The sequence below is a fragment of the Acidisphaera sp. S103 genome (assembly GCF_009765975.1).
Taxonomy (GTDB): Bacteria; Pseudomonadota; Alphaproteobacteria; order Acetobacterales; family Acetobacteraceae; genus Rhodopila.
Map to the genome: position 1 here is coordinate 1 of NZ_LMUJ01000065.1, position 57,671 is coordinate 57,671.

Annotated in this window: 49 protein-coding genes, 3 pseudogenes and 1 riboswitch (1 of these 53 running past the window's edge); of the genes and pseudogenes, 22 read left to right on the forward strand and 30 right to left on the reverse strand. The window is 62.2% G+C overall.

Annotated elements, in window-relative coordinates:
• Window positions 1-138: 138 nt before the first annotated feature.
• Window positions 139-1,737 (reverse strand): FAD-dependent tricarballylate dehydrogenase TcuA, encoded by a 1,599-nt coding sequence (gene tcuA / locus GSQ89_RS23870; RefSeq protein ID WP_216856351.1) that lies wholly within the window; start codon window positions 1,735-1,737, stop codon window positions 139-141.
• Window positions 1,738-1,775: 38 nt separating this feature from the next.
• A complete protein-coding gene (locus tag GSQ89_RS23875; RefSeq protein WP_158929965.1) occupies window positions 1,776-2,465 on the reverse strand; it encodes a GntR family transcriptional regulator in 690 nt (229 codons plus the stop codon).
• Window positions 2,466-2,686: 221 nt separating this feature from the next.
• Here GSQ89_RS23875 and GSQ89_RS23880 point away from each other — a divergent pair, with 221 nt between their 5' ends.
• On the forward strand, window positions 2,687-3,742 hold the full coding sequence (locus GSQ89_RS23880; RefSeq protein ID WP_158929967.1) for a glycosyltransferase family 4 protein: 1,056 nt from the start codon (window positions 2,687-2,689) through the stop codon (window positions 3,740-3,742).
• 6 nt (window positions 3,743-3,748) lie between these two features.
• Here the strand turns inward: GSQ89_RS23880 and GSQ89_RS23885 are convergent, their stop codons facing one another.
• From GSQ89_RS23885 to GSQ89_RS23920, 8 genes are all read right to left on the reverse strand, one after another.
• Complete coding sequence (locus GSQ89_RS23885) at window positions 3,749-4,138, reverse strand: DUF3293 domain-containing protein (RefSeq protein WP_158929969.1); 390 nt, start codon at window positions 4,136-4,138, stop codon at window positions 3,749-3,751.
• Window positions 4,139-4,161: 23 nt separating this feature from the next.
• Window positions 4,162-5,307 carry a rod shape-determining protein RodA gene (gene rodA / locus GSQ89_RS23890; protein ID WP_158929971.1) on the reverse strand — a complete coding sequence of 382 codons (1,146 nt, stop codon included), beginning with the start codon at window positions 5,305-5,307 and terminating at the stop codon, window positions 4,162-4,164.
• 22 nt (window positions 5,308-5,329) lie between these two features.
• Complete coding sequence (gene mrdA / locus GSQ89_RS23895; RefSeq protein ID WP_158929973.1) at window positions 5,330-7,195, reverse strand: penicillin-binding protein 2; 1,866 nt, start codon at window positions 7,193-7,195, stop codon at window positions 5,330-5,332.
• 2 nt (window positions 7,196-7,197) lie between these two features.
• Complete coding sequence (locus GSQ89_RS23900) at window positions 7,198-7,752, reverse strand: rod shape-determining protein MreD (RefSeq protein ID WP_158929975.1); 555 nt, start codon at window positions 7,750-7,752, stop codon at window positions 7,198-7,200.
• Window positions 7,752-8,633, reverse strand: a complete 882-nt coding sequence (mreC, locus tag GSQ89_RS23905) for a rod shape-determining protein MreC (RefSeq protein WP_158929977.1) — start codon at window positions 8,631-8,633, stop codon at window positions 7,752-7,754. Before mreC ends, GSQ89_RS23900 begins: the two co-directional genes overlap by 1 nt.
• Before the next feature lie 96 nt (window positions 8,634-8,729).
• Window positions 8,730-9,773 carry a rod shape-determining protein gene (locus GSQ89_RS23910; protein ID WP_158929979.1) on the reverse strand — a complete coding sequence of 348 codons (1,044 nt, stop codon included), beginning with the start codon at window positions 9,771-9,773 and terminating at the stop codon, window positions 8,730-8,732.
• 365 nt (window positions 9,774-10,138) lie between these two features.
• Window positions 10,139-11,836, reverse strand: a complete 1,698-nt coding sequence (locus GSQ89_RS23915; protein ID WP_158929981.1) for an ATP-binding protein — start codon at window positions 11,834-11,836, stop codon at window positions 10,139-10,141.
• Complete coding sequence (locus tag GSQ89_RS23920; protein ID WP_371734286.1) at window positions 11,814-13,376, reverse strand: ATPase domain-containing protein; 1,563 nt, start codon at window positions 13,374-13,376, stop codon at window positions 11,814-11,816. Before GSQ89_RS23920 ends, GSQ89_RS23915 begins: the two co-directional genes overlap by 23 nt.
• 395 nt (window positions 13,377-13,771) lie before the next feature.
• Here GSQ89_RS23920 and GSQ89_RS23925 point away from each other — a divergent pair, with 395 nt between their 5' ends.
• Entirely contained in the window at window positions 13,772-16,264 is a 2,493-nt protein-coding gene (locus GSQ89_RS23925; protein WP_158929985.1) for a circularly permuted type 2 ATP-grasp protein, read from the forward strand.
• 39 nt (window positions 16,265-16,303) lie between these two features.
• Here the strand turns inward: GSQ89_RS23925 and GSQ89_RS23930 are convergent, their stop codons facing one another.
• The 5 genes from GSQ89_RS23930 to GSQ89_RS23950 all read right to left on the reverse strand — a co-directional run bounded on the left by GSQ89_RS23930 (window position 16,304) and on the right by GSQ89_RS23950 (window position 21,028).
• Complete coding sequence (locus GSQ89_RS23930) at window positions 16,304-17,518, reverse strand: DNA methyltransferase (RefSeq protein ID WP_254073339.1); 1,215 nt, start codon at window positions 17,516-17,518, stop codon at window positions 16,304-16,306.
• Window positions 17,515-18,183: an MBL fold metallo-hydrolase gene (locus tag GSQ89_RS23935; protein WP_158929987.1), complete on the reverse strand. Its 669-nt coding sequence runs from the start codon at window positions 18,181-18,183 to the stop codon at window positions 17,515-17,517. Before GSQ89_RS23935 ends, GSQ89_RS23930 begins: the two co-directional genes overlap by 4 nt.
• 1 nt (window position 18,184) lies before the next feature.
• On the reverse strand, window positions 18,185-19,159 hold the full coding sequence (locus GSQ89_RS23940) for a S1C family serine protease (protein WP_158929989.1): 975 nt from the start codon (window positions 19,157-19,159) through the stop codon (window positions 18,185-18,187).
• 111 nt (window positions 19,160-19,270) lie between these two features.
• Window positions 19,271-19,819 (reverse strand): hypothetical protein, encoded by a 549-nt coding sequence (locus tag GSQ89_RS23945; RefSeq protein WP_158929991.1) that lies wholly within the window; start codon window positions 19,817-19,819, stop codon window positions 19,271-19,273.
• A 132-nt stretch (window positions 19,820-19,951) separates the two neighbouring features.
• Window positions 19,952-21,028 carry an NADH:flavin oxidoreductase/NADH oxidase gene (locus GSQ89_RS23950; protein WP_158929993.1) on the reverse strand — a complete coding sequence of 359 codons (1,077 nt, stop codon included), beginning with the start codon at window positions 21,026-21,028 and terminating at the stop codon, window positions 19,952-19,954.
• Between the two features lie 114 nt (window positions 21,029-21,142).
• Between GSQ89_RS23950 and pdxY the strand changes: the two genes are divergently transcribed.
• Window positions 21,143-22,003, forward strand: a complete 861-nt coding sequence (gene pdxY, locus GSQ89_RS23955) for a pyridoxal kinase PdxY (RefSeq protein WP_158929995.1) — start codon at window positions 21,143-21,145, stop codon at window positions 22,001-22,003.
• 281 nt (window positions 22,004-22,284) lie between these two features.
• On the opposite strand, the gene GSQ89_RS23960 is transcribed toward pdxY, so the two are convergent.
• Window positions 22,285-23,025 carry a hypothetical protein gene (locus tag GSQ89_RS23960; RefSeq protein WP_158929997.1) on the reverse strand — a complete coding sequence of 247 codons (741 nt, stop codon included), beginning with the start codon at window positions 23,023-23,025 and terminating at the stop codon, window positions 22,285-22,287.
• A 54-nt stretch (window positions 23,026-23,079) separates the two neighbouring features.
• Window positions 23,080-23,418, reverse strand: a complete 339-nt coding sequence (locus GSQ89_RS23965; protein ID WP_158929999.1) for a hypothetical protein — start codon at window positions 23,416-23,418, stop codon at window positions 23,080-23,082.
• Window positions 23,419-23,677: 259 nt separating this feature from the next.
• On the opposite strand from GSQ89_RS23965, the gene GSQ89_RS23970 reads away from it, so the two are divergent.
• Window positions 23,678-24,724, forward strand: coding sequence for a DNA-processing protein DprA (locus GSQ89_RS23970; protein WP_158930001.1), 1,047 nt, complete (start codon window positions 23,678-23,680; stop codon window positions 24,722-24,724).
• Window positions 24,724-25,947 carry a phosphoribosyltransferase gene (locus tag GSQ89_RS23975; RefSeq protein WP_158930003.1) on the forward strand — a complete coding sequence of 408 codons (1,224 nt, stop codon included), beginning with the start codon at window positions 24,724-24,726 and terminating at the stop codon, window positions 25,945-25,947. Before GSQ89_RS23970 ends, GSQ89_RS23975 begins: the two co-directional genes overlap by 1 nt.
• A gap of 104 nt (window positions 25,948-26,051) precedes the next feature.
• Here the strand turns inward: GSQ89_RS23975 and GSQ89_RS23980 are convergent, their stop codons facing one another.
• Together GSQ89_RS23980 and GSQ89_RS23985 are read right to left on the reverse strand one after the other, a co-directional pair.
• Window positions 26,052-27,041: a hypothetical protein gene (locus tag GSQ89_RS23980; protein WP_216856352.1), complete on the reverse strand. Its 990-nt coding sequence runs from the start codon at window positions 27,039-27,041 to the stop codon at window positions 26,052-26,054.
• Window positions 27,042-27,851, reverse strand: a complete 810-nt coding sequence (locus GSQ89_RS23985) for a hypothetical protein (protein WP_158930007.1) — start codon at window positions 27,849-27,851, stop codon at window positions 27,042-27,044.
• 145 nt (window positions 27,852-27,996) lie between these two features.
• Between GSQ89_RS23985 and GSQ89_RS23990 the strand changes: the two are divergent.
• From GSQ89_RS23990 to GSQ89_RS39365, 5 genes and pseudogenes are all read left to right on the forward strand, one after another.
• Window positions 27,997-28,998 (forward strand): annotated as a pseudogene (locus GSQ89_RS23990) (DNA methyltransferase); the annotation flags it as partial.
• A gap of 25 nt (window positions 28,999-29,023) precedes the next feature.
• On the forward strand, window positions 29,024-29,623 hold the full coding sequence (locus GSQ89_RS39360; protein ID WP_254073346.1) for a restriction endonuclease: 600 nt from the start codon (window positions 29,024-29,026) through the stop codon (window positions 29,621-29,623).
• Between the two features lie 407 nt (window positions 29,624-30,030).
• The gene (locus tag GSQ89_RS23995; protein WP_158930009.1) at window positions 30,031-32,595 is read left to right on the forward strand and encodes a DEAD/DEAH box helicase; all 2,565 of its coding nucleotides are present in this window, start codon (window positions 30,031-30,033) and stop codon (window positions 32,593-32,595) included.
• A gap of 65 nt (window positions 32,596-32,660) precedes the next feature.
• On the forward strand, window positions 32,661-33,974 hold the full coding sequence (locus GSQ89_RS24000; RefSeq protein WP_158930011.1) for a hypothetical protein: 1,314 nt from the start codon (window positions 32,661-32,663) through the stop codon (window positions 33,972-33,974).
• Window positions 33,975-34,415: 441 nt separating this feature from the next.
• The gene (locus tag GSQ89_RS39365; protein WP_254073340.1) at window positions 34,416-35,246 is read left to right on the forward strand and encodes a GNAT family N-acetyltransferase; all 831 of its coding nucleotides are present in this window, start codon (window positions 34,416-34,418) and stop codon (window positions 35,244-35,246) included.
• Window positions 35,247-35,630: 384 nt separating this feature from the next.
• On the opposite strand, the gene GSQ89_RS24010 is transcribed toward GSQ89_RS39365, so the two are convergent.
• A complete protein-coding gene (locus tag GSQ89_RS24010) occupies window positions 35,631-36,377 on the reverse strand; it encodes a helix-turn-helix domain-containing protein (protein WP_158930013.1) in 747 nt (248 codons plus the stop codon).
• Between the two features lie 163 nt (window positions 36,378-36,540).
• On the opposite strand from GSQ89_RS24010, the gene GSQ89_RS24015 reads away from it, so the two are divergent.
• The 3 genes from GSQ89_RS24015 to GSQ89_RS24025 all read left to right on the forward strand — a co-directional run bounded on the left by GSQ89_RS24015 (window position 36,541) and on the right by GSQ89_RS24025 (window position 40,004).
• The gene (locus GSQ89_RS24015) at window positions 36,541-37,752 is read left to right on the forward strand and encodes an MFS transporter (protein ID WP_158930015.1); all 1,212 of its coding nucleotides are present in this window, start codon (window positions 36,541-36,543) and stop codon (window positions 37,750-37,752) included.
• 495 nt (window positions 37,753-38,247) lie between these two features.
• Window positions 38,248-38,649 carry a PLP-dependent transferase gene (locus tag GSQ89_RS24020; protein WP_158930017.1) on the forward strand — a complete coding sequence of 134 codons (402 nt, stop codon included), beginning with the start codon at window positions 38,248-38,250 and terminating at the stop codon, window positions 38,647-38,649.
• Window positions 38,650-38,744: 95 nt separating this feature from the next.
• Window positions 38,745-40,004, forward strand: coding sequence for an MFS transporter (locus GSQ89_RS24025; protein ID WP_158930019.1), 1,260 nt, complete (start codon window positions 38,745-38,747; stop codon window positions 40,002-40,004).
• A gap of 68 nt (window positions 40,005-40,072) precedes the next feature.
• Here GSQ89_RS24025 and GSQ89_RS24030 read toward each other — a convergent pair whose 3' ends face one another.
• From GSQ89_RS24030 to GSQ89_RS40225, 5 genes and pseudogenes are all read right to left on the reverse strand, one after another.
• Window positions 40,073-40,336 (reverse strand): hypothetical protein, encoded by a 264-nt coding sequence (locus GSQ89_RS24030; protein WP_158930021.1) that lies wholly within the window; start codon window positions 40,334-40,336, stop codon window positions 40,073-40,075.
• Between the two features lie 31 nt (window positions 40,337-40,367).
• A complete protein-coding gene (locus GSQ89_RS40210) occupies window positions 40,368-40,880 on the reverse strand; it encodes a hypothetical protein (protein WP_254073348.1) in 513 nt (170 codons plus the stop codon).
• A 3-nt stretch (window positions 40,881-40,883) separates the two neighbouring features.
• A pseudogene (locus GSQ89_RS40215) lies at window positions 40,884-41,528 on the reverse strand (HipA domain-containing protein); the annotation flags it as partial.
• On the reverse strand, window positions 41,461-41,775 hold the full coding sequence (locus GSQ89_RS40220; RefSeq protein WP_158930172.1) for a HipA N-terminal domain-containing protein: 315 nt from the start codon (window positions 41,773-41,775) through the stop codon (window positions 41,461-41,463). The gene GSQ89_RS40220 and the pseudogene GSQ89_RS40215, both read right to left, overlap by 68 nt.
• 89 nt (window positions 41,776-41,864) lie before the next feature.
• Window positions 41,865-42,191, reverse strand: coding sequence for a helix-turn-helix transcriptional regulator (locus GSQ89_RS40225; RefSeq protein ID WP_158930025.1), 327 nt, complete (start codon window positions 42,189-42,191; stop codon window positions 41,865-41,867).
• 679 nt (window positions 42,192-42,870) lie between these two features.
• Here GSQ89_RS40225 and GSQ89_RS24055 point away from each other — a divergent pair.
• The gene (locus tag GSQ89_RS24055) at window positions 42,871-43,320 is read left to right on the forward strand and encodes a GNAT family N-acetyltransferase (RefSeq protein WP_158930027.1); all 450 of its coding nucleotides are present in this window, start codon (window positions 42,871-42,873) and stop codon (window positions 43,318-43,320) included.
• An 857-nt stretch (window positions 43,321-44,177) separates the two neighbouring features.
• Here GSQ89_RS24055 and GSQ89_RS40230 read toward each other — a convergent pair.
• Entirely contained in the window at window positions 44,178-44,513 is a 336-nt protein-coding gene (locus tag GSQ89_RS40230; RefSeq protein WP_371734287.1) for a protein-glutamine glutaminase family protein, read from the reverse strand.
• Window positions 44,514-44,833: 320 nt separating this feature from the next.
• Between GSQ89_RS40230 and GSQ89_RS24065 the strand changes: the two genes are divergently transcribed.
• A complete protein-coding gene (locus GSQ89_RS24065) occupies window positions 44,834-45,325 on the forward strand; it encodes a hypothetical protein (protein ID WP_158930031.1) in 492 nt (163 codons plus the stop codon).
• A 320-nt stretch (window positions 45,326-45,645) separates the two neighbouring features.
• On the opposite strand, the gene crcB is transcribed toward GSQ89_RS24065, so the two are convergent.
• Window positions 45,646-46,077, reverse strand: a complete 432-nt coding sequence (gene crcB, locus GSQ89_RS24070) for a fluoride efflux transporter CrcB (RefSeq protein WP_158930033.1) — start codon at window positions 46,075-46,077, stop codon at window positions 45,646-45,648.
• Between the two features lie 77 nt (window positions 46,078-46,154).
• Window positions 46,155-46,216: riboswitch (Fluoride riboswitch) on the reverse strand.
• Window positions 46,217-46,852: 636 nt separating this feature from the next.
• Here crcB and GSQ89_RS40235 point away from each other — a divergent pair.
• The 3 genes and pseudogenes from GSQ89_RS40235 to GSQ89_RS24085 form a co-directional block, all read left to right on the forward strand.
• A pseudogene (locus tag GSQ89_RS40235) lies at window positions 46,853-47,044 on the forward strand (helix-turn-helix domain-containing protein); the annotation flags it as partial.
• Window positions 47,045-47,074: 30 nt separating this feature from the next.
• Window positions 47,075-47,527, forward strand: a complete 453-nt coding sequence (locus tag GSQ89_RS24080; RefSeq protein WP_254073341.1) for a nucleotidyltransferase domain-containing protein — start codon at window positions 47,075-47,077, stop codon at window positions 47,525-47,527.
• The gene (locus GSQ89_RS24085; protein ID WP_216856356.1) at window positions 47,524-47,829 is read left to right on the forward strand and encodes a hypothetical protein; all 306 of its coding nucleotides are present in this window, start codon (window positions 47,524-47,526) and stop codon (window positions 47,827-47,829) included. Before GSQ89_RS24080 ends, GSQ89_RS24085 begins: the two co-directional genes overlap by 4 nt.
• A 677-nt stretch (window positions 47,830-48,506) precedes the next feature.
• Here the strand turns inward: GSQ89_RS24085 and GSQ89_RS24090 are convergent.
• Together GSQ89_RS24090 and GSQ89_RS24095 are read right to left on the reverse strand one after the other, a co-directional pair.
• Window positions 48,507-49,610, reverse strand: coding sequence for an acyltransferase (locus GSQ89_RS24090; protein ID WP_158930037.1), 1,104 nt, complete (start codon window positions 49,608-49,610; stop codon window positions 48,507-48,509).
• Window positions 49,611-50,210: 600 nt separating this feature from the next.
• Window positions 50,211-50,402, reverse strand: coding sequence for a hypothetical protein (locus tag GSQ89_RS24095; RefSeq protein ID WP_158930039.1), 192 nt, complete (start codon window positions 50,400-50,402; stop codon window positions 50,211-50,213).
• Window positions 50,403-51,016: 614 nt separating this feature from the next.
• Here GSQ89_RS24095 and GSQ89_RS24100 point away from each other — a divergent pair.
• Complete coding sequence (locus GSQ89_RS24100) at window positions 51,017-51,688, forward strand: SOS response-associated peptidase (RefSeq protein ID WP_174254917.1); 672 nt, start codon at window positions 51,017-51,019, stop codon at window positions 51,686-51,688.
• 308 nt (window positions 51,689-51,996) lie between these two features.
• On the opposite strand, the gene GSQ89_RS24105 is transcribed toward GSQ89_RS24100, so the two are convergent.
• Window positions 51,997-53,604, reverse strand: a complete 1,608-nt coding sequence (locus tag GSQ89_RS24105) for an MFS transporter (protein ID WP_158930041.1) — start codon at window positions 53,602-53,604, stop codon at window positions 51,997-51,999.
• Between the two features lie 324 nt (window positions 53,605-53,928).
• On the opposite strand from GSQ89_RS24105, the gene GSQ89_RS24110 reads away from it, so the two are divergent.
• The 3 genes from GSQ89_RS24110 to GSQ89_RS24120 all read left to right on the forward strand — a co-directional run.
• Window positions 53,929-54,402: a DMT family transporter gene (locus tag GSQ89_RS24110; RefSeq protein ID WP_158930043.1), complete on the forward strand. Its 474-nt coding sequence runs from the start codon at window positions 53,929-53,931 to the stop codon at window positions 54,400-54,402.
• A gap of 125 nt (window positions 54,403-54,527) precedes the next feature.
• The gene (locus GSQ89_RS24115) at window positions 54,528-55,664 is read left to right on the forward strand and encodes an efflux RND transporter periplasmic adaptor subunit (RefSeq protein ID WP_254073347.1); all 1,137 of its coding nucleotides are present in this window, start codon (window positions 54,528-54,530) and stop codon (window positions 55,662-55,664) included.
• A gap of 5 nt (window positions 55,665-55,669) precedes the next feature.
• On the forward strand, window positions 55,670-57,671 hold the 5' portion of the coding sequence (locus GSQ89_RS24120) for an efflux RND transporter permease subunit (protein WP_158930047.1). It continues 1,166 nt past the right edge of the window; only the first 2,002 of its 3,168 coding nucleotides appear in the window; it begins with the start codon at window positions 55,670-55,672; its stop codon lies off the right edge, out of view.

The following is a 57,671-nucleotide window of genomic DNA, read 5'->3' on the forward strand; positions in this document are numbered from 1 at the left end:
CGTGCCCGGACAGGGTGTCCTGATATGAGACAGTCTGATACCGTATCATATCAAGAAACGTGCCAGACAACCGTGGGACACGCCCGGCCATGACGGGGAGAGGGCTTGGTCATGACAAATAGGCAGGCCCTGCGGCGTTCACGGCACCCAACCGGTCTCCCCTGCCGTGTTCCCGCCTGACACGGGGACCGCCGGCTGCGTGACTCCGTAGGGCTCAACGGTCCCCAACACCTCATCGGCGTCGAACCCAGCCGCGGAGCGTCCGGCGATGCGGCCGAACGTCGCCCCCGACACCAGTCCGGTACCAGCCGGGTAGTTGTCGTAGAACAGTCCGCCAACCATCTCCCCACAGGCCAGCAGCCCCGGTATTGGCCGCCAATCGGTGCCGATTACGCGGGCATGCTGGTCGATCTTCAGGCCGCCGAAGGTGAAGGTGATGCCGCCGGTCGCGCTATACGCATAGAACGGCGGCTTCTCCAACTTGATCGCCCAGTTGGTCTTCTCGGGCACCAGACCGCGCGTGCGCAGACCGTCCTTCTGCGCCGGATCGAACCCGTCATGGGCATGATGCGCCACCGCATTGTACTCGTGCATAGTCCGGATCGCCTGATCCTTGTCGTCGATATCAAGCTGCTCGATCAGCGCCTCGATCGTATCGGCAACAATCGGCTGACTGGTGGAATAACGCGGCTCCAACAGATGCACGACCTGCGCGTCGAACAACTGGTACGCCTTAGCCCCCGGTTCAGCCAGAATGGCGCGGCCGAACTTCGCATAGGTGAACATCGCGCCGTCCTCACCCTCGTTGACGAAACGGCGCCCATTCCGATTGATCATGACGCCGTACAGATAGCTCAGCCGGTTGCTGCGATCGGTCAGTTCGCGCGGTGCGAAATTGCCCCAGTCGGCCGAGATCGGCGTGGCGTGGCAGCCGCTCCACTGGCCCCAGGGCATCGCGCCGATAGCCAGCGCCATGCGCAGCCCGTCGCCCTGGTTGTGCGGCGTGCCGCGCACCTTGGCAGCGCCCACCAGTGGGCCGATGTGCTGGGTGCGCATCTGCACATTCGCCTCGAACCCGCCGCAACCGAGGATCACCGTCCGGCCGGCGATCGCCTGGACGCCGGCGTCATCACGCACACGCACGCCGCAGACGTGGCCACGATCGTTTTGCAGGATGGCCTGGACGCTGGCGCCGTAGCGGATCTCGACGCCCATGCGTTCGGCGGTGGCGAACCAACTGCGCGACAGGCCGACGCCTTCGTGCTCCGCCCGCACCACCAGGCCGCGCGCCCAAACGATCTTGTTGCCCTTCCGCACCCCGGTCAGGGTGATCGCGGGCTCCATCGGCACCTGGCCGACCTCATGCATCCAGAACACGGTGTCGCGCGAATTGTCCACCAGCACGCGAGACAGCACCGGATCGGTCTGCCCCGAGGTGACGCGCATCAAATCGCCATGGAAATCGTCGCGCGTATAAGGCTGGATGCCGTCGTAGAAATCCTCGTAACTGTCGTCGACGCCGGGCAGCAACGGCCCGATCTCGTGCGGGTCGTCGAAGGCGAAGCGCAGCACACCGCCGCTCCAATGCGTGTTGCCGCCGCGCATCTCCCGCGGGGCCTTTTCCAGCACCAGCACGCGCGCCGCCCCGTTCTCCCTGGCCGAGACGGCGGCGGCGAGGGCGGCATTGCCGGCACCGACGACGATGACGTCATAGGGGGACACTTCAGAATCGGGCACGGCTGAGTTCTCCATTTCGTCGTATTTCAAGTGCAATATCAGGATGGATACGGACGCTGCTCCATCCGTCCCCGATTGTCGGCCTGGGCCGCGGCGAGGATACCGATGCGAAGCTCATACCCTCGGCGGACGTGACGCCGGGCGTGGGCCTCGGCCTGGGCCTCATCGTGCTGGGCGATGGCATCGACAATCGCCTGATGCTCATCCGTCGCCGCTTGGATGCGTCCGGGTGCGGCGAATGTCGTGCGACCCAGAAGCGCGACCGAATCGTGCAGGCTTTGGAGGCTTTTCAACAGGAAGCGGTTATGCGCCGCTCGGTAGATCTGCTGATGGAACAGGGTGTTTTCGCGGGCGTGGACCTTCGGATCGTCCGGCAGTTTGCGATGCGCGTCGAGCGTGGCCTGAAGGATGCGAATCTCGGTCGCGTCCGCGCCGCGGGCAGCCAGGGAAGCAGCGGTGCCCTCCAGCGATTCGCGCAGATCGTACAATTCGGTGACCGCACGAAGATCGAGCCGAACGACAGACAGCCCGCCCTGCCCGTGCTCCAGCATCCCCTCCGATTGCAAGCGGCGGAGTGCCTCGCGCACCGGCGTGCGGCTCATTTTCAGCCAACCGCACAGTTCGAGTTCAGGAATCCGCTGACCGCTGCCGAGGGTATTGTCCTGGATGGCGTCGCGGATCGCCGCATAGGCGCGTTCCGCCAGTGCGCCGGTACGCGGTGGTGGCACGCCCTGCTCTCCTCCGTCCCACGCGGTACTGTTCGGTGTGATGGGCGTTCTCCCAACCCGTGTTCATGCACTCGTATATCTATGTATACAAGAGAATGCAATTAGGCGACGTGCAAAACCACGGTCATCGTCTCCCGGCACGCCCGAATCGTCCGGACGCAGGACTCGCCGCCCGCCCGCCGAAGCGATAGACGATCCGGCCTTCACCCTCGGATGACCGCATGACCCTTGCCGCCTTTCTCCGCCACCTCGGCTTCGCCGCGCTGCTGATGCTGCTGTCCGCCGCGACCGTGCGCGGGATGATCGCCGCCCGGGTCATGGACACGCCGGCGGCGCGCAAGGCGCATGACCGGCCCACCCCCAAGGGCGGCGGCGTCGGGATCGTGGTCACCTTCCTGGTCGGCATCGCCGTGCTATACCGTTTCGCCGCGTTCGCCCGCCTCGCCGATCCCTATTTCCTGGGCGTGATCGAGGCATCCGTGGCCATCGCCGTGGTCGCCTTCCTCGACGACCTGTTCGACTGGCCGTTCGTCGTCAAGCTGGGCACGCAGGTGCTGGCGGCGCTGGTCGCGGTGTCGAGCGGCCTGTATGTGACGGCGTTTCACATCCCCTATGTCGGGCCGCTGCCACTGGCCTGGGCCGGGATCGCGGCGACACTGTTCTGGCTGCTGTTCACCACCAATGCGATGAACTTCATCGACGGGCTGAACGGCCTGGCCAGCGGCGTCGCCCTGATCGCCAGCCTGTTCATCGTGTTCATCGCCGAACGGCATGGCGGCTGGTTCGGCTATGCCGCCGCCGGGCTGCTGGCGTGCGGGCTGGCCGGGTTCCTGCCATTCAATTTCCCCAAGGCCCGCATCTTCATGGGCGACGTGGGAAGCCAGTTCGTCGGCTTCATGCTGGCAGTGCTGGCGGTCGTCGCCAGCCGGTTCGACGGCGTGACGCTGTCGTTCCTGCTGATGCCGATGCTGCTGTCCGGCGTCCTGTTCGACGTTGCGTTCACCCTGGTTCGGCGAGCCCTGCAAGGGCAGGCCGTGACCCGGCCGCATCGCGGACATTTATACCAGGTCGCACAGCGATCCGGCCTGTCCGCCGTCACTGTCACTCTGGTGCATTGGGGTTTCGCACTGTTCGGCGGGGCTTGCTGTCTGCTGTTCATCGCCGTGCCGTCGTCATGCAAGCCGCTGGTGCCGTTCATCACCGCGCTGCCGCAATTGGCGTGGGTCTGGTTCGTGGTCCATCGTGCGCGCGTTGCCGGTCTGCGGCAGTGGGGCTGACCCGGTTCAGGTGACGAGAAAATGCAGCCGCGCGGGCTGCCTCGGTCGAAGGACAACGATGCAGTTCTGGCGGAAACGACGGGCCAGCTTACGGATCGGCCGAACGTCGTGGAGCACCAGAAGGTGCGCCTCGGACCAGCGTCGCAAGGTTCCCATGGCTGGCAAGGTCGCATAGCGCTTCAGTGCCTGGACGAGGCGGGCTTGCATCCGTTGGTTCCAGCGAAGCGGCATGCGGCGAGACATCGGATTATTGGCAGTGATCATGACAGCCTCCCGCGCTCGGTACGTCGTCAGCATGACATCCATGGCGAGCGATCGGCGGCCTATGCGGATATCGATGTTACCGGCCTGATAGCGGGTGCGGCGATAGGCGATCAGGGTCCGTGGCGGGATCATCCGCATAAGGTGGGCCGGCCGGCCTACCCGTCCTCCCGCTTCGTCGGGAACTCCACGTCGCGGTGCACATGCACCGACATCAGCACCCCGAAGCCCACCATCACCGTCAGCATCGCCGACCCGCCATGCGACACCAGCGGCAGCGGCACGCCGCCCACCGGGATGACGCCCATCACCATGGCGATATTGACGAACACATACAGGAAGAAATTGCAGGAGATCCCAAGCGCCACCAGCCGGCCGAACTGGTGCCGGCAGCGCAGCGCGATCAGCATTCCGCCGACGATGATCAGGCCCAGCAGCGCCATCACCGCGACGCCGCCGACGAAGCCCCATTCCTCGCCGATGATGGTGAAGATGAAGTCCGTCTGCTTCTCCGGCAGGAAGTCCAGATGCGCCTGTGTGCCCTGCAGGAAGCCCTGCCCCCACATCCCGCCCGACCCCAGGGCGATCTTCGACTGGATGATGTTGTAGCCGGCCCCCAGCGGATCGCTCTCGGGGTGCAGGAACGTGTCGATGCGCGCCCGCTGGTAGTCGTGCAGATGCCCGTAGACGAATTGCGCCAGCAGTGGAATCGGCAGCGTCACCAGCAGGAATTTCCACCAGCGCACGCCGGCGGCGAAGAACATGCAGGCACCCAGCATCGCCGTGATCGCCGCGGTCCCCAGGTTCGGCTCCTTCAGGATCAGCCCAACCGGGATCAGCACCGCGATCAGCGGCGGGATCAGGAACAGCGGATTGCCCATCCGCTGCCACGACGCCTTGTGGAACCAAGCCGCCAGCGCCAGCACCAGCGCCAGTTTCATCAACTCCGACGGCTGCATCTGCAAGGGCCCGAGTTCCAGCCAGCGCTGCGCCCCCTTGCCGACATGCCCCATCCGCAGCACCAGGACCAGCAGGACCACGCCGCCCAACCAGGCCGGCCAGGCGAGCTTTGCGATCACCCTGATATCAACCAGCCCGATCGCCAGCATCACCAGCAGGCCGAACGCAAACCGCATGGCATGGCGTGTCGCATAGGGTTCGGGGGACCCGCCGCCGGCGCTGTACAGCGCGACGTAGCCGACGCCCGCCAGACAGCACAGCAGCAGCACGTACAGCCAGTTGATCTGGAGCACCTTGCCCATCAGGTCGAACGACGGCTCGCGCCACAGACGGCGGTCCATCATGTCCGATCTCCCCTACGCGCCGTCATGGCCGAGCGTCCGCCACCTGGGCTGATGGCGACACCGAACGGTTGGCCGGATCGCGCCGCAGGGTCGCCGCCATGATATCGCGCGCCACCGGTCCCGCCGCGGTGGCGCCGGCGTTGCCGTGCTCTATCACCACCGACACGGCATAGCGCGGCGCGTCGTACGGCGCATAGGCGACGAACAGCGCATGCGGACGATACTCCCAGGGCAGCTTGTCGCTGTCGAAATGCCCGCTCTCGCGCAGTTCCCGCGACACCCGCCGCACCTGCGCCGACCCGGTCTTTCCCGCCAACTGCACCGATGGATCGGCCAGACGTGCCTGCGGGGCCGTGCCACCCGCCTCATTGACCACCGCCCACATGCCTTCGCGGACATTGTTCAGCATCTTGTCGGTCATGCCCAGCATCGGCCAGTCGTCGGGCTCGACACCGGGCTGCAGCACGCCGGCCAGCTTGCGCGTCAGATGCGGCTGCACGACGCGCCCGGTGGCGACACGCGAGACATAGGTGCAAAGCTGCAACGGCGTGACCTGCACATAGCCCTGGCCGATGCCGCTGACGATGGTGTCGCCGATGTTCCAGGCATGGCCCTGGCCGATGCGCCATTCCCGCGTCGGAATCAGGCCCGTGCGCTGGCCCGGCAGGTCCAGGTCGAGCTCGACTCCCAGGCCCAGCCGATTGGCCATGGTCGCGATATGGTCGATCCCGGTACGCCGTGCCACTTCGTAGAAAAACACGTCGCAACTGTTCTTCAGGCCGCCGCGCAGGTTCAGCATGCCGTGCCCGCCCTTGCGCCAGCAGTGGAACCGCGTGCCGCCCAGGTCGAGGTAGCCGGGACAATTGATCCGGTCCGCCGGGGTGATCGCCTTGGACTCCAGCCCCGCCAACGCGACCGCCATCTTGAAGGTGGACCCCGGCGCATACAGCCCCGAGGTTGCCTTGTTGATCAGCGGCGTCCGCCGGTCGTTGGTCCATTGCAGCCATTGCGCCTGCGACACACCGGAATTGAACACCGACGGATCGAACGACGGATTGGTCGCCATCGCCAGCACCTCGCCGTTGCGGCAGTCCATGACCACCGCGCTGGCACTTTCGTCACCCAGGGAATTCAGCACCGATAGCTGCAATCCGGAGTCGATCGTCAGCCCGACATCCTCGCCCTGTATGCCTTCCTGACGGTCCAACTCCCGGATGATCCGCCCGACGGCGTTAACCTCGAACTGCACCGCGCCGGCGCGTCCGCGCAGCCCCAGATCATGGTATTTCTCCATGCCCGCGCGCCCGATCCGTATCCCGGGCAGCGCCAGCAGCGGGTCGTCGGCGACATCCGCCTCGTTCGGCGGCGCGACGTAGCCGACGACATGGGCCAGTTGGGAGCCGAACGGATAGCTCCGGCTGGTGCCGGCATCGACCGCGATGCCCGGCAGATCGGGCGCATTGACCTCGATCGCCGCCATTTCATCCCATGTCAGGAATTCCTTGACCAGCACGGGAATGAATTTCCGCCGGCGATGCAGTTCGCGGTCGATCCGCACCCGCTCGTATTCGCTGAGCGGCAGCAGTGCCGAGAACGCATCCAGCGTCGCCTTCACATTGTCGGCCTGTTCGGCGACCAGCACGGCGCGCCAGTTGGTGATGTTGCCCGCCACCGGCGTGCCGAACCGATCCAGGATCCGCCCGCGCGGCGGCGCGATCATCCGCGCACTGATGCGATTCTCGTCGGCCAGCGTGTTGTAGCGCGCACCCTCCCGCACCTGCACCTGGTAGAGCCGGCTTCCCAGGGTCCCAAGCACGGCAAGCTGGCCACCCAACAGCAGCAACGCCCGCCGGGTGAAGACGCCGGTACGCTCGACATCCCGCTTCATGATCAGGCTCGCTCCGGGTTGGCGATCGATCTATGCGCGCTGGCGAACGGCACCGCCAGCAGCGGAAATATCGCCGCGGCCAGCACCGCGATGAAGATCGCCGGATAGGGCGACAGCAGCCGGAACGTCAGCAGCATGACCATAAGCCAGATCGACAGCGACGCCGCCGCCGCGACACCGGCGAAAACGATCCATATCCAGCCCCCCCCTCGGCGGGACAGCGACCGGCGCATCGCCAGTGCCACCCCATGAACGGCGAGCAGTGTGAACGCACCCACACCCAGTGGCAGATAACCCAGCAGGTCCATCAGCAGGCCGATCAGGAAAACGATGGGCGGCGGCAAGGCGGCGGGCCGGAACAACGACCAGAACCAGACGCAGCCCAGTGCCACCGCCGGCAAAGACGCCGCCTGTCCGGGCAAACCCAGCGGCGCCTGCGTTAGCAGCATCAGCAGGATGGTGATGCACCCTGGAAAGCAGGCCCTTGCGGCGATATCGAGGCGTCTGCCGAAACTGGGCCGCGGGCGGATACCGGGACGCCGATCGATATGCGCCATCAGTGCCGCCCCTGCATCGGCGGTTCGGCCACCGGCGGTTCGGTCACCGGCGGTTCCGGCGCGACCACGCCATTCAGGCCGTAGTCGAAAATCCGCACGACCTCCAGCTTTTGCAGCATCGCGGCCGGCTCGACCTCCGCCGTGCCACTGCTGGTGTAATGCACCGTCCCGATCGGCAGGTTGGCCGGGAAGGCGTTCGCCTCGGCACTGGTGACGACCCGTTCGCCCTCCTGCGGCGTGACCCCCTCCGGCCAGTATTGCAGCCGTGGACGGTTGCCGTTGGTCCCCACCAGGATCGCATGCGCGCGCGATGTCTCCAGCGTCACCGGAATACGGCTGTTGAGGTCGGTGATCAGCAGTACCCTGGCGGTGCGGGCGCCCACCTCGGTGATGCGGCCGACCAGCCCGCGCTCATCCACCGCGATCTCACCTTTGTGGATGCCGCTGTTCGGACCGGTGGACAGCAGCACCGCCTTGGCATACACGCCACCCGCATCCGCAACGACCCGCGCGGTGACGAATGAGGCCTGCGGATCCGGAATCCAGCGCAGGCTGGCCTTCAGGCGCTGATTTTCCGCATCCAGCGCCAGCGCGACCGATTGCCAGCGCCGCAGCGTGTCGTTCTCGGCGCGCAGACGGTCGTTTTCCGCGCGCATGTCCCACAGCGTGGCGGTTTCGGTGATCGCCGCGTGGATCCGGCCAAGCGGCGCGGCGAGCGCCGTGTAGATCGGCACCAGCCCATCGGCGAGTGCGGTGCGCGCCCGATCCGCCAGCAAGGTATCCGCCTTGCCCAACAACATGACGCCGAACGAGACGACGATCAGGACCGGCAGAGTCAGCCGCGCCAACGCCTGTCGTGCCTGGATCGAAAGGCGGATCATGCGGACCTTCAGCCAGAGTTCGCTACAGACGGGCCGGTTAGCGGCCCCACACCGGCAACAGGCCGGCGGTCCACGCTTGCCGCGACATTAGCAGGATTAATACATGCTTGTCAGCACGTTGCTGAGCCGCTTCCGCTCTTCCAGCGCGCGCCCGGTACCCAGCGCCACGCATTGCAGCGGATTTTCCGCGATCACAACCGCGAGGCCGGTGGCATCCCGCAGCACCTGGTCCAACCGGTGCAGCAACGCTCCACCGCCGGTCAGCACGATGCCCTTGTCGACGATGTCCGCCGCCAGTTCGGGCGGGGTGTTCTCCAGCGCGACCTTCACCGCCTCGACAATGGCGGACACCGGTTCCGCCAGACTGTCCGCGATTTCACGTTGGCTGACGAGGATTTCGCGCGGAACCCCGTTCATCAGGTCGCGTCCGCGCACCTCGCGATACGGTCCGTCATCCTTCGGATCGAACATCGCGGCGGCGCCGATATCCATCTTGATGCGTTCGGCCGAGGACTCACCGATCAGCAGGTTATGGTGGCGGCGGATGTAGCTGATGATCGCCTCATCCATCTTGTCGCCGCCGACCCGGGCGCTGCGGGAATAGACGATGCCGCCCAGCGAGATCACCGCGACCTCGGTGGTGCCGCCGCCGATGTCGACGACCATGCTGCCGGACGGTTCGGTGACCGGCAGGCCGGCGCCGATCGCCGCGGCCATCGGCTCCTCGATCAACTGCACCCGGCGGGCGCCGGCGCTTTCCGCGCTTTCCTGGATCGCTCGGCGTTCGACGGCGGTGGAGCCGGACGGCACGCAGACGATGATCAGCGGCGAGGCAAAGCCGCGCCGGTTATGCACCTTGCGGATGAAGTGCTTGATCATCTCCTCGGCCACTTCGAAGTCGGCGATCACGCCGTCGCGCAGCGGCCGGCTGGCGGTGATGTAGCCGGGCGTGCGGCCCAGCATCTGCTTGGCCTCCTCACCCACCGCGACGACCTGCTTCTTGCCGCGCACGTCGGCGATGGCGACGACACTTGGCTCCGCCAGGACGATGCCCCTGCCCTTCACGTAAACGAGCGTGTTGGCGGTGCCGAGATCGATGGCCATGTCGGCTGACATAAAGCCAAGCAACTGGGAGAACATCCAGAAAACCTTTGTCGTGGTGGCCAGGAAGAGGGTGGCGCGTGGGCAGTGCGGGATCGTCAGGGAAAGTTGCCGGGAGCAGCGCCCGAGGCCGGGGGTGGGAGGGGTCAGCGGAAGGCGGTCGCTTAGCCCCGGCGTGCCCGGTTCACAAGGGCTTGTTGACGATCGTTCGACAGGCCGCCCCGAAAATGCCCGGTTTTCGTCACCGAGGCGGAAAACGTCACCTCCAATCGCCGGACCCGCCCAACATGGAAGCACGGCCTTTGCCGCATGGTGCCCGGTTCGCCCATTCGATGCCGATCGTCCATTGGCACGGCCGTCACGACCGGTGACCGGTCACGCCGGATGGGTCGACGGCCGCTGGGTCACGCAATCATCATGCTCACCTTCTCGGCCAGCGTTTGCAGCGCGAAAGGCTTCGTGATCACGTCCATGCCCGGTCCCAGCCGTCCGCCGCCCATCGCGACTTTCTCGGCATACCCGGTGATGAACAGCACCTGCAGATCCGGGCGGCCGACCTTCGCCGCATCGGCGAGTTGCCGTCCATTCATGCCGTTGGGCAGCCCGACATCGGTAATCAACAGGTCGATCCTGTGATCGGATCGCAGCAGGCACAGCCCCTCCTGTGCGTCACCCGCCTGGATGGCCGCATATCCGAGTTCTCCCAGAACCTCACACACCAGCATGCGGACCGTTGGCTCGTCATCCACGACAAGGACCGTCTCGCCACCCCGGGCACGCGGCATGACCGCCGTCGCGGCATCCTTGCCGGTTTCGGCGACGTCCCCTGAATGGCGTGGCAGATAGATGCGGATCGAGGTGCCGCGTCCCACCGCGCTGTCGATGCTCACATGACCGGCGGATTGCTTGGCGAACCCGTAAACCATCGACAGTCCAAGCCCGGTGCCTTCACCGATCGGCTTGGTGGTGAAAAATGGATCGAACGCCCGGGAAACCACCTCGGCCGGCATGCCGGTTCCGGTGTCGCTGACGCTCAGGACTACATATTGCCCGGATCCGCCCGCGTTTCTCGCCATGAACGCATCGTCCGGCCTGGCATTGGCGACCTCCAGGACCAAGCTGCCGCCGTCCGGCATCGCGTCGCGCGCATTGATCACCAGGTTGAGCAGCGCACTCTCCAACTGGTTCGGATCGCACAGCGTCGTCCACACCCCGTCCGCCAGGATTTCCTCCACCCGCACCGCCGGCCCCACCGTGCGCCGTATCAGTTCGCCCATGCCGGAGATCAGCGCATTGGCATCGGTCGGTTTGGGACTCAGCGTCTGCCGGCGCGAGAAGGCCAGCAGGCGATGGGTCAACGCCGCCGCCCGCCCGGACGACGCCAACGCCGCGGACACGTAGCGGCCGAGCTCGCCGAAGCGGCCCTGGTCGATCCGCACCTGCATGATCTCCAGGCTTCCCGAGATTCCGGCCAGCATGTTGTTGAAATCGTGTGCCAGGCCGCCGGTCAACTGGCCGACCGCCTCCATCTTCTGCGATTGACGAAGGGCGGCCTCGGCTCTTTCCCGTTCCGCCATTTCCACCCGCAGCGCCGCGTTCGCGGTTTCCAGTTCCTGTGTCCGGCTGACCACCAGTTCTTCGAGTGTTTCCGCCGCGGCCGCACGCGCGGCCAGATAGCTTCGAACCTCGTACTGGCGCCGCCGGCTGCGAACGGCGGCGGCGGACGCGCTTGACAAGGTCAACCCGTCCAGCGGCTTTTCCAGCAGGGAGCCATTGCGAAGCGCGTTCAGCCAATCCTGCCGCCAGCGCATCAACTCCGGCCGGGTATCGCGACCGACGAGGACGATGAATGGCATATCCGACCAGGGCGGCTGACTTACGACCCAGGATTGCAGATCCTGCGCCTCGCGCCCAACCAGCGCTTCCTCCGCCACCAAAACCGCCCCGGCGCCGTCGTCCAGCGCCGCGACCAGGGCGGCCACATGACAGCAAACCAGGCTGTCCAGGCCGACGCGCTTCAAAACCTCGCCAATCGCCGGCGCATCCCGGCCGATGGGGGCCAGGATCAGAATGCGGCTTTCAATGGTGTCCGTGCTTGTCATCAGCCCCCTCGGCGAGAAGCGGCTCCTTCTCGCCTATGTAACGCGGCGTGCCGGTAAAGATGCCGGTAAACTGCGTGAGAGGTTGACCAACCGAAATGCCCGTGGGCGTCAGTTTGAATTCGCGGATCGTGTGCTCGTGATTGCCGCTGCGTTTTTTCACCACCGATAAGGCGCGCCGAACAGTGCCGTCGGCTTCGAAATACCGCAGCATAACCACCGCATCGCTCAGGTAGCTGATATCGAGCGGCGTATCCATCGGTCCGACCAGCCCGTGCTGCGCGAGGATCAGGATGGTCAGCACGCCCAGTTGGCTCAGATAGCTCAGCAATTCGTGCATCTGAAGAATGAGGAAGCGCCCATCGGGCATGGCGTTCAGATAGCCGTTCAGGCTGTCGATCACCACGATACGCGCGTCACCCACCTCGACCGCCTGGCGAACGAGATGCGCGAACCCGCCGGGTGAGACTTCCGCTGGGTCGATCTGCTGGATACGCACCTTGCCGCTGTCGACCGCCTCCTGCAGCGGCAGGCCGATGGTGCTGGCTCGGGCGTTGATGGTGCCGCGCCCTTCATCGAACGCGAAGATGACGGTGTGCTCGCCCCGAGCGGCGGCGGTCACCGCGTAGGTGAGCGCCAGGGACGATTTACCGACGCCGGCGCCCCCGATCAGCAGGGCGTTGGTGCCCCGTTCCAGGCCGCCGCCCAGCAGGGTGTCCAGTTCCGTGTTCCCGCTGGGCGTGAAATCGCCCGCGAACGGCTTGTGGTGTTCGGCTGCGACCAGCCGCGGGTAAATCGCCAAACCACCGGTTTCGATCGTGAAGTCGTGGAATCCGCCACGAAATTTGATGCCGCGCATTTTGACCACGCGCAGCCGCCGGCGTTCCGCGCCGTAGTCGATCGCCAACTGCTCCAGAAGCACGACGCCGTGCGAAATGGAATGAAGCTGCAGGTCATTCTCCGCCGAGGACAGGTCGTCCAGCAGAACGACGGTGCAGCGCCGGCCGGTGAAGAAGTGCTTCAGCGCCAGGATCTGCCGCCGATACCGCAACGGGCTTTGCGCCAGCAGCCGCACTTCCGACAGGCTGTCCAACACGACCCGCGTCGGGTTGAATTCCCGCACGCGGTCGAACACGTTCTGCGTCGTCTCGTTCAGTTCCATCTCGGCCGGATGCAGGACCGTCTGTTCGCGGGCCGGATCGAGTATCGCTTCCGGCGAAACCAGTTCGAACACATCGATGTTGTCCAGCGACCAGCCATGGCGCCGAGCCACGACCTCCAGTTCGCGCTTGCTCTCGGACAGGGTGATGTAAAGCGTCCGCTCGCCTTTGCGTGCGCCGGCCAGCAGGAATTGCAGGGCCAGGGTCGTCTTCCCGGTCCCCGGCCGCCCTTCGTAGAGATACACGCGATCGGAATCCAATCCACCGCCGAGAATGTCATCGAGACCTTCATTGCCGGTCGAAATTCGCGTGGTATCCGGTTCTCCAATTTGAGGTTCTAACTCACCCATGGTCATTGGCCGGCCCTGTCGATCATGCATCATTGCCTACACAGCCGGCAGATTGGGGTCAATCAAGGGAAAATCGCAATTTAGAGAGGAGAACCGAGGAATAATCAGGCTTGTCGTTGCGATAACGAAGGCGCTCACGCCAGGGCGATTTCAACTCACCGTGACCCGCCGGAATCGCCGCCAAAAGACGTCGGCCTCATCCTGCATGATCGCATGACGAGACACGCCGCCCGCGCAATGCCGAATCCCAGCCGGAATGCCCTATCCCGCAGCGCAGCGTAGCATCCTGGACAAGTGTTTCACCCGCGTGGCACCCTGTCGCGGACCGTTCGCGAAGAGGATGAAATCGTGCGTGCCCTGCTTTGGCCTGGCGGCGCTTGCAAGCCAATCCGGCCCAATCGGCGGCGCACCATGATCGGCGGCGCAGCATGAATGGCGACAGCGCGCTGGATGAAATGGCCGACGGTTCGGGGCACGCCAAGCCCCACTGGCGGTCCCTTCTCTCCACCATGTTCGCGCTCGGCCATGAAACCCTGGCACAACGCGCGCACCTGCTGGACCAGGCGTTCGCCGAGGAAGGCATCACCGCGATCCTGCCCGGAGAGCGTGCCGTCAACTGGCGTTGCGACCCGATCCCGCTGCTGCTGTCGGCCAGCGAATTCTCCGCCCTGGAAACCGGTCTGGCACAGCGCGCCCGGCTGATGGAACTGATCCTCGCCGACCTGTACGGTCCGCAGGCGCTGATGGCCGAGGGCCTGATCCCGCCCGACGTGGTCTACGGCAATCCCGCCTTCCTGCGCCCCTGCCGTACCGTCGATGGCCGCCGCCGCGACCGCTATCTGTCCTTCTATGCCGCCGACATGCTGCGCGGCCCGGATGGCGCCTGGCGGGTGATGGCGGACCGGACCGGCCAGGCGCAAGGCCTCGCCTACGCCCTGGAAAACCGCCGCATGCTGTCCCGCATCGTGCCGGAACTGTTCCAGTCCCAGCGCATCCAGCACCTGCGGCAGTATCTGGAGATCACCAGCGAAGCGTTGCAGGCACTCGCCCCCGACGATGGCGCCGCCGTCGCGCTGTTGAGCGGCGGCCACGCCGACCCGCTGTGGTTTGAGCACGTGCTGCTGGCGCGCGAGTTGTCCATTGGCCTGGTGGAAGCAGGCGATCTGACGCTGCGCAACGGCCAGGTGTTCCTGAAGACGCTGCGTGGCCTGCAACGGATCGGCGTGCTGCTGCGCCGCGAGGAAGGCCACCGGGTCGATTCACTGGAACTCTCCGCCGGCGCCGGCATCCCCGGCCTGCTCGACGCGATCCGCGGCGGCTCCGTCCGCATGGTCAACGATCCTGGGTCCGGCCTCGCTGAGGCGCCGGCGCTGACCGCATTCCTGCCCGCCCTCGCCCGCCGCCTGCTCGGCGAAGACCTCCGGCTCGCCAGCCAGGCCACCCTCTGGCTTGGCGAAGGCGCCGTCGTGCGCACCGTGCTGCGCGACCTGGAAGGCTGGGTGGTCAGGCGCGCGACCGACGGCGATGCGCCGCCCATCGTGCCGATGCAACTGTCAACTGCGGATCGGGCGGAACTGGCCGTTCGGATGGAGGCCGACCCCGCATCGTTCGCCGCATCGGTTGCCCCCACGCCGTCCGTTGCCCCGTGCGCCGGCGCGCACGGCCTGGAGGCCCGGCCGATCGCCCTGCGCATGTTCATGACCTTCGACGGCACGCGCTGGCGGGCATTCCCCGGCGGCCTTGCCCGGGCGCTGTCGGAGGAAGACGCGCTGGCCGGTCGCCTGCCACGCAACGCGCTGTCCAAGGACGTCTGGGTCATGGCGGACGAGACCAGCACCGTGCAGGGCGCGCTGGGGCTGCTGACCCCGACGCTGGCGATCCGCCGCACCTCCGGCGACCTGCCGTCACGCGTCGCCGACAATTTCTACTGGCTGGGCCGCTATCTGGAGCGTCTGGAAGAAGCCGCGCGCCTGCAGCGGGCGATGATCACGCGGATCCTGCGTCCGTCCCCCACCGCGCGGGAGATCGCCGAGATGCAGGTCCTGGTGGCCAGCCTGGCCAAGGCCAAGATGATGGAGGCCGAGGACGCCAGCGTGCTGGGCGCCGGCATGCTGGCCGCATCGGTGATGCGTGCGTTCCGCCACGACGGCGGCATGCGCCGCGTCCTCGCCCATGTCGCCCGCCAGGTCCAGCAACTGCGCGACCGCCTGACCGGTGAGATGCACACGGTCCTGACCCGGTCGTTGCGCATTCTGGGCGAGAACATGAAGCGCCTGCCGCCTGACTCGAACGTGCGGTCGCTGGAATACGCGTCGAACCTGACCACGGAGATCCTTGAATTCGCCGCCACCGTCGCCGGACTGGCGGCGGAGAACATGGTCCGCGGCGGTGGCCGCCTGTTCCTGGACTTCGGCCGGCGCATGGAACGCGCCCAGTCAATCACCGGAGAACTGGCGCAGGTTCTGGACCAGCCCGGCGCCTTGACGCAGCCGGGCCGGGTGGAAGCCGGCCTGCGTCTGGCGCTGGAACTGCGGGATTCCGTCATCACCTACCGCGCTCGCTACCTGGCGGTGTTGCAGCCCGCCCCGGCGCTTGACCTGATCCTGGCCGACGAAGGCAACCCGCGCGGTCTGGCCTTCCAACTGACCACCGCGCGGGAGTTGCTACGCGAGATCGTCGAGGACGGCGATTCCCTGCTGATGTCCATGGAACCGCTGCTGCAGGAATCACGCGGTATCGTGCAGGAAGTATTGCGCTCGCCGGACCAGATGGCCACCACAGCCCGCCTGCCGGCGCAACTGAGAAAGCTGGAGCAAGCGATCGGCGCCGTGGCGGATCGGGTATCCCGGCGCTACTTCACCCTTCTGCCGGTCGCCCGCAGCCTGGGCATGGACAGCGAACCGCTGCGCGGCGCGGCATGACAGAACGACGGTCGACGCGGGGCCACTGAAAACAAAGAGCTAGTGTCGAACCGCCAGGACGATGCGATTGGTGTTCGTACCGCCGCGATTGTTGTTAACGCCCCAGCAATTCGCGGTTTTCGTGAATGCCTGCTGATTGACCATGACCCCAAGAAGATCGAACGGCAGGCCCTCGATCGCCGCCGAGACATGGCGTTCCAGCAAAACCTTGCCGCCACGGACCTCACCGACCTCGAACGCCACGAACCCGCCGGGCCGCACCACACGGGCGAATTCGCCGAAGCTCCGCCGGACGAACGCTTCCCAGGCAGCAATGTCGCGGTGCTTATCGATCCGCACGCTGGCCGGGTCGATGCCGGCGAACCAGCAGCGCAACCAGTTGTCGCCCTCGTAATCCACCACGTCGAGGAACGGCGGCGACGTGACGATCAGATCTACCGACGCATCAGCCAGGTTCGGCGTCCGATCGGCCGGCCCGGTCAGCAGAATCGCCGGCGGATGCGGCGGCGGCGCTCCGTCCGACAGCAGGCTGCGTGTCTTCTTCAGGATGATCGCCTTCACATCGCGCGGCGGAGGCACCTGGCCGCGCGCCCCGTTGATCTTGCGCTGGGACACGGCGGAGACAGCCTGATTCGGCGGCATCGTGTAGACCGAGAAGAAGCCCGGTGAGTGCCCGGTCAACCGGTTGATCGCCACCATCCGGATCCAGGCGTCCGCCGCATCCAACTTGTCGCCGCGGTTCAACAGCCAGGCCCGCAGGGCGCTGATCCGGCGCAGCGTGTCGGGATGGTAGAACGCCAGCAAGTCAGCCTCGGCCGGGTCGGCGACCGCCTTCGACAGATCGATTTCCGTCAGCCTGGCGTCGATTGCACCGATGGACGGCGGATCGAGCCGGGGTGCGCACAACATCGCACTCAACGGATTGACGTCATTCGCCGCCGGCGCTCGGCCCATCAGCGCCGCCTGCACCGCAGTAGTCCCCCGGCCGGAGAACGGGTCGAACACGCGATCGCCCGGTCCGGTCAGCCGGTCGATGAAAAACGCCGGAAGCTGAGACTTGAAGCAGGCGCGGTAGCTGATCTCGTGGATGCTGTGCCCGCGGCGCTGCCCGGCCGTCCAGAACGCATTGACGAAGTAATGGAGGCCGGCCTCCTCGACCTCCACGGTGGGCATGCCGTCGAGGGTGAAACGGCGCAACACATCGGTAAAACCCTGCGCCGGTGGGATATTGTCGACCGGTAACGTCTCGATCACTGCAGAAATGGGTTGCTCGCCTTTTCGGCGCCGATGGTCGAGCCGGGTCCGTGCCCGCACAGGAACGTCATGTCGTCGCCCAGCGGCAGCAGCTTGGTCTTGATCGCACCGATCAGCGCCGCATGGTCGCCATAGGCGAAGTCGGTGCGCCCGACCGAACCCTGGAACAGGACGTCGCCCACCAGCATGAACCGCGCCGCCGCGTTGACGAACACCAGCGATCCCGGGGTGTGGCCGGGGCAATGCAGAATGTCGAAGCTATGCGGCCCCAGCGTCAGCGTCTCACCCTCGGCCAGCCAACGATCAGGGGTGACATTGCTGGCGTCGAACCCATAAGCGGCCGCCTGCTCAGCAATCTTCTCCAGCAGGAACGCATCGCGGCGATCAGGCCCTTCCACCGGAACGGGGACGCCCGCCCGAGCGCTCAGCATGGCCCGCAGACCGGCCGCACCGCCGGCATGATCCAGATGGCCATGAGTCAGCACGATCTTTTCGATATTCGCACCCGTCTGCTCGATGGCTTCCAGAATTCGGGGCACGTCGCCACCGGGATCGACCACCATGCCCGCCTTGCTGTCGTTATCCCACAAGATCGCGCAGTTCTGCTGGAACGGCGTGACCGGGACGATCGCGCCGCGCAGCCGGGGTTTGGCGGTCTCACTCACGTCAATGCAGCTTCGGCGATTTCAGGAAACTGGCGCGGTCCGCCGACCGGACGGACACCCGTTTGGGCGAACCATCACGCTCGATCCGCAACCGCACCTCGGCGCCGGCGCTCCCGGACGACCACACACGGCGCCACAAACCCCCGAGGTCGGGGATTTCCTCGTCGTTCACCGTCATGATCTTGTCGCCGGCACGCACGCCCGCCTGCTCCGCCGGGCCATTGTCGGCAAGGCCGCCGACAATCAGCGTCTCATCCGATTCGGTGGCATACATACCAAGCCAGGGGCGAGCGGGCCGGTTCACCCGGCCATAGCTCAGCAGGTCGTCCATGATCGGCGCCAGCAGGCCGATCGGCACGACCATATTCATGTCCAGGCGCCGTCCCTTCCCGTCGCCCTGCTGCAGGATCAGCGAGCCGATCCCCATCAGCTTGCCGTCGGTGCCGATCAGGCCGCAGCCACCCCAGAACGGATGCGCCGGCGCGGTAAACAGCGCGTCGTCCAGCACATACTCCCAGTAGCCGGCGAATTCCTGCCGGCCGACGATGCGGGTCTCGATGGCATGGTGACGGCCGCCGCCGGCCGCCAGAACCGCCTGGTCGCCGACCTTCAGCCGATCCGAATCACCCATATCCAGCGTCGGCACGTCCAGCTTGCCCAGCGCCTGCACCAAACCGAAGCCGCTTTCCTGGTCGTAGGCCAAAGCGTGGCCCGGCACCGCCTGGCCGTCGGCCGAGGTGATCCACAGGGTCTCCGCCTCGGTGACCAGGTAGCCGATCGTCGCAATTAGGCCGGTGTTCCGGATCATCACGCCGCTGCCGGCGCGTTCTGTGCCCAGCGTGTTGGCGGTGAACGCGTCCGCCGGGACATAGGTTTTCAGGCTGACCACAGCCTTCAACGCCCGTTCGAGGTCGAACGAGTAGTCGCTGGGGTCGGGCTGCAAATTGGACGGGATTTCCCAGTCTTCTTTCTTCATGCCTCGACGTCTTCCCTGGTTCGGGCGGCCCTTCGGTGGCGTATCGGTCATAATCTGATTATATCGGACGTTTTGCCGCGGGCGACAATGCCGACGGCCAGAAATGACGCGTTATCGAGCGGACGCGGCCTGGCGATTGGCCGCCAATTCATCGGCCGAAAGCTGAAAACCGGCGATGATGCCATAGGTGGCACCTGACATATCCTTGGAAACCGGCAGATCAAGGTTGATTTCCGGACTTGTGAAGGTGAGTTGCTCGACATTCGGTGGAAATGTGACATGCAGCGGAAACACCTGCTTGTCGCGAACCGAATCGCCCTGGGTCACCGCCAGGAACACCGGAACGTCCGCTTCGCGGCCCTTCATCGCAGGGCCGCGCCGGATAGAGATGGTCACTGTCACCTTGCCGGCCACCAACGACGACTTGTCACCCGCCTGACAGCTACCGTTCACCGCGACCACACGGCCCTGCAGGACCAGATCTGTGACATCGTGCGTCGGTCCGGGTCCGGCATAGCGGGTTACGTCCGCCAACGCCGGGATCAAACGGGCGGACGGGCACAGCGGGGCAAATTCGTTGATGCCGGGACCACAGCCGAACAGCGGCAGCAGCACGACTGGAACGCACAGGCGGACGGCAAAACGTAAGCGAGAGGACATCAAAAACTCCGCGAGGCCGGAAAGACGTCCGGCGACTCCCGTTGGGGGGCACGCCATTGTGCAGCCCGCCAACGGGATGAGCAATGCGGGTTGTGCGTCATGGCCTTCGTCCGGGCCATGACGGGTGCCGGACTACAGCGTGGCGCGCAGGTACTGCTTCGGCACCTCGGGCTTCACCCCCAGCGCCTTGGCCGCTCGTAACGGCCACCCCGGATCGGCCAGCAGCGCCCGAGCCAGTAGCACCACATCGGCTCGGCCGTTAGCGACGATCTCCGCCGCGTGGGTGGGTTCGGTGATCATGCCGACCGCGCCGGTGGCGATACCCGCCTGGTTGCGGATCGCGTCGGCGAAGGGAACCTGATAGCCGGGATGCAGCGACGGGATTTTCTGCTCATGCGACACCCCGCCGGAGGAGCAGTCGATCAGGTCGACCTGACCGGTGGCGGCCAGCTTGCGGGACACCGCGATAGTATCCTCGATCGTCAGGCCGCCCTGCACCCAGTCGGAACAGGACAGGCGCACCCAAAGCGGCAGGTCCGACGGCCATTCGCCGCGCACCGCCTCGATCACTTCCAGCAGGAAGCGGGAGCGGCCTTCCAAATCACCGCCATAGGAGTCGTTGCGGTGGTTGGAGACAGGGGACAGGAAGGAGTGCCCCAGATAGCCATGCGCGGCATGGATTTCGGCGATCTTGAACCCGGCCTCCCGAGCCATGCGGGCGGTGGCGGCGAACTGGCCGATGACGTCGCCGATTTCCCCCGCCGACAGCGCATGCGGTTGGGTCGCGCCAGGAACCGACGGCAGTGCGCTCGGGGCCACCGGGACCCAGCCGCCGTCCTCCACCGGGATCGGCTTGCCGCCTTCCCAAGGCACCTGCGAGGACGCCTTGCGCCCCGCATGGGCGATCTGAATGCCCGGAACCGATCCGCATTGCGTGATCACGGCCGCCAGCCGCGCCAGCAGCGCCTGATGGTCCGGCGTATACAGCCCGAGACAATGCGGCGTGATGCGGCCGATGGCGGAGACATGCGTCGCCTCGGTAAAGACGATCCCCGCCCCGCCGGCGGCCTTGGAACCCAAGGTCTGGACATGCCAGTCGTCGCCGAGGCCGTCATTGGCGCTGTACTGGCACATCGGCGAGACGACGATACGGTTGCGGGCAGTCACCGATCGGAAGCTGATCGGCTGGAAAAGCAGCGGCGTTGACATGCGTGGAGGTATCCCGATGGTGGAGCGGACCCGGGACATCCGGGTCTCGGGCGCGGATGCGTTGGCGGTGGATATAAGGTATCGCGGCGGATGCGTAAGCGGGGGATCTGACCGATGAACATTCTCTCCATCCAGTCCTGGGTAGCCTACGGCCATGTCGGCAACGCCAGCGCGGTGTTTCCGCTCCAGCGCCTGGGTGCCGAGGTGTGGGCGATCAACACCGTCCAGTTCTCCAACCACACGGGATACGGCGACTGGAAAGGCGAGGTCTATTCCGGCCAATCGGTGCGAGACCTCCTGGACGGGATCGCCGCTCGCGATGCATTGGCCCGCTGCGATGCGGTGCTGTCGGGTTATGTGGGCGGGGCTGATATCGGCGATGCGATCCTGCATGCGGTCGCCAGCGTGCGGCTAGCCAACCCAGCGGCACTATATTGCTGCGATCCGGTCATCGGCGACACCGACACCGGCGTCTATGTCCGGCCGGGGATCGAGGAATTCCTGCGCTCGCGCGCCCTGCCCGCCTCCGACATCGCGACCCCGAACCGGTTCGAGATCGAGCGGCTGACCGGGCTGGATTGCTCGACATTGTCGGGAACCAAACAGGCGGTTCTGCGGCTGCGGTCGATGTTGCGTTCGGACGGGCCGGCCTGCGTGCTGCTGACCAGCCTGGAAACCGAGGACACACCGCCCGGGTCCATCGATATGATGGTGTCTGAGGGTGGGGCGTTTCATGTGCTGCGGACGCCTCGACTGGGGGTGACGGTGAACGGTGCGGGCGATGCGATCGCGGCGCTTTTCCTGTTCCACCGGCTGCGGACGGGCAGCGCGGTGGCGGCGTTGGAAGCGGCCGGGTCCTCGGTTTTCGGGTTGCTGCGGCGAACCGAAGAAGCCGGATCACGGGAGATTCTGACGGTCGCGGCGCAGGATGAATTCGTGACGCCGACCCGGGTGTTTCGGGCGGTGACGTGTTGAGCCGGAGGTCGTTCAACCACTCGCCCATGACGTCAGTGGGCGCTTCCACCCGCCTGAACGACACACGGGCCCTCAAAAGATGGCGCGCCCTGGTGGATTCGAACCACCGGCCCACAGCTTAGAAGATTTTTGGTTATTCAATTTTTTCAGTATACTTGTTCCATAATCCGTGCGCCGAAATACGGCTGTTGGCCGTGGAAGGGAACGGGTTCTGGCACAAGTATATTCCCCACATGGGGGTAGACCAATCGCGCTGACGTCGTGGAACAGGCCAGCGAACATCATCGAAAGCGTAGGATGCGTGGCTTCCTTGCTGGGGGCGGAGTGATACCACGGAATCCGCGCCACATCCACTCGTCACCGTGCAGGGGCTTTACGCCGAGTGTGCGCGCATAAAGTCTCCGCATCGCGGCAATTCGGGTTTCCACCTGCGGCTTGAGGCCCCTTTCCCCGACGATGTGCTCATACTCCAGGGGAAACGGCTTGAGCAGCATCAGGGCTGCCTGCGTCGGTCCGCGCCGCTCCCAACGCCGGGTGATCAGGGCGCGCACCGACGTCGCCCAGGCGCTGTTACGAGCGTGTTCCAACGCCACCCACATACGAGAGAACTCAAGCAGAAGACCGTACTGGGACACACGGTCGACCGGCCATCCGGCGAGCAGCGCCGTGGCGAACGCGGAGGTTTCGCCGGAATAGCCGTCGCAGTGCTCAAAGAACTCGACATCGTCCAGGAAAGAAGGAACGGCAACCTCGCGGAACCTTACCAAGCCAACCGCCAGCCCGTCATGCACCAAGTAGCCCGTCACTTCCCGCATTCGAGTTGGGGCATCGTCACATGCTCCGAGTGTCAGATCTACCCAACGTCCGGCTTCCCAAAACATATCAAGGCGCCCAGTGACGATATGGCGCCGCCTGGTGACGGACAGATGAAATGAGGCAAGCGCCTCAGCGACATCTGGTGGCGGCTGGGAGCGTTCGCTACGAGGGCGAATCCCAATTTGTTGGTTGCCTTCCAATCGCATGGACGTCTCCACGCTGTGACTTGGCGGCACGCTGCCACGGGGCGAACCATCTCCTCAAGAAAGCAGCCCTTCTGGCAGAGAGGCACGGCTACGCCCGTGCCGCATAAAAGCCGTGCCGCATGTCTCGACAGAGATGCGACGCGCGGGGTTTATGCCGCCGAGCTGGTGGAGCGCGGCTCTATAGGAGGCGGCGGTAAACCCTTCCGCCGGGTCGCATTCGATCCAGGCCAATCCCTCGCCCGGCTGCTCGTCGTCAAGCATAACGTGACGCGACCAGTCGTGCGCCGCGAGCCAAGCCCAGATCTCATCGGACTTGTCGCCGCGGCCGAGCGAAGGAAAGCCACGACTGCGGAGCGCGTCAATCGCCGTACAACCCTGCTCCAACGATCCCATTTTACAGCCTCCGGCTCCGCCACCTTATCTCACCCAAGGCCAGCCTAGTGGTCAATTGTGGCGCCTGCCGCAGGACCGGTAGCCTTGACCCTGTCGATCTGCTGGCGGCCAGAGGTCCTGACATGGGCGTCCGATATCTGGAACCTGGGCTCAAGTGTGAGGGCTGCGGGAGGAAAGGTTGGGCCAACGTAAGAGTGGAGTGGCTGTAGGCGCTGCGGCACCGTAAGATCATCCCGTGAATAGAGAGAATCGGGGGCACTTGGATACCGCACACACCATTGGTGCGCGGGCGGCGGCTGGCTCGAGCTATGCTGTGCCGAACGTCATGCGCCATGGCTTCGACCCAGAGGTCATGGCCCTTCTCGGCCTGAGCCGCTTTGACGGCATCGGATTCAAGACGCTGCGGCGCCTTGGCGGACGCGACGACATCCGGCGACTCCTCGAGTTGCGGGACGCTCTCGAATTCGATCGGGCCATTTCGAACGCTGGCGGCAAGTTCTCTCTCGTTGCGGCGGGGGGTGACTGGTCTGCTCTGAGGCATAATATCTGGCGGCGCGCGACGGAACTCGCTAGCGAACTTGCCGCGCTCAATGTCGGATGTCTTTTCGAAGGTGATCGGAATTATCCCCAAGCCCTCCTCGACATCCCGGCCCGCTCTCGTCCGCACTGGATTTTCTATCGCGGTGACTTGTCGCTTCTGGACCAGGCATGCCTGACGATCGTCGGGACGCGCGAGCCAAGCGACGGTGGTGAATTCCTTGCCCGCTATGCCGTCGGCTGCGCGCGCGTACTCGGTGCGCCGGTCATCAGCGGATTGGCGCGCGGGATCGACAAGGTGGTCCATGAGTGGTGCCTCAAGCTGCGCCTGCCAACCGTCAGCGTCATGGGCACCGGCATCCTGAGTATCTATCCTGCCAAACACGCCGGGCTCGGAGACGAGATCCTGAAAGCGGGCGGCTTGCTCCTCTCCGAATATCTGCCCGACCAAGGAGTCTCGGCGGAGAATTTTGTCCAGCGCAATCGGCTTCAGGCGGCGCTTGGGCGTGCCGTCATTCCGGCCGAATGGGCGAGCAAGTCGGGAACGGCTCATACGGTGCGCTTTGCGCGTGACCTCGAGCGCCCCGTTTTCAGCATTTCGCTATCTGGCGTGCTCAGGACTCCGGATGCAGGCGAAGGCGACAAGCATTTCTCATTGCCGCACGATCACGAGGCCTTCATGCAGTCGCTCAACATGGCGACGGAAGTTGGGAGGCCTGCTGCGCCAGAACCCACTCAGTACGGATTTACCTTCGGAGACGCGCAGTAGTGCCGCTCAAGCTCATTCTGGTCTCGCCGGACAAAACGGTCTTCGCGGATGGCAAGGGCCGATCCGAGGTCATCAAAGACCTCATCACGTTCATTCAACGCATGGCGGCAAAGAAGGTGCAGGTCGCGTTATGGTCCCGGCACCGGTGGACGTTGGACGGAGAAGCGCTGGACGCGTACCTGTCTAGCCGGTCAGGCGTCACCATCCGCCACTTCGTCGCCGCCGAGGGTAAACTGAAGGCGCGGCAGTATGGCGGATCGGTGGATCCAATCCTGGCCGAACTCGGAATAGAGCGCCACGAGACCATCCTGCTCGGCGCGGGGGATACCGATTTCAAAGCAGGCGTGAACAATGGCCTGCTGCTCATCCGCCCCGCCTGGTACGAGGATCAGATCGAATATGGGTTTCGGGTGAGTTCGATCGGGCGGCTGGCGCGCTTCTGCGAGGTCTTTGGGCTACGCGAGCATCCCATCTACTGGTTCGTGGATGATGACCCTCTTCGTGTCATAAGCATGGGCCCCTTCAGCACCTACATCGAAGCCTTCGCCGGATTCGGCGCGAATGCTCGGAGCGTCGCAAAGGACAACGTGGGCGATGCTCGGTTCTGGTTCCTGATGATCGTGTCGTCGCTCTACTTCTCTGGCGTAGCTCACGTTACCGACTACATCTGCCCGTTCCCGGGCCACGACCCCAGCGTCACTGGAACCACGAGGGCGCTGCTCGACAACACTATGTCGCTTTTTGGCAAGTGCTTTCGTAAGCCATATCTACCCGACCTCATCGTCCGTCACACCAAGTCGCTCAAAAGCCAAAAACTGACCGCGTCAACGCGCACGTTTACCAATCACCTGAACAGTATCCACCTGAACCGTTACCCTCGGAGCTACGACAACGACGAGCCGCGCAAGAGCGCGCTGCCGCTCAGGAGCAAGACTGTGTTGGTTGTCGATGACTTTCTGACGCACGGCCGCAGCCTTGATACCGCACGCGCCTTTATCAACGCAGCCGGTGGCAAGGCACTACTGTTTGCGTGGCTCAAGACAATCAACACGTCCTATCTGCGTATGAGCCCCGACCCAAAGTTAATGCCATTTCAGCCAAATACCATCAGCAGCGAACCCGCCAGCGTCGCCTACGGATATCACCCGCACGTCGCGGACCCAGACGCGCCACAGGAAATCAATCAGGTGTTTGATGCCTACCGGCAATGGACTTGGCCCTAGCGGATAGTGGTTACAAACCGGAGCACCGCGGGCGCGGCGGCGAGTGGACGAATATCGCTGACGACGTCGAGGCGTATAGGGGCAGACCAGGCGTAAGCTGCCTGCTAGATGTCCTGGACCGCAGTGCTGGCGTTCGGGCCATGCAGGCCTGCAGACGGATTAGGCGACTGTCCGCCCTCGGTCAGGTGGCGGTCCGGGTGTTGGGCTTCGACTTCCGCGATCTGGAGCGGACGATCCAGCGTGAGGTCTACGGGAGGCGGAGGTTGACTACGGTCCGCTTGAAGGGGGTCTGAGTTGAGCTTAACCTCTCGCGGCAAGGGCCCAGCGAGCGATTCTGGAGAGGACGGGGTGGCGGAAGCGTCGTTGGGTTTGGAGGGGGGGATATTGCGTTCATCATCCGGCTTCGGCCCCTCAGCGAGGGTTGGCGCGTCTTCAGGCAGGTTCTTAGGTCCCTTTGGTGTACCGCCGTTCGCTGTGGAAACCAGCGCAAGGGGAGGAGTAGCCCCTGTATTTGGCAGTTGAGATGGAAATGGCAGCCTGGGATTTGAGTGACCCGGCCGAGTCCTAGCCATCGAAATGATCCGACCTGCCAGCGGATCGTCCCGGCAGGCGTCGCACCACGTTTCGAATGAGAGAAGCGGTACAGTCTTGCCGTCCGGCCCCTTGCTCTTGCCGTTGTCGAAGGTATGAAACGCGGTCACTGGCACCCCGTAATCGGTTGCCAAGGCCAGCGCGCTGGCGAGATGGATCGCATCGGGCGTCCCAACCTCGCGCCTGCTCCCCTGCTTAACGAACGACAACCCCCGGATTTGCGCGGCCAATGCTGTAACGTTCGGGTCAGCGCCGACCGGGATGATGCTGCCTTGGTAGTCCTCGAGGAATTCGCTGAACGACCCGTATTCGGCGCTCTTCAGCCGATTGGCGGGAATTTCAGCAATGGTGACCGTCGATGTGTAGATGGCACATAGGCCGCTGCGGCACTCGTCCAGGAACTGCTGGACATGTTCGACGTACGGCCCGTGCTTGTCCTGCTCGTTGTTCAAATGCGCGATGAACACACAGGCGTCCCAGTAATAGTGCGGAATCGACACCACCTAGTTCCAGTCCTCCGCCGGATCCGGTTCCGGAATGTCGAAGGCGCCGCGCCAGCGCGCTAGGTTCCCCTCGCCCTGCGATTTGACCGGCTTGACCGAAATGATCTCGAGCCGCTCTGGCAGTCCCGAGGCGCCCCCATAATGTGCCCGACCATAGGCCACGACGCGGCGCTTGAGCGCGAGCCGGATGTCGGGCATCTCAAGCGCGCTGACTGTGCATTCGATCTGCTTGCCGCCCGCCGACAGGACCAGGATGCCTTTCCACAGATCCCCGCGGAGGTCGACCTCCTCCAATTTGCCGTCGAACGAGCCGTAAGCGACGCCAGTGAACCGAACGTCTCGCCCCTCGCGCCGGGCCTCCATCTCAAGGACCAAGGAGCGGGCCCGCTTCGCTAGCGCCTCATCGAGCCGGATGACATTGCCTGTGGTGGACTTAAGTTCGGCGAACGCGAACGAATGGCCGCTGCCGTGGTTCATCGCCGCAATCTCACGCACCACTGGTAGTGGCAGTTGGCGTGCGCTGGGGCGGTTGTCGAAAACGGCCTGCACCGCATCTTCGAAGAATTCCATGCCAGAGCCCGGAGACGGACCGAGGACATAGACTTGCTCGCGAACGCTGGCCGTTGCTGTGTTCTTGCGTAGATCGGTCAGCAGCAGCTTGTGGCGGCGCCGCCCATTGACCGCCTTATCCGACAGCCGGATACCCTTTAGGAACGCCGTCAATTTCCGGGCGAACACCTCACCATCGACCTCGTGGTTGTATTCCTCGAGGCCGTGTAGCGTCAGCGTTAGCTCCCGTCGGTCGTCCATCTTGGCTTTTCGCCCGTTGCAATACCCACACTAAGCGCATGAGCGGCGGACGCGCCAGCCCCCCCCTTTTCCGATCGCATCGATAGCCTGCTAGAAGGGGGACAAGGATTCTCCAAGGATATCTCCGCACATGCCCGCCTCCGACATGCTGAAGCTCCCGCTAACCGGCAGCCATCTGTTCTACGGCGACAACCTGCAAATCCTCCGCACGCATATCCCTGAGGAGAGCGTGGACCTAGTGTATCTGGATCCGCCGTTCAACTCAAACGCCACCTACGGCGTCCTTTTCAAAGAGCCGTCCGGTCAGCAGTCACAGGCGCAGATTGAGGCTTTCGAGGACACGTGGCAATGGAACCTGGTCGCGGAGGCGGCATTCGACCAGGTCATGGAGAGCGGAAATACCGACGCCGCCGAAATGTTGCGTTCGATCCGGGTCTGCCTCAAGGATAACGACATGATGGCGTACCTAGCCATGATGTCGGTGCGGATGCTCGAACTGCACCGCGTTCTCAAGCCAACCGGCACCATCTATCTGCACTGTGACCCAACGGCGAGCCACTACCTCAAGATCCTAATGGATGCCGTATTCGGAGCAGATCGCTTCATGGCTGAAATTATCTGGCAGCGAACCAACTCGCGGGGCACGACCGGACGGTGGCCGCGGCTTCACGATGTAATCCTGAGCTATAGCAAAACCGACGAATTCAAATTCCAGCCGCTTCGGGTTAAGGCCGACAGCCGAAAGATGCCTCATACCCTCATCACCGGTTCCGACGGCAAAAAATACCAGACGTTCGAGATGACCGCGCCAGGAGCCACAAAGGACGGTGACAGCGGCAAGCCGTGGCGAGGTCATGATCCCAACAAATACGGACGCCACTGGGCCAACAACCACGCCACGATGGAGGAATGGGCTTTGGCGGGCGAGGTTCATTTCCCGCCAAAGGATGGGTTCCCCCGCCGGAAGGATACGGTGCCATTCGACCCCGAGTTACGCCAGGTTGTGGTGGGTGACGTCTGGACGGACATTGACCGGTTAAATCAGACCGCACGCGAACGGCTTGGCTACCCCACCCAGAAGCCGGTCGCACTCCTTGAGCGCATCATCGCGGCGAGCAGCGGGCCGGGGTCTGTCATCCTAGATCCGTTCTGCGGCTGTGGGACGACGGTCCATGCCGCCCAAAAGCTCGGCCGCAAGTGGATCGGCAATCGACGTGACGCACTTGGCGATATCGCTGATCGAAAAGCGTCTCAAGGATGCCTTTCCCGCTGTTTCATATATCGTTCATGGCACCCCCAAGGACCTCGGCAGTGCCCAGGCTCTAGCGACTGCCGACAAATATCAGTTCCAGTGGTGGGCCGTGTCCCTGGTCGACGCCATCCCGTTCGGCGGCAAAAAGAAGAGGGCGGACGGCGGCATCGACGGCATCATCTACTTCAAGCCGGACGGCAAGACGACCGAACGTGTCCTGGTATCCGTGAAGGGTGGTGCGAATGTCGGCGTCAGCATGCTGAAGGACCTGATTACGACGGTATCCCATGAGAAGGCTAAGATTGGCGTCTTCATTACCCTGGCGCCGCCGACGAAGCCAATGCTTGTGGAGGCGGCGAAAGCTGGGTTTTACGAGCCGCCGCACCATCCGAAGGTGCCAAAAACCCAGATCCTGACGGTCGCTCAGCTTTTCGATGGCCATAAGCCGCAAATACCGATGGTCACCTCGGTATTCAAGAAGGCGGGGAAGGAGCAGGACCCGCAACCCGCTCTCCTCTGATTACCACCGCCTCTCTCTCACATCCGGCATCCCGAGCAGTGCCCCACACGGTAGACCGCCCCCAATCGTGGGGAAGAGACTGCATCCCCGAGACCTTTTCCGCTGCTCCGATTTTTGCGCTCGCCTTGGAGAACGTCTCGGCCGCCCTTTCCGCCTCTGCGCTGGCTTGCCGCAGATCAAGAATCGAGGGCCGGGAGTCATCATCGTTCATGCTGCGCATCGTAGCGGCCCCAATACACCCAGGCCACTCCCCATGGCCCCTCGACGGTCAGTCCTGCCCGTAAACATCTTTTCTTTGCCGATCTGAATAATTGCAAAGAATTAATGTCCCGATGGTGACGGAAACCTAGCGATCAAGGCCGCCTCGATCATACCTTGAATCATAGAGTGATTTCGGAGCCACCCTTATGCAACTCATTTTTGAACCCGCCCGCGCTCGTTGGGAAGCAATCACGAAATTTGGTGAGGCCGCCGTCGAGGTCGCCAAGGCCGCCGGGTTCCGGTGGGACCGCAATGTTGTGCGTTGGCAGTCGGTTGATGCGCTGGCCGCCCTGAGGCTGCGCGAGTTCGCTGATGCTGCCACGCAAGCCAAGCTCAATGCCGCTGTCGAGGTCGCCAAGGCCGCCAAAGAGGCGAAGGCCCTAGCCGCCGCGGAAGCCGTCGCGGCGAGCCGGGCAACAGATGCCGCAATCGAATTGCCGATTGCTGAGGGCCGGTCGTTTCTGCCCTACCAAAGGGCAGGAATTCAATACGCGCTCGGACGGCCGAACGTATTGTTTGGTGACGACATGGGGCTCGGGAAAACCGCTCAGGCCATCGGCATTGTCAACGCGGATGAGAGCCTGCGGAAAATTCTGGTCGTCTGCCCGGCTTCGTTGGCGAGGAACTGGGTTCGGGAGTTCGGCTTCTTCGGCAGCCGCGCGCTGACAATCGGGATTGCAACGACGAAATCGGTTCCGGACACAGAAATTGTTGTGGCTACCTACGATATCTTCAGCCGGAAAACAGTGGCATCCCAGGCAATCCTGGCGATTGTATGGGATGCCTTGGTCCTGGACGAAGCGCACTACCTAAAGTCGCGCGATGCCGCGCGCACCCAAGTGATCCTCGGTGGCGGAAAAGAGCGCCATCCGGGCATCCGCGTTAGCAAGCGTAGGATTTACCTCACCGGCACCCCGATCACCAACAGACCCATCGAGCTCTGGCCGCTATTGCGTTCGCTGGCGCCCGCAGAATTCGGCGACATGATTGCCTACGCAAAACGCTACTGCGACGCGACCCGTGGCCGTTTTGGCTGGGATTTCTCTGGTTCCAGCAAGCTGGATGAGCTCCAAGACCGCCTGCGCGCGACGATCATGGTTCGCCGCCTGAAGAAGGACGTGTTGACCGAACTCCCGGCCAAGCGCCGCCAAATCATTGAACTGGCCGCCGACACACCCGCACTCCGTGCCGTCCTCAAGCTCGAAGCCGAGACCGAGAAGCGCACCGAAGGCGAAGTAACCCGCCTGCGCGCCGCTGTTGCTGCGGCTTCAGCCGACCCGGACGCATACAAGGCGGCCGTTCTCGCACTGCGCGCCGGACAGCAGGTCGCGTTCACTGAAATGAGCCGGTTGCGCCACGAAACGGCGGTCGCTAAGGCACCAGTCGTCGCCGCTCATGTCCGCGATGCCGTCGAGGCTGGTGGCAAAATCATCGTTTTCGCGCACCACCAGGATGTTGTGGATCACCTCCGCACCGCGCTGGCTGACCTTGGTGTGGTGTCCATCACCGGCGATACAGCTTCCAATAAGCGTCAGGCCATCGTCGACCAGTTTCAGACCGACGACAAAATCCGCGTGTTCATCGGCAACATCCAAGCTGCCGGTGTCGGCATCACATTAACGGCCAGCGCGCATGTTGTTTTCGCTGAGCTCGACTGGGTCCCAGGCAACCTGAGCCAGGCCGAAGATCGGGCGCACCGCCTCGGCCAGCGGAACGCAGTTCTTGTTCAGCATCTTGTTTTGGAGGGCAGCGTTGACGCTCGGATGGCCGTGACCGTGACCAGCAAACAGGCCGTAATCGACGCCGCCCTCGACACCATCGAAGATCCCATCGAACGCGAGGCCCGGATCGCCTCCGTGCAAGCGCAGTTCGACGCCGAAGTTGACGCGGCGCTGGCTGAGGTCAAGGTTCAGGAAGCCGAAGCAGCGGAACGCGAAGCGCGCCGGGCCGAGGATCGGGCGGTCGTTGCTGAAATTCGGGCGGCTTACGAGGCCGAGCGGGCGGCTGAACGTGGATCCAGGATTGCGGCGAGCATCGCCAGCGCGGCCGCCGGGCTCGGCGATGTTCGGGGGCCGACCGACGAGCAAACGCTGGCAATCCACACGTGCCTGCAGGCGCTGGCGGAGCTGGACCCGGACGGCGCCACCGAGATCAACGGCCAGGGCTTCAGTAAAGTGGACAGCTACCACGGACGCTACCTCGCCCGCCTGCCGGTGCTCTCGGAGGTCGATGCTATCGTCGGCCGCGAACTCGTTCGCCGGTATCAGCGTCAACTCGATGCCGAACCGGTCGCGCGGGCGTTGGGCGAGCCGGTGCGTGAGCGTCCGGTAGCACGGGAGCAGACTCCCCAGGTAGCCGATAGCATCGAAGGAATTTCCGTCACCACCGTTACAGATTTCCCGGCAACGCCCGAAACCGCCGCCAACGACGATCAGCCGGTCGCCGAGGAACCGCAGCCGGTCTCCGAGGCAGTGGTCAAGCGCGGCCGCGGTAGGCCAACCAAAGCCAGCTTGGGAGAGGTCGCGTTGTCCCAGGTTGAGCGGAACCGGCTCTATCGGAAATCCAAGAAGCTGGTCGCCGTCGAGGTCCCCGGCAGCCTCGCAGAACGGCTCCGTGCCGCCAGGGACACCCGCGGTCTGACTACGGAACAGCTTCTGGCGGCTGCCCTGGACGCTCTCGAGGCGGCGAAAATGGATCGGCAGGCGGCATGAAGTCACCATGGGGCCATCGGCTTTGGTCCCCATGGGCAAAAAGGGCAGTTGGCTTGGAGATGGAGATGACGATGCCTGAAGAGAACAAGTGGTCGGCCCCGGCTGAGCATCCGGATATCACGCTCGCAAGCATTGCAGCAGTCGCATGGGTCGTAGACGTTGTCTGCTATCAGTATTCTTCCGAAGTATCTGAAGAAGATTTTAATGTCTTCAAGCGCTTATCGCGGAAGCCGCTGACCGCGGGGGAGGCTCTGGACTGCCAGGGGCGCATCCGGCGGTATCGCAACCCAGTTCTTGAGACCCTCGCGCCGTCGCTCATGTCGCTAGCAATGGGCGAGCCTGCGCCGTATTGGGACGACCACAATATACGCGCGCCCGATGAAAACAGGATTAGAGAGATCAAGGGCGTTCCGGTGTTCTATTCTGTAACGGCTTTGTTGCAGGCCCTGAAAAGCCAGCAGCTACCATTGCAGGGGGGCGGTTATAAAACACAGCGGGATGTTTTTCGGTGGCACTCAGAAGGACAGCGCAAGAAAATTCTTAAAGGAAAACTAACACGTCTTGTAGATGGTGAAACTTACGCAGACAACCGTTACGTCTATTCTCTGCACAAGGGGCGGGAATCGTGTGGGTATTTGGCTGCGCGGCTATTAGCTAAGGCGGCGATTGAGACCGTTATCAGATCGAGAGAAATTGGGGGGCGCCAGGTGTCGACTTCGGACGCTGAGCTAGCCCGGCTGACTGGGCTGCCCGTCACGGAGATCAGGTCTGGATTCGAGAGCCCCGCATTCAGTGTCTTTTTAGAGCAACTCAGCCCAGGGGAACGTGACAGGGCTGAGAACGGGGAAATGGTTTTTCTCAGTGATCGCAATGACAAAGTCGCACGCGACTGCCGCCTAGAAGGTCTGTGGCTCTACGAACTGTTCACGGGGCCGCGTGGCGCTGCTTACCTCGCAACGCGAATAGTCCGCGAACCGGGGGTCGCCGACATCACTCTAGACCCCGCTCCGGCCGCCCCCGCTCCAGCCGATCCTCCGGAGGTTGAGGCGTCCGGTCCGGAAACGGCGGCCGAACCGGCTCAAGAGATTTCCGTCAACATGGGGACGGAAATCGGAGAGGCCTCCGGTGAGCCTACGGGCCAGCAGTCAAACTTAGAGCCGACCGAACCTGCACACCGCGGCCGTGGCCGCCCGCCCAATGGCACGACGGCGATGAGCAAGGCGGAGCGCAACAAAAAATGGCGCAAAGACAATCGCATTGTGGCCATTGAGGTCCCGCAAGCCCTCGTTGATCGTCTCAGGCACCTGCGGAAACGGCACGGCGGCTCGACGGCGGAACTGCTCGCGACGGCCTTGAATGCCCTGGAACGCCTGAGTTAAATTGCGTTAGGTCAGCCGTCACACCCATTGACGATTGTGCGGCGTGATATCTACTCTCGTGACAGGGGCAACCTTTGCCTCCCCACTGTGAGCCGACGCCGTCGCTGCAATCCTGCGGCGGGTGTTGTGTCCGCGTGCAGAGAGGTACCCTTCCAGGCGAGGATCGTTTCCTAAGGCGATCTGCCCCGCTCCGACCTTCAGCCCGCGCTTCTGAACCCCCGCGGCCCGCGCTCTGGGGGTTTTGCTTTGCCCTTCTCTCAGGAGACGACCGTGCGGAATCAGCCTTCACCATTGGAGAACTTGGCCCGCCTTGCGCCTCTGACTGACAAGGCCCGTGCGGGCTTGCGTCGCGCGACTCCGGCGGACGCCGCGGCTGTCCACGATCTCACACGAGCGGCTTATGCCCAATGGGTGCCGGTCATTGGCCGGGAGCCGAGGCCGATGACCGCCGACTACGGCGTTGCGGTTCGCGACCACATGGTGGACCTGCTGCATCTTGACGGCGAACTAGCGGCGCTGATCGAGATGCGGCCCGAAGTTGACCACCTTCTCATCGTAAATGTAGCAGTATCGCCCGCCCACCAGGGCCAAGGATATGGCCGCGCCCTTCTAGTTCACGCAGAAGAACTCACCCGTTCACTCGGATTAGAGGAGGTACGTCTCTACACGAATGGTAGCTTTACCAACAACGTGAAACTCTACAAGAGCGTCGGATACCGAATTGACCGCAAGGAGGTTCATCCACAACTCGGCGCGGCCGTGTATATGAGCAAGCGCCTCCTCCCGGTCTCACCGCCTCCCCTAACTGAAGCTATCCGTGCAGGCTTGCGTCGTGCGACTCCGGCGGACGCCGCGGCTGTCCGCGATCTCACGCGGGCAGCTTATGCCCAGTGGGTGCCGGTCCTCGGCCGAGAGGCAAAGCCGATGACCGCCGACTACGACGTTGCGGTTCACGACCACATCGTGGACATGCTGTATGTGGACGGGGAACTGGCGGCTCTGATCGAGATGTACCCCGAAACCGACCACTTACTCATCGTGAACGTTGCGGTGTCGCCCGCCTGCCAAGGCCACGGATATGGCCGTGCCCTTCTGGCACACGCAGAAGAATTCACCCGCTCGCTCGGTCTGGGGGAGATGCGCCTCTACACAAGCAACCAACTAACCGGAAACGTGAAGCTCTATGAACGGGTGGGCTACAAGGTGGACCGGGAGGAGGAAGCCGCTCCGCATCTCGGTGTCTTTGTGTACATGAGCAAGCGTCTTGTTTGACCGCCTCATAGGCGCCGTTTGGCTTTGGGAAGCGGAACCGATCGTGAGGAACCCGCAATGGTCGGCCGTGGCTGCGCCCTCTTTCACCTTCCGAGCGGATGCCCACCCGCGAACGAAAATCCCTGCGAAGCACGCTAACGGCCGGGCCTCGGCCTCGCCGAACCACACTGGCGCGCGGTCGCCGAACGTTCCGTTGTCGGGCTCCGTAAACGATGTGAAAGGCACAGCTGACACCGGCTTTCGATCCCCAGAACCGCGCAACAGGCGTTGCTCGAGCGGACATGGCGCTCGCCCTTTGGCATGCTGCGCTTCTCGGCCCAGCGCCGACTTGGAGGACACCGGTGGGAGATGATACCGGCCCTGACCATCCTGACTCGATGAGCATCAGCCCTTCTGATGAAGGTAGATGCGGGGCGGCGCCCCGAGGACGCGCTTGAACATTGCGGTGAACGCGGCTGGATTGTTGTAGCCGAGGTCGACAGCGACCACGGTGACAGGTTCACCTGCCAACAGACGAGGCAAGGCATTTATAAGACAGGCCTGCTGGCGCCAAGCCATGAATGTTAAACCGGTCTCGTTCCGGAACAGCCGCGTGAAGGCGCGGCGGCTCATTCCAAGAAGATCACTCCACTCCTCGATCGTCTCATGCACCATCGGCTTCAGGAGAAATTGTTGACAGCACTCGGCGAGGCGTTGATGCATCGGGAATGGCAGAGAGAGCGGCAGCGCCGGTAGTCGCCGCATCTCGTGCTGAATAAGCGCCATCAATGCTCCAGCACGACTGCTCGGATCGTATTCCGAGGGAAGATCCAGAACTTCGTCTATCAGGCTCCGCATGAGCCTCGATACAGAAACGATTTGGCACTGCCCAGGCATGTCGGTGACCATATCCGGTTCCAGATAAAGACTATAGAGAGTGACTGCGCCAATCATGCGCACATCGTGCATGATGCCCGCCGGTATCCACATCCCGCGTTGCGGGGGCATCACCCAGGAATGCTGCGGCGTCGCAAGCGCCAGCGCCCCCGAGGCGCTGAAGATCAACTGGCAGCGCCGGTGCTGGTGGGGCGCGATCACGTGACCGTCCGGGAACTCTTCACCCACCGCGATCAATGGACGGATATAGGTCATCGACGGCCCCCACAAAAAGCACCCAAGGTGATGGCCCACTCTCGTAAGAATTAGGCCTGATTGCGGTGGCAGGCCTGATCTACTGTCTATAGTCTGAATTTCTGTCACGCACAAGATACCTTTGTGTGGACTAGCTCTCCAGTAATCAGGAAGGTTCGTTCCTTTGAGTCATGCCATTATTGACCGGCGCGAGACCGGCAGAATCGCGTTGCCGATCCTTAGCGCGATCAGCTTCTGCCACCTGCTAAACGACATGATGCAGTCGCTCCTGGCCGCAAGCTATCCCATTCTCAAAGGCGGGTTCAATCTCAGCTTCGCGCAGATTGGCTTTCTGACGTTAATCTATCAAATCACGGCCTCTCTGCTGCAGCCCCTCATTGGTCTCTACACAGATCGCAAGCCACTGCCCTACTCGCTGCCTTTCGGGATGGGCGCGTCCATGACCGGACTCGCCACATTGGCATTCGCGCCGACCTTCGCCGTGCTATTAATTGGCGCGGTGATGTTGGGTCTCGGCTCGTCCATTTTCCACCCGGAGGCATCTCGCATAGCACGGTTGGCTTCCGGTAATTCGAGGGGGCTGGCGCAATCGGTATTTCAGGTTGGCGGCAACTTTGGTTCATCGCTGGCGCCGCTCATAGTGGCGTTCTTTATCCTTCCCCGCGGCCGAAGTAGCCTCAGCTGGCTCGCACTCTTGGCTCTGGGCGGCGTCATCATTCTGACGGGGCTGGGACATTGGTGTAAAAGCAACTCTCATGCTCGCCCATCGGACCGGGGCATGAACGTCAAGCATTTCAACCTGCTCGGCACCGGAGCAGGGAGGGCAATGGCAATATTGATTGTGCTAATTTTTTCGAAGTTCGTTTACGTGGCAAGCTTCGCGAGCTTCTATATATTTTACTTGATGGACCGCTTTGGTCTGCCGACACAAACGGCACAAATCTACTACTTTATCTTCGTGGTCTCTGGCGCGATTGGTACGATCATCGGCGGTCCGATAGGCGACAAGATTGGACGCAAGTCCGTCATATGGGCATCTATTTTGGGTGTTCTGCCTTTCACTCTACTTGTACCCTATGTCGGACTAACGGCGACGGTAACCCTTAGTATACTAATCGCGCTGATCATGTCCTCGGCCTTCCCGGCAATTGTGGTTTATGCGCAAGATCTCATGCCAGGCCGGGTCGGTATGGTCTCCGGTTTGTTCTTTGGATTGGCCTTCGGTATCGGCGGCATAAGTGCGGCGGGACTGGGTGTATTGGCGGACCACATGGGGATCGAGTTCGTGTACCGTGTCTGCTCGTTCCTGCCATTGGTCGGTTTACTCGCGGGCTTCCTTCCGAATATCAGCGACGCCGCGCGGAAACTCGCATGACAGACACAGGTATTCCGGGTGCGCGAGAATGCGAAGTGGCTCTCCGCCGGTTACAGCCGCCACCTAGAAATCGATGCTATGTTACCGCAGTTTTCACGGGCCACGCATTTGCAGCTTCTGTTCCCACCCGGTTCAGCGCCTACCTCGCAAGGTGCGCTGTCCCAGCAGTATCTAAAGCAAGTGACATCGACTTTACTTGTTCGACCCGCGACCAGCCGACGTGGGGTCCGCACAAATCTAGCCCGCCTTATTCATCGCATGGCAGGGATTCGCTGGCGGATGTAGCGTAAGCATCTGATTTGAAGCAGATATTTGAGTGTCGAAGCCAATTACACCGAATCGGAAGCTGCTTGGCTGGCAAGGTCATCAAGATTGCGCACGGTGATGCCGTGATTGCGCAACGCGTCGATCACGGGTGCCATCTGGCTCTGAACGTTCGTCAGGTGGGCGTGAAGATCGTTGATTTCCCGATTACGCCCGACGAGAAGAGCGCCAATGGCAGCCCACTGCGCGAATGCCGAAAATGTGGCGCAATACCTATCCCGACACCGGAAGGTAAGCGCGGTGACCTACCCGACACTCTTCACCTGTGTCGACCTGGCGCGGCTCCGCGACAATATGAGCGGCACCGGTGGCCCACTCCTGCAGTTCGAGCTGGCGGACGGACTTGCAGCAGGTCGACGTTTCGTTGAAGCACTCCAGCTCATCTATCACGTGTCGAACATCGGTGACGCCAGGACGTTGGCGACACATCCTGCGTCCACCACCTACGCATCGGTCAGTCCCGAGGCCCGCCGAGCCGCCGGGGTCAACGACGGTACTATCCGGCTTTCCGTCGGGATCGAACACATTGAGTACATCTTGGCGGATCTCGAACAGGCGCCAACCCATGCATGAAGGGTCTATAGCACGTAACGCGGGGAGCCCGCCCGTGATCGGGATCGTCTCTGAGTCTTGTTGAGTTGCGAATAGTTCGCAGTTATGGTCGATAGATGCGAATCCTCACTCCGCTTCGGGATCCGTCTGTTGCGCTGCTCTGGGGCGGTCTCTCCTTCTCGGCGATTGGGGACCAGATCTATGCCGTGGCGCTGACCTGGATCGCTGTCGGCGTCCTTGGTGCTGCGACCGGCTATCTTTCTGCTCTCGGTGCCGGATGCGTGCTTGCGACCGCACTGGTCGCCGGGCGCTGGGCGGATGCGTGGAGCGAGCGCGTTGCCATGATCGGTGCCGATCTCTTGCGCGCCCTGGCGCTGATTGCCTTCGTGCTCGATTGGAGTATTCGGGGCCAGCCCACCACGGCGGTGCTAGTACTTGCGACCGTCGTGCTTGCCATCGGGCATGCGGTATTTCGCCCGGCTCTGCAGGGCCTCTTGCCATCTCTAGTGAGCGATCCTGTACGTCTGCCTGCCGCGAACGCCCTGCTTGATAGCACTGCTCGCATCGCCCGCTTACTTGGGCCCGGACTCGTTACTATTTTCGTGGCCTGGGTGCCCACCAGGCACTTTCTATCTCTGGATGCGGCAAGCTTCCTACTCTCGGCCGCCTCGCTTCTCCTGATCGGCCAGATGCGTCCATCCTACCGGTCCCGTGACGACGGGCCGCCACGGAACGTCCTCGCCTCCGCGCTTCACGGTTTTCGGGCGGTTGCCGGACACCCTCTGCTGCGTATGCACCTGCAGGTCACCGGAATCATCAACGGGGTTTGGTACGCGGTCATATTTCTAGGCCTTCCGCTCGCCATCGCACGGAATGTGCCAGGCAATCTGGGGCTCGGCGGGTATGGCCTCGTCATATCGGCCTATGGCTGCACGAACCTCGCCTCGACCCTGATCATCGGCAACCGGAAAATGCCCCGCAACCCCGGCCCAATCATGTTTGCAGGCCATGTCGTTCTCGGCGCTGGATTTCTGATGATGGCGCTGGCGGCGATTGCGTCCTTGCCGCCAGCAATGACGGTTGCGGCTTTTGCCGCAGGCGCGGCAGTCGGTGCCGTCGGGGGACCGATGCATGACATCCCCGTGGCCGTGCTCCGCCAGACTGAGCTGCCGAGAGCCGACATTCCAGCGGCAACACGGGCCTATCTCATCGCGACGAATGGCGGGGTCCTCGTCACGATGCTGCTTGCTCCCTCGCTCTACGCCGTTCTTCCGGTGGCTTGCGTTATCGCTTTCTGCGGTCTGGTCACCATTGGTATCGGCGTCGCGGGCATCGTGCGATTCGCGGCCTCACCGGTTCGCACCGATCCCCTTTGATCGATTTGCGAGATATTGGCACGCGCCCAACTGCGATTGGGCGAGCGACCGCGGGTTGATCAACGAAGCTACCAGCCTTCGCCAAGTCGGCTCGCTATGTCCCGCTGGGAGAGCACCTCCCTGCAAGTTTGCCATCCGCTTTGCCAGTCTCGTTCCGCCGTCGACAAGGAGACGCCGGTCGCGGTGTTACCCCATCGCGCGTCGAATGCATTGGCCCGCTGCCGCCCCTCGACGAATTTCCGCAGATCTCGCTCGAGGCCGTGCTCGTCGTCGATCCAGTCGTCCGATAGGACGTCCGGCAACTGCCCGAAGATATCGAATTTGTCTTTCATGCGCGCTGAAAGCTTGTCGTAGATGTCCTCGTCACGGCTGTCCGGAACTCACCAATATGCCGTTACGAAAGAACTCCATCCGCGGCGATGTCGTCCATGCGTCTCGCACGCGGGCGGGCATGCCAGGGACATTGTCGAGTTGTCCGGAGTCTTTGCGGTAGAGCGCGATGCCGCGGCCAACCTTACGGACGTTGTGAGTATCGGGGCTAAATTCCACGCCGAGTTCGGCAAGCCTCTCAACCGGGTCGCCGCCGGACGAGCGCGAGGGGCGCACCAAGCGGCTCTCCGGCAGCTCAGAGACTGCTGGCGGGGAATAGACGCGGTGCCACCAGTTCGTCAGCGTTGCCCGGTCCTTGCTCGGCACATCGTGGGCATCGAGGGCCTCCCGCACCGTGGCTAGCCCGTCTACGATTCCCTCGTAGATATCCAGTGCGTCGTTACGAGCCATTCCGAACGCTGGGTAGGCCGCGAAGGCGACCAACGGATCCGGCGTAGGAAGAATGTGCTCAGCAGGTGCCAGGACGAGACGCTGCGAGCGGTTCACCGTAACGTCGAATGCCGGTGACAGGCGCCATTGGCGGCCCTCTCTGAGGAAACCGTGATTGCGCAGATGGTCATCGGTGTTGTGGATAAAGCAGTTGAATAGCAGGCGGCGGAATAGTTCAGCCTCGCAAGGAACGACAGCGTGCTGCCGGGCTTTAGTGGCCAGGGACGCCTAAGTTTCGTTCGTGGCGTATTCGGTATTGGTGACGCCCATCATCGTGGCCGCGCTCGAATAGCCAAGCCTCTCGCCGTTCCCCGGCCGGTCGAACCGGCTGACGAGCAGGACCGACCGGCTGCCAATGGAAACGACCTCGTGTGCGGGCACCTCAATGCCGCAGGCGCGCGCAAGCGTGAGGCAAGTTGCTTCCACCCGCGGTTCATCAAACGCGTCGCCCTGAGATCGGAACTTGGCGATCAAGGGAAGGCCATCGCGCCAGATGGTCGCCTTGGGGCGAGCTCCACCGATATCGCTGCCCGCCCGCACGAGCTGCGCAAGGTGATGAGCTGTGGCCGTCCCGGCTTCCACCGCCTCCACGGCCGCCTGCAGTGTCTCAAGGGTGTCTCCTCGCTCGGGATGGTCATCACTTGTTGGCCCCGGGGGTCCATCGCTCAGGCAGCATATCGGGGGATGGACCGAACCGAAGCTCACCCGTCCTCTCGTTCCCTGTCGCCGCAAGGAACTCTCCGTCCCCGAAGTGCTGTTTGGGGAATGCTGCTGTCAGGATGGAGCGCCCCCAGCCGTCCGGCGCGGCATCGAGGAATGGCAGCGGAACCTCGGTCTTTGTGCTTGGATCGCTTCGAAACGCACCTCGTCTCAGCGGCAAGTGGATTGGATCGATCTCACCACCGTTGGCATCGAGCCACGACTGTGCATAGCGAAAGGTGGAACTCCGGATGCGCCCTGCGCCCTCGAATGTTAACCCCCCCTATCGGTACGGTGGCCCCATGCCGCTGGGCGAAGACGATGAGACGATCGAGACGACCGTTAGAAGTTTTCCACATCACTCACCCCCGATCTCGAACTCCGGCGCCGCCCCGTCTCCAGTTCGAGGTCCGCCCCGATAGGGTCCGCATCCAGGATGGAACCTAGGCGATCTGAGTAGCCGAAGATGGCTAGGGTCTTCAGCAAACATCCCACACTTACGCCGGTATCCCCGGATTCCAAGGCGGCGTAGGTCTTGCGCGTAACGCCCGCGCGCTGGGCCATCTCCGCCTGAGACCAGTTGCGCCGCAGGCGCGCCGCCCGGACGCGGCGGCCTAATGTGGCCATCACGTCCGCGTCCGCAGGCAAAAGAGAAACCCGCTTTCTCATGCCTGAACAATAGGGGTGGATGTCCCATTTAACAATCCTAAAAGGCTTCTATGGTTATAAAATGGGTCAAAATGTAGCCCGGACCGATCCGCTTTCTGACGTCCGGATAGCCCTTGGACATCTCTGGACACGAACCAGGCGAACCCTTGGCCTTCTGGCTGCCAACCATGGCTGACGGTCGCTCCTTGAGTGGGCAATCCGTTCCAGGAATACAGATTGCAGGGACCGACCTTCACTCGTCGTTACGCAGTCGATGATTGGCGTGTGCCAAACTCAGCGGCGGCAGCTGCCACAACGGCACCAAATTCTCGCGTCGCCTGCAGGCCGACGGCTTCAAAGGCAGCCTGCGGTGCCGGTGGTCATCGAGTGGCAACCCGGCGTCGGCATCTGAGAAAGCTGGCCGGGCACGAACCGGCGCACTGCCGCCCGCCCGAAAGCTGAGGGTATTGGGTCAGTTTGAGTTTTCGATATCGACCCCAAGTCCGTCTCAGGGAGGTCCGCTGCTCCGTTCCAAGGGCGGACATATTGGAGCGCACGGTAGAGATAGCATCGCGTCCGAAGCCGACTTTCAAACCAGATTTCCGCACCGCTTAAGCCGTTGATTTCCAATGATGGGGAAGCGTTACAAAATCCCTGACTCATTCGCGGTCCAGAGCCATCTTATCCGGCAGGAGGTTTCATGTATTGTTCAGGTATGGCCAAAATCAGATTGATGACCGCCGACGATATCGACTCCTCGCAAGGGCTGCTGTCACAGCTCGGCTATCCTCTGGAAAGCAGCGAACTCCGACGACGATACGATGCCGTGGCAAGGTGCCGCGACCATGCTCTCTTCGTCGCGGAAGACGACGGGCGCGTTGTTGCGCTGTGCCATGTGTATGCGCGTCCTGCTTTGGATAAACCTCCCGAGGCAATTGTGCAGGCGCTTGTCGTCGATACCGCTGCTCGCAGCACTGGTGTGGGAAAAGGCATGATGGTGACGGCCGAAACATGGGCCAGGAATTTTGGTTTTAAGTCTGTCGCACTCGGATCAAGCGTAACGCGCTCGGACGCGCATGCATTCTACGAGGCCATCGGTTATGAGCGAACGGCAACCTCTCACCTGTTCAGGAAGGATATCCAAGCGTGAATAGGACAATAGCGGAAATTCAAACTGGCCCATTACCAAGCTGAGCCATCCGATGACGACGCAGCGCGAAATAGGTAAGCTGGCGACATGCCAATTACCCGCCCGGATTTTATGATCAGAACGCTACGCCTGATCCTCCGACCCTGGCAGGAACGCGATCTTCCATTTTTCGCGAAGCAGAATGCCGACCCTAACGGCCAATGTCAGAGTGAGGATTGGGCAAACATGTTTCCTGGACCACCTGATCCTTCACAGGATCGATGGGAAATGGCTCGTCACTTCGAAGGGCCTCCACGTCGAACAGATCCTGCCACCGGGGTCCTAGTCCTGAATGGGCGCGGCCGGAACCTGCCGCCCGTCTCCCACGGCATGCCAGACTGACGGTCAGTAGGCTGCGCAGGCGGAGACGAGGATAGCGGCTGCTGGGTCGAACGCCGCTCTCGCAGGGTGACCCCCGCGCAGGCAGGGGACGAGACACGCTTGACGCCACCACGGCGTCACGCCGTCAATAGTCCTGTCAAACCCAACGAACGTAACGGTCCCAGAGAGCTGCCCCGCGCTTCGCTTCGGATTCGGTTCGCACGTTCTTGCGCCGACCCTGGAGTTCTGGGGCGTCATCGGCATCTAGGATGCGTAGTCGAACGGGATCGATCCAAACCCTGATGGGCTGACCGCCTTGGTTCCGGACTAGAACGGCTGCTATCTCGTCGTGGTGGGGGGCATCGGGGGCGAGGCGGTAGTAGTTCTGCAGCTCCCCCATCGTGACAGCCAAACCGGCACCATCAGCCCAATCTGCCACGCTTGATATGTCGATGTCGCGGCCTCGTCCCATGCCGTTCCGCCTTGTCATCCTGGCTTCAGGCGTCTGCAGCTCTCTCGCTAGAATCTCCACTTCCACCTCCTGCTTCCGTGGCTTGGGACTTCCTTGCGGCCAGACTTGCGGATCGTTTGCATATGATATCCGCTTCGTCCGGGCGTCGCATGCCCCAGCTGATGCCGCGCCTTACGGATGTCCAATATACCTCACGTTCTGTCCAAAAGCCGTAAGCATCTTGGCCACTCATCGCTGTGAACCACTCGGTCATCGTACAGGGACCATCCATCAGGGACGGATCGAAAATTTCGAGCCTCACGCAGTCGGTGCCGCGACCGACCAGCATGCCTGGTGCCACATGGAAGTCCCATGGATACAAGTCATCGGCGCGGCCTACGCCGGTTCAGAGCGGTGTCTTGCTTTTGTCGAACTGCCCTAGGAGAAATGCTCACGCCTTCAACATTACCAGCCCCCTACCGTCGAGCGCGACACGTCAGTTCCGCGCGCGCCTCGCAGCCGCCGTTTAGCCAACCCCAGGGAATTTCCAGTTGGCCTAGTTCATGCCAAAGCTCATCCGATTTTGTTGCGGTTACCGCGCCAACCGCAACCGGCCCTTCGCGAACGACTCTTGCGCGTCGGGGCGCCCATCGTTGCGAGCCGCCACAGCGACAGGGGGTTAACAGCGACGCGACTGTGACCATGCACGACGAAGGTAACGATGCAGCGATCCGGACAGACATTGGGCCGCTCGTCTCCCGTCCCGTTGGCGCACGAAAACAAAGCAACCAAGATCGGCCGGGCCATAGCGGCGTTGCCGACGGTGATGTAACGAATTTGGAATGGCCGCTGGCCTCACGGAAGACTCTCCGGCCCCGCTACGCTATACTCGGTTACCGCACCACCCAGGGAGCGAATGAGATGGCGATGGCAACTCAGAGCGAGGGCATCCAAGACTTGTTGGCCGACATGATGGTCGTGAAAGGCATCGCGGCATTCCTCATCAAGAAATTGCCTAAAGGCGAACGTGAGGGAGCAATCGAACAGGCGCTATCCCTTGTCCGCGGCGAGGTTGAATCACGGCGCGATCTTCTCGCGATGTCGAACGCGCAGGACGGTCAACGCTGGATAGATCGCGTTCAGCGGCAAGTCGCTCTTTTTGAGGATCACGTACGAGCTGCTGACGAAATTTGATTTCGAGATCCTAAGGTCGTGCAGCAGTCTGGGCTGTTGAAGGCCTAAGGCACGGTGGACCTTTCCCCTACTATCGAACCGCACCGAGTACTTTTGACATGTGAGGTTCTGGTTCGTCGCCGACAAAGATGGGTTGCCTACAGCTTGCCTGCCTCACGTAGCTGAGGCAGGCGGCACGTCCGGAGTTGTGCAAGATCCCAGCCGAGAACACCGCGACAGGCGCGGCTCCCGGCTCCTGCTGTGCGTTTGAGAGCAGGCTCGCTTTCATGAAACCGAAGCTGAGTGTCCGACCAGACGTGCCGGTTCGCTGTTCGCATCAGTTAGCCCTCTTCCTCGATGGGGAACTGAGCAACCCGTCTTGCACCGCCGTTGAAGTGCGCCGCGATAAGATGGCCAGCCGCGACAGCCATGATACACAGGATCACCGAGACAAGGATGTTGAGCGATGCGCGGGCCATCGCGTCGCTGCGCAACAGGTCCAAGGTCTGCAAGCTGAACGATGAAAACGTGGTGTACCCGCCACATAGACCAATCATTACGAACAATCGCATGTTCTCCGAAACAGGAAATCGGCCATGCGCCAAGGTCAGGGTGCCGAAGAAGCCAATGATAAACGAGCCGGTGACGTTGATTGCGATGGTGCCCCAGGGCAACTCGCGACTGATTGATAAAGCCAGCACGGAGATGACGTAGCGGGCCAAAGTACCGAAGGCTCCGCCAATCATGACGACAAGACAGGTGGTGAAAGACACGCGCGCTCCTTTGATTGGGCGGGCGTGAAAAGCCCGCCTGGGCGGCGGGCTGCTGCGGACGCACCCCTACCGCCATGGTTGCGGTAGGAGTCATCAGCCCTTGCGGGCGGTTTCGGGGAACTCCATCCCCATCAGCACCGGATTAGCGGGCTGTCCTGGGTTTGGCAACCTTTGCTGTGACGACAGCCACCTAGGACAAATGGCCAGGAACCGCTGCCCTCGCGAGTACCGGTCCAGCACTGTCGAATTGAGGCGGCAGCACGCCGCGGCCGACAACGGCGGGTCTAGCATTCCTCCGCCAGGAAGAGAGCGAAGGGTTGGGCAGGATGCTCGCCCCCTCTCTGCGCTTTCCGCTCGTCTCGACGTCAGTCGGAGCCATCCAGTCACCAATGCCGGGAGTGCTCCGCGCCAGTCGATCTGCGAGAGTAATCGAATTCACGTGCGTGCACGCAGCGATCCGCCCCCGCCTCGACGCCTCCGCCTCATGCAGATAGGTCGTGAACCCATCATTGGCCGGTTTTTCGGAATTGAGCAGCATGACTGCGCTAACCTGTCCGCGATGACCTACGCCGTGGGTGCGCGACTGGTTAGCGGATACCTCAAGGGATATCGACCGCGCTAACAGCGGTGCTCGTGTTCAGCCGGGCGCGTGACGTCCCTCGCCGCTCAGATTCGAAAGCCAGATATCGGGCCTTATGGATTGATAACGAGACTTAGGTCTTGATATCTGACCATGTGTTGAGATAGGCTCGATTGGAGCGAAGGGAGCCATACGATGGCTAGAGCAACACATCAGAGCGCTCAGAGGTACCCCCTGACGTCCATCTTCGGCACTGATGCCGGAGTTCGGCTACTGCGCGAATTGGCTCGCCATGGTGGCCAGCTTTCGGCCCCAAATCTCGTTCATCGAACCGGCCTCGCCAAGGGGAGCGTCGCGCATGGGCTTGAGGCGCTGGAGGCGACTGGTATTGTCTCAAGGGCAGGAACAGGTCGCAGCATGCTCTATCGCCTGCGCCCGGACCATCCATTATCTCCCGCGTTGTCTACGCTATTCGAGGCGGAGGAGCGGCGGTTTCAATCCATTCTCGACAGCATTAGGGTCGCAGCGGAATCTGCTGAGCCTGGATTGGTGGCGCTCTGGGTGTTTGGCAGTGTGGCGCGCGGGAAGGACCGCGCCGACAGCGACCTAGACTTGGCGCTCGTGGCGGAGCCTGAGGTGTTGCCTCGGCTGAGCGACGCGCTCCGGGACGCACTGGTCGCACCTGCCGAGAGGCTAGGTTTCACTCCTTCGCTGGTGACGCTAGGGACCGACGACGTCGTGAGGCTCGCTGCCCAACATGACCCGTGGTGGACCGGTGTCGCCAGAGACGCAATCCCTTTGCTCGATGGGAGCCCCGACGAAGTGGCGGTTGCGCTTAGGACCGCCGCCGGAAAGGAGGCGGCCGCATGACGAGAACGGGCCGGGCAAAGACTGTCACTGGAACATTCGGGACTGATCGCCTGAAGCTGGCGCGGTCATTCCTGAAGGCGGCCCGAAGCGAGGTTTTGCTGGCAGAGCCCGAGGATATCGGCAATCCCCCAATGTCCCCAATTGTCAACGCTGCGATCGCTTACACGGATGCCCTGACTGCGAAATACGCGGAGCGTGCAACCAACAAGATCATGTCGCGGCCGTGTCTGCCCTACGCGACGCCCTCGGCAATCGTTTGCCAGGCGCGCAAGAAACCAATCTTCGTCGGATTTTGGGCGTGAAGGACGAGGTCCAGTATGGGACACGCGCCCACTCCATGGATGACGCCCAATCGCTATTGGACCGCCTTGAAGCCTTCGCGTCCTGGGCCGAGACTGAAATGGCTCGGCCAAAATGAGGCCATCCTGAAAATCTGTGAACCTGCCCAAAAGGCGCTTCCCGGCAGGATGCAGTCCCCCATTAGTTTCGGCTGCGGACGAAGCGGCGCGTGTCGTCGGTCTTCCCCACCGACACCACGGCCCAGGGCGAATGACCGATGCCGCTTCGCGCATCGACCAGGTTTCGGATCATCAGATAAACCAGCGTCGGGTTGAGCCTGCGCGCTGGCCAACCGTTGCGCGGGAATGAACTTAGGTCCCTGTATGTGGCAAATGATAGCTTTTGGTGCGCCGATGGCAGGTTCTTCGCCCTGGGGTGCCGGTGGACCAGGGGCAGGCGGCACTCAAGACCTTCGGGTCATCCGGCACCACTGATGATCTTCAAGGACAGGATCTGGTATCCCGCTTCGAGGCAACGCCCGCGAGGCACGCAAGGTGGCGCGATTATCTGGGCCAGTTGCCGCGGACCGACCGCGGGCGCGCAACGACATCTTCCCTGGGACGTTGAGGCGCTTTACGGCTTGCACGACGTTCTGGTCACTCAAGAGACTCCGAAGCAAGTGTGCGCCGGAACGAATGTTCTATCGCGCGTCGAGCTGTTCGCGATTGCGCGCCGCCACACCGACGGGTGATCTGCTGGCCTTCCACCACGTCTTAAGGTGCTCGTTCATTGGTCGCTCGATAATGTGGTATGAAGCCAAGCCGACCAACACGCTGACCACAACTGGGATCAGTATGCAGATGGGCCGGGGCACGTCGAGTAAAACGTTTGTTTTGAGTATTCTAGCATAGGATATTATTACGAAAGTCTGGGTCAGGTATATTGAATACGATGCGTCGCCCATGGCCACAATACTCTTGCCGAGATATGTCTCGGGCGGACGGATGGAAAGTGCAAACACCAGCAATGCGACGGCTGGAACACCCCACAACAGGAAACGGATATTCGGGTCAAGTCCGGCGGTCCCGCCCTGGTCGCCCCCAATCCGCGGCCCGAAGGCACCAAGGACAATGCCCGCGATTCCGACCAATAAAGCTGCACGACCCAACCCATCAGGAATATAGCCCCTTGTGTAGGCCGCGGCCACTGCAAAGCCGAAGCAGAACTCAAGCACCGTCGGATTACCAAGGTAACTTGCCTCGCTTGGAGGTAAAAACTGACAAATAATAACGATTAATGGTATAGAGAAGAGAGGCCCCAAAATACCAGAACGTCTTGTTCCAATCAAAAGCCAGAGCGCCAGGACTGCGTAGAAGTACATTTCATAGTTGAGGGTCCATCCGAAGCCAATTACCACATTCGGAGTTGGCAAGAACAGCAATGACAAAGCAACGGACTCTCTGGTAATTTGCATGTGCCTATAAAGGCCGGTAAAATGAAGGAACACTATCGCTAGGGTGCATATCCAATACATTGGAACTATACGAATTATTCGTCTTATGAAGAAGTCCCCCGACACGTTAGCTCGACCAAAACGGTTGTGGTTGGTGTAATACATGATGAAGCCGCTGATGACGAAGAAGATATCGACGCCACTGGCACCCATCACCACGAGTGGGGCCGGAATACCGTGTTCAAAGAGCGGCCGCGATTCCTTCAGAGAATGATGGCAGACTACCAAGAGCGCTGCCACCGCCCGCAAAATTTGCAAGCCCGTAAGGTTAGCCTTTTCACGCGATGCCATGGTTCATGCGCGTACGCGTATTGATACGTGGTTGATAGATTACAATAAGGATTAGGCTTAATTATCCACAGGCCTCCGATCGGATGAAGTCTCGGCTAGTACGTATCTAACAGTAACAAAATCTTAACGGTGCGTCACAATAGAACGTTTCTAGGAGAGTTGATAATTCGCAATTATTGAGTTCGAAGCAGGCCGACAACCCGCTCTGGCTCGTTTTGGGAAGTCAGATCAAGCGCGGCCAGCGTCCGGTTGATCAGCCCCTGTGCTTGCCGCGACTTGATGGATATCAAGCGAGCATATCTGCAGTCCCGTGTGCCGTATCGCAACAGAGGCTCTCCTGAACCAGAATGCGACAGACTTGCATCCTGCGAATAGGTTTGCAGAGACATCAACATCCGTCCCCCGGGTGTATCGAAACCAAAGCGATGTAAGTGGTAATTGAACGGGAGTGCAAAGACCGAGTCTTCAATGCCGCGTTGACATACCGGGTGGCAGCTTCCGCCACGTATCTGTAGAGAATTTTCCAAGAACGTGCTGGTGTCGTGTAATCTTGTATCGTAACAAGATGGCATTTCCTCCAGGATAGAGTTACGGGTTACCCTAGACACGGTCCTGCGCATCAAAGCGCATAGCGTGCGGGAAGCGGAACATTCCGGCGCCCCAGGACATGAGGAAATCGCCATTGCTGTCGAAGATCAATACGGGATGTTCGTTGGAACGATTGAAGCAGAACACGCGGTCCCGCGAGTCAACGCCCGCGGCCGCGGGCTTCATCTCGATGCCCGGCGGCACGCGGGCCCAATTCTCGTTCACATCATAGGTCTATTTGCCGCTGCCGACGATCTGTTCCATCAAGACCTCCCATAGCGCGTCAGCACGCTAACCAATTCTTGTCTCGTCACCTGTGCACTAACCCAGCGAGCAGGACATGGACAGCAACCCACCGACTTCGGTTTGTCAATCTCGCTGCTGGGGAGAGGATGATCGCCACAACGCCGTTCCAGCGCAACATTGGCTAGCCAACCTGGATGAAGCGAACAACGATTGGAGAGTGCAGTAAGGTTCAACGGTTAAACGGCCGGACCGGACTAGCCGGTCGTATTGACCGGTCCACGATCGAGTACGGCGTTTGCTTGCGGGTTTAGGTGGCCCAGTCCGCGATGTCGCACTTGCGCGCAAATCAGACGTCGGGCCTACTCTTCGCATACCTAAAAAGCGGACGGAATTTCCTGTGACGGGTGAAGAACTGGGAGAATGTCTCCTGGCGCACGTCGCGGAGTGTCAATCAGCGCGGCAACGGGATCCTGCATCCCTTCTTCGGCCATCAGCGCCGAGTGTGCTGGTCGCACGGCCTGTAGGATGGCGGAAGCGGTCGGGCTGACGTCTCGCGAAGGGAGAAAGGCAGCGTGTGTAATCTCTATTCCCTGAATTCTGATCAGGCGACCATGCGCCAGTTGTTCGATGTGGCGGTCGACGACATCGGCAACTGGGATGTGCAGTTCGGCGTGTTTCCGGATTATAGCGCGCCCATTGTGCGTCAGTCTCCTCAGGGGCGAGAACTTGCCCTCGCACGTTGGGGCATGCCCACGCCGCCGGAATATCTCGCAGGCAAGAAGACCGACCCCGGGGTGACCAATATCCGCAATACCGGATCACCTCACTGGCGGCGATGGCTGGGGGTCGAGAGCCGTTGCCTGGTGCCCTTCACTTCATTTGCGGAGCCGGACAACGGAACATTCGGCGGCCGCGCGCCGGTGTGGTTCGCGGAAGCCGAGGCCCGGCCGTTGGCGTGCTTCGCCGGGATCTGCCTTCGCGGATGGACATCCGTCCGGAAGGTGAAAGAGGGTGAAGTTGCGGCCGACCTCTATGGGTTTCTCACGACCAAGCCGAATGCCGAAGTCGGGGCGATCCACCCCAAGGCCATGCCGGTGATTTTGAGGACCGCGGAGGAACGTGACCTTTGGATGCGGGCGCCGTGGGCCGAGGCGAAGGCTCTGCAGCGGCCTCTGCCTGATGGGGCGTTGCGGTTCGTGGCGCAGGGTCAGAAGCAGGACGGCGAGCCAACTGTCCTGGCATAATCTCGAAGGTGTTTAAGCAGGGTTTGCTTCCCGGCAACGGGATTGCAATTGTCTTTTGTCCAGCCTTGGATCCCTGATCATCCGCGCTGCTCTGGCGGTCCGGGGCGGGCTCCAGGATCGGGCCCTGCCCCAGCGTCCCGGCACGCGATTTCATCTTGTCGGCAGCGGACTGGACCAGTCGTGCGCGGCGCACGGCACACGGCGCACGGCGCACGGCGCACGGCGCACGGCGCACGGCGCTGCAGAGCCATAGGAGGTTGCTATTCGTGTCGAGGTTTATTTCGACGACCGCCGGAAATAGATCTGAGCTAAATCGGATGACGGCAGTCCACAATCATACAGGGTTGAATGGTCACTGTCTGAGGCTTGCGGTTGCGCAGGAGCAGTAAGGTCACGATTGCCGTGAATCCGGCCATCACAGAGCCCATAACCATCGCCGTCGCAAAGCCGTTGGCGTAAGCCAAGACGGCTTCCTCATGAATCGATGTCGTGGCTCCGGTCGAAGCACCAGCGACGAGATCCGAGAGATCACCTGACGTTAATTGCCGACTGAGTGTTTCCGCCGCGTGTTCGGTGAGGCCGTTCAGACGTGCCAATGGCACGAACACATTATGGGAGCGATCTGCCAAAATCGTGCCTAGCAACGCGACGCCGACGAGGAGGCCAACGAAACGAGCTGTTGCTGCCATGCCAGAGGCCATCCCGGCTCGCTCATCAGGTACGGCCGATTGGACCGCTTTGACGGTGAGGCCATTAAGGAGCCCCGCGCCGCACCCGGCAAGCGCAATTCCGACCGCAAACCAGGGATAGGGTAAAGTCGCCCGGCTTACGATCGAAATTGCCGCCTCGCCGAAAGCCCCGAGGCCCAGACCAAACGCGAGCATGGACGCCATCGACATGTGCCTGGCAAGGCGCGCGGCAAATTGAGGTGCGACGACCATAGGCAGTGCAAATGGGATCATCGCCAGACCGGCATCGATTGGAGCCAGACCGTAAACAGTTTGCAGGTAGAGCGGTAATAGGAAAATCAGGACCTGCATAGCTGCGCCATACCCAGCCATGGTCAGCAATCCGCCGACGAAGGCGCGGCTCCTGAACAATGTAAGATCGACCATTGCGCTCTCGTTGCGGCTCTCAAGCCAGAGGAACAACGCCAGGAGGATGGCGACACCAACGAGCTGGACCAACAGTCCCCGATTGAATAGCCCCGTGTCGTTTGCCGCGATCAGTGCGTGAACGAGTAATGCAAGCGCGAAACCGAAGCTTATGGCCCCGGAAAGATCGAGGCCTCGAGCCTCGGGATCGCGCGATTCCTTAATATTATAGAAAGTGGCTACCAACAGAGCGGCACAGATTGGTCCGTTGATTAGAAAAATTGGTCGCCATCCTAACAGCTGGGTGATGATGCCACCCGCGATCGGCCCGGACGCGAGCGCGACACCGATGCTCGCTCCCCAAATCGCAAAAGCCCTGGCCCGCTCGGCACCTTCGAAATCATGGGAAACGATGGCCAAAGACGATGTCAGCAGAAGGGCGGCACCAGCTCCTTGCAGGCCGCGGCTGAGCTCTAGAATCGTTAACGACGGGGCCAGGCCGCAGGCGATCGAGGCGATGGCGAAAATCGTAAGACCCGTCGCCATGGCGCGCCTACGACCGTGCAGGTCTGAGTAGCTCCCGGCGGCAAGAAGACACGCGCAAAACACCAGAACATAGGCACTTACGACCCACTGTAGACCCGCGAAACTCGTTTCGAAAGACCGGCCGATCGCCAGCAGTGACACGGCGACAATGTTGGAATCGAGCATAATCAGTGATGAGACAAGGGAAACGGTAATGATTGGAGTCAGCTTTTGCGAAGCGGACCCATTACCTTGTCGGGCACCTATGATCGGGGTTTTCTGCATCGGGTTGCTCATTCAGGCGGACCTCATGTATCGCAGCGCAACTTTGGCCGCACAGTGAGTTTTACACGCGCCACCGGCGGACGGGTCTGGCCAGCATGACGAATGAACGATTGAGCACCAATCAAGGACTTCTTGCGCGGCCGTCGTCTGCGAGATGCCGCATCAGTCGCACGGAATCCGATTTTTGACGCCATTAGGCCAGATAGGCCGATCAGTCGGTGCCATCGCGTTGACCTGCTGAGCTCTTCCAACTTCAACGGACGCAGCGATCGCAGATCTTGCTCGCCCTGGACTGACACCTGCCCGGCGAGCAGGACAACGGAAAGACGGAACCTCATGTTCAATGCAATCGGCTACGCCGCCTGGGCGTTCCTGGCGGGAGCATCAATCCCCGTGATGGCAATTCTCAACGCGCGCGCCGCCCGCATCCTTGGAGGTGCGGTGTCAGCGACGATCCTGCTTCTCATCGTCGGACTTGTCACGGCGGTTGCCTTGACGCCGATCTTTCGATCGCCGGTCCCAAAGATCGGCCTGCTCGCAAGCATGCCTGTCCCGCTCTATATGGGCGGAGTCATCGTCGCGCTTTACATCATGAGCGTCACCGCACTGGCGCCACGTTTCGGCGTCGCAAATACAGTGCTATTCGTGGTCTGTGCTCAGATCGCCGCCGCGGCCGTGATAGATGCGTGGGGACTGTTCGGAGCGGCGGTAAGACCAGTAACACTTATGCGCGCCGGAGGAATATCGATCGCTATCCTCGGGGTGGTCCTCTCCCAGCTTGGATCGTCGAGCGTGGGATCAGTCCGATGAACACGGACGAGCAAACAAGCCACCAGAATACCGCCTCCGCCAGGGAGAGCTCGCGGAACAGCTCCGCAACGGGTTGGGATAGACCCGATCCTCCTAAACGTGCACCTCGCAGATCTGCACTGTTGATGGTCATCGCAGTGACGCTCGTGGGGGGGGTCGTTGGGCTTTTCTGGGAGCGCCAGTCCCGCGGGCCAACGATTGCTGCGACACCTTCTACCGCTCCGGACGTTACCGTCAATCTGCCGATTGCGAAAACTGTAGCAAATCGAACGGGATTTCTGGGTCAGTTTTCCGCTGTCGATGCAGTCGAAATCCGTGCGCAGGTCGGTGGGGTTCTGACAGGGATCGAATTCAAGGACGGCCAAGTCGTCAAGAAAGGCGATCCGCTGTTTGTCATTGATCCACGACCCTACGAAATCCGACTCACGACAGCCGTTGCTGCAGTGCGTACGGCCGAGGCACAAGCAGATTTGGCACAGAGTGAACTGTGGCGGGCACAGCAGCTCAAACAAACAAACTTCGGCACCGCGGAAAGCGTGGACCAGCGTATTTCCGACCTCCGTGTCGCTAACGCAGCAGTCGATACTGCCAACAGCAACGTCCGGAATGCGACCCTCGATTTTGAGTATTCCCACGTGGCCGCACCGTTCACAGGGCGAGTCAGTAATCATCGCGTCTCGATCGGCAGTCTGATCAGCGGCAGCCGCGCCGGGACCAGCCCGACAACCCTACTGACCACGATCGTCTCCACTGATCCAATTTACCTCAACTTTGACATGAGCGAGAATGACTATCTCGCCTTCGCTCGCGCCCATCCCGATGGAGAATTGGAGGAGCAGGTCGATTTCCGTCTGGGTGATGAGGAGACGGAGACACGGCGCGGTAGCCTTGACTTCATCGACAACACGATTGATCGGGCGTCTGGGACAATCCACGCCCGCGCAACAGCCCCTAACCCAGACGGGTTCCTCAAACCAGGTTCATTCGCGAGGCTAAGCCTCGTAACTGGGCAACCGCGTCCGTCGCTCCTTGTCCCCGAGACGGCGCTGCAACTGGACCAATCAAACCACGTCCTGATGACAGTTGCCGCGGATGACACCGTCGTGGCCAAAGTCGTCACTGTTGGAGACCTTGATGGCGGCATGCGTGTGATCACGGGAGGCCTTCTTGCGACCGATCGCGTCATCGTTGACGGCCTTGTACGCGCGATTCCGGGGCAGAAGGTTGCGCCTCGCAAGGCGCCGGTGGCACCGAAGGGCTGAGCGCCATGAAATTCACACATACCTTCATTGATCGGCCCATTCTGGCGGTCGTTGTCAGTGTCTTCATCGTGATGATCGGACTTGCTGCGCTGGTGTCCCTGCCAGTCGCACAATACCCGAATATCGTTCCTCCTACGATTCAGGTAACGACGATTTATCCCGGCGCGTCGGCCGATGTCGTTGCCAAGACCGTCGCGACGCCGCTCGAACAGCAGATCAATGGCGTCGAGAACATGCTCTATATGGCAAGTCAGTCGACCGGCGACGGAAAGCTGACCATCACAGTGACCTTCCGGATTGGCACTGATTTGAATACGGCGCAGGTTTTAACTCAGAATCGTGTCACCACGGCTCTCGCGCGTTTACCCGATGATGTTCAGCATCAGGGCGTCGACGTCCGCAAGTCGACGCCCAACATCCTTCTCATCGTTCATCTAATTTCACCTAATGGAACTCGAAATCAGAGTTACCTCTCCAACTACGCGACACTGCATATTCGTGACGTTCTCGCCCGGCTTCCAGGAGTGGGCGACGTGCAAGTCGCAAGCCCGCGTGACTATGCCATGCGGATCTGGATCGACCCGGACAAGGCCGCCGCCTATGATTTGGCCGCAGGGGACATTGTCGCGGCGTTGCGCGCGCAGAACGTGCAGGTATCGGCGGGCATCTTGAACCAACCGCCGACACCTGGGCCAGGAGCCTTCCAGCTTAACATCGCGACTCTAGGAAGGCTCTCCACCCCTGCAGAGTTTGGCACCATCATCATTAAGAACGACGGGCAAGGGCATATCACGCGGGTTCGGGATGTAGCTCGGGTGGAGATTGGCGCCGCCGACTACGGGACAGCGGCCTATTTGGATACGAGCCGCGCAACCCCGATATTTGTGTACGCCCTCCCGGGTGCGAACTCACTGAGCGTCGAGAAGGCTGTGCTGTCCGAGACGAAGTCGCTGTCCCGTGGCTTTCCACAAGATGTTGCCTACCAGGTGATCTACGATCCGACCGAATTCATCCAGCAGTCAGTCAACGAGGTGATGAAAACAATAGGGATTGCCATCCTCCTCGTTGTCGTTGTGGTGGTGGTATTCCTCCAGTCATGGCAAGCGTCTTTGATTCCCGTGATCGCCATCCCGGTGTCACTCATTGGAACCATGGCAATCCTGGCTCTCGTCGGTTTCTCTCTTAACAACCTTTCCCTATTCGGCGTTGTCCTCGCGGTTGGCATTGTCGTCGATGACGCCATCGTCGTCGTCGAAAACGTCGAGCGCAACATTCGCGCAGGCATGACACCTAAGGACGCCGCCCATAAAACCATGGACGAGGTTGGAGGCGCGATCGTCGCTATTGCGCTGACGCTCTGCGCCGTGTTCCTGCCCGCGGCGTTCTTGCCGGGTATCTCGGGACTATTCTTTCAGCAATTTGCGGTGACGATAGCGGCCTCCACGGCGATTTCGTGCGTCGTATCTTTGACCATGAGTCCGGCTCTCAGCGCTCTCCTTTTCCATGCGGCTCTGAAGTCGCCTCCTCGGCGGCGCGTTCTTCCGATCCGGATTGTTGGCGTTTTCTTCGCGGGCTTTAATCGCGTGTTCGACCGTCTAGCGCATGGCTACGCCCGGATGACGGCCGGGTTCGTGCGCCGACTCGGGCTCATGGTCATGCTTTACGCCGTTCTGATCGGTCTCACGGGTTATCAGTTCGCGCGTGCCCCGACTGGTTTCATACCAGAACAAGACCAGAGCTACCTGATCACCGTTCTCCAATTGCCTGCGGGCGCGACCCTGGCGAGGACCGAGGGCGTAGTGCGCCAGGTCGCGGACATCGTACAGCACACTCCGGGGGTCTCGCATGCGGTGCCATTCGTTGCACTAGACGCTACAACTTTCACAGAAGCCTCAAACAGCGCGACGGTCTTCTCGAAGTTGGCCCCTTTCGAAGAGCGTGCCCGGTTGGGGCTGACCGCACCAAGAGTCCTGGCGAGCCTGAGGGCTCGTCTTGCGGGTATTCAGA

Coding starts and splice junctions, on each gene's coding strand:
- GSQ89_RS23880 (WP_158929967.1), top strand. CDS start 2,687: ATGACCCTTGCCGCCTTTCTCCGCCACCTCGGCTTCGCCGCGCTGCTG.
- GSQ89_RS23885 (WP_158929969.1), bottom strand. CDS start 4,138: ATGATCCCGCCACGGACCCTGATCGCCTATCGCCGCACCCGCTATCAG.
- rodA (WP_158929971.1), bottom strand. CDS start 5,307: ATGATGGACCGCCGTCTGTGGCGCGAGCCGTCGTTCGACCTGATGGGC.
- mrdA (WP_158929973.1), bottom strand. CDS start 7,195: ATGAAGCGGGATGTCGAGCGTACCGGCGTCTTCACCCGGCGGGCGTTG.
- GSQ89_RS23900 (WP_158929975.1), bottom strand. CDS start 7,752: ATGGCGCATATCGATCGGCGTCCCGGTATCCGCCCGCGGCCCAGTTTC.
- mreC (WP_158929977.1), bottom strand. CDS start 8,633: ATGATCCGCCTTTCGATCCAGGCACGACAGGCGTTGGCGCGGCTGACT.
- GSQ89_RS23910 (WP_158929979.1), bottom strand. CDS start 9,773: ATGTTCTCCCAGTTGCTTGGCTTTATGTCAGCCGACATGGCCATCGAT.
- GSQ89_RS23915 (WP_158929981.1), bottom strand. CDS start 11,836: ATGACAAGCACGGACACCATTGAAAGCCGCATTCTGATCCTGGCCCCC.
- GSQ89_RS23920 (WP_371734286.1), bottom strand. CDS start 13,376: ATGATGCATGATCGACAGGGCCGGCCAATGACCATGGGTGAGTTAGAA.
- GSQ89_RS23925 (WP_158929985.1), top strand. CDS start 13,772: ATGAATGGCGACAGCGCGCTGGATGAAATGGCCGACGGTTCGGGGCAC.
- GSQ89_RS23940 (WP_158929989.1), bottom strand. CDS start 19,159: ATGAAGAAAGAAGACTGGGAAATCCCGTCCAATTTGCAGCCCGACCCC.
- GSQ89_RS23945 (WP_158929991.1), bottom strand. CDS start 19,819: ATGTCCTCTCGCTTACGTTTTGCCGTCCGCCTGTGCGTTCCAGTCGTG.
- GSQ89_RS23950 (WP_158929993.1), bottom strand. CDS start 21,028: ATGTCAACGCCGCTGCTTTTCCAGCCGATCAGCTTCCGATCGGTGACT.
- pdxY (WP_158929995.1), top strand. CDS start 21,143: ATGAACATTCTCTCCATCCAGTCCTGGGTAGCCTACGGCCATGTCGGC.
- GSQ89_RS23960 (WP_158929997.1), bottom strand. CDS start 23,025: ATGCGATTGGAAGGCAACCAACAAATTGGGATTCGCCCTCGTAGCGAA.
- GSQ89_RS23965 (WP_158929999.1), bottom strand. CDS start 23,418: ATGGGATCGTTGGAGCAGGGTTGTACGGCGATTGACGCGCTCCGCAGT.
- GSQ89_RS23985 (WP_158930007.1), bottom strand. CDS start 27,851: ATGGACGACCGACGGGAGCTAACGCTGACGCTACACGGCCTCGAGGAA.
- GSQ89_RS39360 (WP_254073346.1), top strand. CDS start 29,024: ATGCCGCCCAAAAGCTCGGCCGCAAGTGGATCGGCAATCGACGTGACG.
- GSQ89_RS23995 (WP_158930009.1), top strand. CDS start 30,031: ATGCAACTCATTTTTGAACCCGCCCGCGCTCGTTGGGAAGCAATCACG.
- GSQ89_RS24000 (WP_158930011.1), top strand. CDS start 32,661: ATGACGATGCCTGAAGAGAACAAGTGGTCGGCCCCGGCTGAGCATCCG.
- GSQ89_RS39365 (WP_254073340.1), top strand. CDS start 34,416: ATGACCGCCGACTACGGCGTTGCGGTTCGCGACCACATGGTGGACCTG.
- GSQ89_RS24010 (WP_158930013.1), bottom strand. CDS start 36,377: ATGACCTATATCCGTCCATTGATCGCGGTGGGTGAAGAGTTCCCGGAC.
- GSQ89_RS24020 (WP_158930017.1), top strand. CDS start 38,248: ATGGCAGCCCACTGCGCGAATGCCGAAAATGTGGCGCAATACCTATCC.
- GSQ89_RS24025 (WP_158930019.1), top strand. CDS start 38,745: ATGCGAATCCTCACTCCGCTTCGGGATCCGTCTGTTGCGCTGCTCTGG.
- GSQ89_RS24030 (WP_158930021.1), bottom strand. CDS start 40,336: ATGAAAGACAAATTCGATATCTTCGGGCAGTTGCCGGACGTCCTATCG.
- GSQ89_RS40225 (WP_158930025.1), bottom strand. CDS start 42,191: ATGAGAAAGCGGGTTTCTCTTTTGCCTGCGGACGCGGACGTGATGGCC.
- GSQ89_RS24055 (WP_158930027.1), top strand. CDS start 42,871: ATGTATTGTTCAGGTATGGCCAAAATCAGATTGATGACCGCCGACGAT.
- GSQ89_RS24065 (WP_158930031.1), top strand. CDS start 44,834: ATGCACGACGAAGGTAACGATGCAGCGATCCGGACAGACATTGGGCCG.
- GSQ89_RS24080 (WP_254073341.1), top strand. CDS start 47,075: ATGCTCTATCGCCTGCGCCCGGACCATCCATTATCTCCCGCGTTGTCT.
- GSQ89_RS24085 (WP_216856356.1), top strand. CDS start 47,524: ATGACGAGAACGGGCCGGGCAAAGACTGTCACTGGAACATTCGGGACT.
- GSQ89_RS24090 (WP_158930037.1), bottom strand. CDS start 49,610: ATGGCATCGCGTGAAAAGGCTAACCTTACGGGCTTGCAAATTTTGCGG.
- GSQ89_RS24105 (WP_158930041.1), bottom strand. CDS start 53,604: ATGAGCAACCCGATGCAGAAAACCCCGATCATAGGTGCCCGACAAGGT.
- GSQ89_RS24110 (WP_158930043.1), top strand. CDS start 53,929: ATGTTCAATGCAATCGGCTACGCCGCCTGGGCGTTCCTGGCGGGAGCA.
- GSQ89_RS24115 (WP_254073347.1), top strand. CDS start 54,528: ATGGTCATCGCAGTGACGCTCGTGGGGGGGGTCGTTGGGCTTTTCTGG.